Raw genomic sequence first — 43,534 nt, 5'->3', positions numbered from 1 at the left:
CACATCCGGCACGCCAAACAACACACACCATCAACAGGCTGTTCAAAAAGGGGAGTTGCCGCCTCAGTGACCAGCTTCCCGCCGGTCCCCCTCTCGGCGACTTAGAAAACAATACACCCACCACACCCCCACCGCAAACCCACCCCAACACCCACCACCACACCCCCAAAACCCGCGTAGTTCCGCGGAAAAATGGCGGGTTGCCCGGGGAATCCCGGGTGCCGGCGTCGTACTTTTCTTTCTGTGCCGTGCGTCACCCAGAACGACGGGTCGGGCGGAACAGGCTTTAACGCAAGAAGGGCCGGCAACCATATGGTTGCCGGCCCTTCTCAAGCAGCTGGAATCAGCAGCGCTGAATTACCAGGAAGACTTGGTGATGCCCGGGAGTTCACCGCGGTGAGCCATGTCGCGGAAGCGAACACGGGAGATACCGAACTTCTGGAAGGTACCGCGGGGACGGCCGTCGATGATGTCGCGGTTACGCAGACGGATCGGGGAGGCGTTGCGGGGCAGCTTCTGCAGGCCGAGGCGTGCAGCTTCGCGTGCTTCGTCAGTCGCATTGGGGTCAACCAGGGTCTTCTTCAGCTCGAGGCGCTTTGCAGCGTAACGCTCAACGATGACCTTGCGCTGCTCGTTGCGAGCAATCTTGGACTTCTTAGCCATGTGTTTAGCGCTCCTCTCGGAATTCGACGTGCTTGCGGATCTTCGGGTCGTACTTCTTCAGAACCATACGGTCCGGGTCGTTACGACGGTTCTTACGGGTGACGTAGGTGTAACCCGTGCCCGCGGTCGACTTGAGCTTGATGATCGGACGTACGTCCTTGTCCTTAGCCACTAGAGCTTCACCCCTCGTGCCAGGATGTCAGCGACGACTACGTCGATGCCGCGTACGTCGATGGTCTTAATGCCCTTTGCAGAGACCTGCAGGGTGACATTGCGGCGCAGGGACGGAACCCAGTAGCGCTTCTTCTGAATGTTCGGGTCGAACCGGCGCTTGTTGCGGCGGTGCGAGTGCGAAATGCTGTGTCCAAAGCCCGGCTCGGCTCCGGTCACCTGGCAGTGTGCTGCCATGACGACTCTCCTCTGAAAAATGATTGAAACGGCTGGCAGAGTTCTGCGTCACCGTGCGGCAGGCGGCGTCCGCATCCAGCCCCCACGCGTTCCGGCAATCCGCAAGCTTGGAAATAGCGGCCAAAAGCCATGATTTCCGTGCTGCGGCGAAATACGATGAGCCACGGGCATCGGGCAGTGGAAGCCACCGCGACGTGCCGGGATGCTGGGCGAATACAGGAATGCACGCAACTTGAGCCCCTAACTACCGGCCATTGGGACTGTCATTACTGCCAACAGTCGCCGCCAACCGGAGCAATTGCACACGCTCCGCGCCACCTAGCGCCTACCAAGTCTACGAGACGTGCGAATTAAAGGCTAATCCGGCGGCAGAGGGTGTATAAGCCGCGGGCACTTTTCGGAGTTGACCGAGAGCCGTTTCGGCAATGCTGCTAGCCAGGCTCCGTTAGAGCCGGATGAGTTGGCCGTACTTCGGCTGAAGGTTGTCGCCCGAGGATTTGCCGGTAATCCGCCGGACGACCCAAGGGGCGGCGAACTCCCGGAGCCAGCGTGCGTTGGCCCGTATTGCCTCTCCTCGGCTGAGTTCGGGCACCGGCGTCATGGGCGGGACCTCGATCGAGTGGTCATGTTCCAGGACGGTGAGGACCCGCTTGGCCATATTCGCGTGGCCGGCAGCGGACATGTGCATCCGGTCCTTGGCCCACATTCCCCAATCGTGGTACTCGCTGAAGCGCCAGTAGTCGACCAGCAGCGCGCCGTGGTCGCCTGCGATGCCTCGGACGAGTTCGTTGTAGATGGCGGTGCGGCCGCGGGTGGTCGAGAAGATCTTGGACCCTCGTGAATCGAATCCGGTGAACATGACCAACCTGGCGCCGGTGGCGGTGAGCTTGCGGATCCCTGCGTCGTACTCCACGAGCAGATCATCAATATCGACCTTGGGCCGCAGGATGTCGTTGGCTCCGGCGTAGATGCTCACCAGTGTGGGTTTGAGTTCGACGGCGGCGTCCACCTGTTCGGCCATGATCTGGCGGAGCTTCCTGCCGCGTATGGCAAGGTTCGCATAGCCGAAGCCGGGATCCACGGCGCCGAGCTGCTCGGCCATTCGGTCTGCCCAGCCGCGGACGCCGTTGGGACGGGTGGGGTCGTCGTCACCGACTCCTTCCGTGAAAGAGTCTCCTATTGCTACATACCGGGCCGTAAAATCCATAAAACCCAGTCTGCCAGCAGTTTGCGAGCAACCAAGACTCGCGGGATTGGGCCACCTGCTTGGGCGGATACTGCTTGAGCGAACCGCTACTCGGGCGGCTGCTCCCGGAGGATCCAGTGGTTGCCGTCCAGGCGCGCCACAATCTTCTCCCCGATGCGGGCGAGGTCCGCGACGTCGCGCTCCGTCAGAGCATCGAGGAACAGGGACCGGACGGATTCCACATGCCCCGGCGCAAGCTCCACGATGGTGGCCATACCTTTTTTAGTCAGATGCGCAGTGGTCACGCGGGCGTCCCCCGGGTGCGGGCGGCGCTCCACCCAACCCCGGTTCTGGAGCTTGGTGACTACGTGGGACAGACGGGAGAGTGACGCGCTGGTGCGGGCCGCGAGTTCACTCATCGGCAGGAAGCGACCCTCGGCCTCAGAGAGCATGGCCAGAACGTGGTAATCGAAGAGCGAGAGCTTTCCGGCCGCGTGCAGCTGGGTATCCAGGGCCGCCGGCAGCATCGTGTTGATGCTCACCTGGGCGAGCCAGGCACGGCGTTCTTCGGCGTTGAGCCAGCGCGGTTCCGTCATGGGTCCATACTAGAAGAAAAAAAGATTGACAGTTCAAGCGGCGCACCGCCTTGGAAGGCCGGGACTCGGCAGTCTCCCGGCAGGGCAGTCTACCGGGCAGGCTTCCGGAGCAGGTGCGTCTCGGCTCGTGGGCCGGTGGCACTGGATGAAGAAGCCTCAGCCGCGAAGGGCGGTAGGCTGGCGGGCATGTACGTAGTTTCCCTGACCTATAAAGTTGCCCAAGACATCGTGGACTACCACCTGGACGCCCATGTGGCCTGGCTCCAGGACGCCTTCGACGACGGCGTGTTCCTGGCTGCTGGCCGGAAGGTCCCGCGCACCGGCGGCCTGCTGCTTTCCAAGGCCGACAGGGAGACGCTGGACGCCTCCCTGGCCAAGGACCCGTTCTATATTAACGGTGTGGCCGAGTTCGAAGTCATGGAATTTGCCGCGAACCGGGTGGCACCTGGGTTCGAAAACCTGCTGGATCAGCCCGCGCAGCAGAACTAGCCCACTTTTGAGACCCCCGATGCACCCTCCGGGTGTCCTGCCGGGGAGTCTTGCCCCAAAACCGGGCCGGTTCAGCGGTCGGCTTGTTCCATCAACTTTTTCAGCCCGCCCTTGCGCGGCACTTCCACGGGGTTTGGCCAGCGAGGGGTGAGCTTGTCCCCGAGCGTGACGCCGCGGAGTTTCCGGCCGAACAACGGCAGCACCCAGTCATTCACCCAGCGCCGCTGCCGCCGCTCCCAGTCGCGCAGCGTTGTCCTGGCCGGGGGCTCCCACTCCTTGAGGCTGATCTTGTGCGGCACCCCGAGGTGGTCCAGGACCTGCGCCGCCAGATATTTGTGGCCTGCCTTGGACATGTGCAGCCGGTCCGCATCCCACATCCTGCGGTCGTGGAAGGCATCGAAGGCCCAGTAGTCCACCAGCACGGCGCCATACTTGGCCGCAACGCCCCGCACCCGTTGGTTGTACGCGCTGTTCCGCTTTTTCAGCGGCTCCAGCAGCGGGGAGACCTTGACGTCGAAGCCGGTGAACAGCACCAGCGTGGCGCCTGTCGCAGCGAGACGAGCCACAAGTACTTCGTACTGGGCCATGAGCTCATTCATGTCCGTCCCGAAATCCAAGATGTCATTGCCGCCCGCGTACAGCGTGACCAGGGTCGGCTCCATGGCGAGCGCCGGTTCCAGCTGTTCGGCGATGATGTGCCGCAGCCGCTTGCTCCGGATGGCCAGGTTGGCGTACTCCCAGCCAGGCTCTGCCTTGGCGAGCTTCTCCGCCACCCGGTCGGCCCAGCCGCGCACGCCGTTCGGCAGATGCTTGCTCCGGTCCCCCACCCCCTCAGTGAAGGAATCCCCCAAAGCAACAAACACCCGCCGCCCACCGGGACTCGAAAGCAAAGGAGAACCAGTCACCCAGCGAACCTACTCATTCGAGGAGACCGTCAGGGAAATTCGGCCTTAACGTTCATTCAAAAGCCGGCGAGGATGTTACCGCTCGGCCTTGCCCTGCCGCCAGTACCCCATGAACGCGACCTGCTTCCGGTCGATCCCGACGTCCCGGACCAGATAGCGCCGCATGTCCTTGATGACTCCGGCTTCGCCCGCAATCCAGGCGTAGAAAGGCATGGCACCTGCGGGCATGGCCGGGTTCTTGGTGGCGCCGATGGCCTCCGTGTCCATTCGTGCCGGCGTTTCCCACAGGATGTCCTTGTCCACATCGACGTCTTCCGGTTCCGGGCCGGCGGCGGCGTCCGGCGACTTGATGCCCACCCAGCCCGGTACCGGCACGGCCGAGCGCACCGCTTCCTGGAGCAGCTCGCCGTGAGGCCGGGAGCGGCCGATGGAGGCACCGCGGGCCAGCCAGGTGATTTCGACGTCGGCGGCTGTCCTGAGGTCGAGGAAGTCGCCGGCCTCCGGGACCTCAAGGAGGGCGTGGCCGGTCATGTACTCCGGCAGGTTTTCCAGGATGGCGCTGATCGCGGGAACGGCAGTCTCGTCGCCCGCGAGGAGGACGCGCTGGGCGAGGCCGGGCCGCCACTCAATGCCCGAGTAGATTTCCGCCGTGACGCAGTGGGCGGCACGGTTGTTGGGGCCTATGATCGCCAGGGCATCGCCCGGCCGTGCAGTGCGGGCCCAATTCGCGGCGGGGCCGCCGTTGCCGGCAGCGTCGAAGTGCATCACGAAATCGACGTCGATCTCGGGGTACACGGCATCCAGCCGGGCCTGCCGCACCGTGTACGTGCGCATGGAGCCGCGGGTTGCCGGCTCCATGGCCAGCCACTCCTTGTACCAGCCGGTATTCTCCATCCGGAAGGACGGCAGCGGAAGCTGCGTGCCGTCCTCGTCGAGGGAAGGGATCATCAGCTTGATGCGCAGGTCCATGGTGCGCCCGTGCACGCCGAAGTCCCGCAGCGAGTAGCCGCCGAACGTAATCCGGCGGAAGTTGGGCCCGAGTTCCTGGACAGCGCTGACCGTGACGTCGAACGCGAGCGTCATCGGCTCGGTGGTGAACTGGGGCCTTGCCGCAGCTTCTCCTGCCGCGGCCTTCGTCGCGGTTCGTGCCGGGATGTGTGCTGAACTCATGAGACCAACTCCAGGGTTGTGGTTGCGGCTTTTGGGGCAGCATGGTGGCGCCCGATCGGGATGATCAGCGGGGTGCCGGACACGGGATCGGGCAGCACCCGTGATTCCAGCCCGAAGACATCCCGGACCAGTTCTTCCGTGATCACCTGCGGCGCTGCCCCCTCGGCAACGATCCGCCCACCTTTCAAGGCGATGACGTGGTCGGCGTAGCGGGCTGCCAGGTTGAGGTCGTGCAGCACGATCGCCACGGTGGTGCCCCGCAGGCGGTTGAGGTCGGTGACCAGATCCAGGACCTCCACTTGGTGTGCGAGGTCCAGGTACGTTGTGGGCTCGTCGAGCAGTAGAACGTCCGTTTCCTGTGCCAGCGCCATGGCGATCCAGACGCGCTGGCGCTGGCCGCCGGACAGCTCGTCGACATTCCGCCCGGCGAGGTCCAGCGTTTCGGTCGCTTCCAGCGCGCGCTGCACCGCGGCGTCGTCCTTCTCCGACCAGCTACGGAAGAAGCCCTGGTGCGGGTAGCGGCCCCGGCCCACCAGGTCGCGGACGGTGATGCCGTCCGGGGCGGTGGGGTGCTGCGGCAGCAGCCCGAGCGTGCGGGCAAGTTCGCGTGCCGGGCGGGAGTGGATGTCCTTGCCGTCAAGGGTGACGGTGCCGCTGGCCGGCTTGAGGAGCCGGGACAGCCCGCGCAGCAGCGTGGACTTGCCGCAGGCGTTGGCGCCCACGATCATGGTCACCCTGCCTTCGGGGATCTCGGCCGTGAGTCCGTCGACAACCCGCCGCTGGTCGTACTGCAGCGTCAGATCCTTCGCTTTGAGAACGGCCATGTCAGGCATCCTTTCGGTTGGCCGTGACCAGCAGCCACAGCAGGAAGGGGGCACCGAGGGCGCCGGTGACCACGCCAACCGGCAGCACCGTGCCGTCCAGCAGGAGAGGGGCGATATTGGCCGCGAAGTAGTCCGCGGCCAAGACGATCAGGACACCGACAAGGGCCGACGCCGGGAGGCTGGCCTTGCGGGTGAAGCGGCGGGCAATGGGGCCGGACAGGAAGGCGACGAACGCCACCGGCCCGGCGGCCGCCGTCGCCACTGCTGCCAGCGCGACGGCGGTGAGCACCACCCCCAGCCGGGTGCGGTCCACGCGGATGCCGAGTCCGGCGGCGGTGTCGTCGCCGAGGTCCAGGATGCGCAGCGTGCCGGCCAGCAGGACGGTGGCCGGCACCAGCGCCAGGAGCGCCAGGGCCAGCACTCCGGCGCGGCCCCAGCTGGCGGAGTTCAGCGAGCCGTTCAGCCAGACCAGGGCGTCGGCCGCGGTGCGGATGTCCGTGCGGGTCAGCAGGAAGTTGACCACGGCGCCGAGTGCCGAGGCGATGCCGACGCCCGCGAGGATGAGCCGGTTCCCGGCAGTGCTGCCGCGGCTGCTGCCTCCGGCTCCTGCACCGGCTCCGAGTGAGGCGCTGCGCGAGATGCCGTAGATCAGCGCCGCCACGGCAAGGGCGCCTACAAGGGCAGCGCCGGACACCGCGGCGCCCGTCGCTCCGAACACCACGATGGCCGTGACGGCAGCCGCGCTTGCGCCGTAGCTGATGCCGATGACGTCGGGGCTGGCCAGCGGGTTGCGCAGCATCGTCTGGAAGAGGCCGCCGGACAGCCCGAATGCGACGCCGATCATGGTGCCGATCACGGCCCGCGGCAGTTTGCTCTCCATCACGATGAAGCTGGCACCGGGGATTTTCTCGCCGCCGGTGACGTGGGCTGCGAGGATCCGGAAGAAGTCGGGGACGGTCACGGTGTAGCTGCCCAGGAGGATGCTCGCGGCGAAGAGAACCACGACGGCGGCGGCCAGGAGCGCTGTCCGGTTCAGGAGCTTCCGGGTCAGGAATGATGCGCGAACGGGCAGATGATGCCCTGTTTTTGGGGTTTTGAGGGCATTATCTGCCCGTTCGCGCGCGGTTGCCTGCTGGGTGATCACAGTCCGGCCCCCTTGCCGCGGCGGACGAGCCACACGAACGCAGGGGCGCCCACGAGGGCGGTCATGATGCCTGCCGGAACCTCGCCTGGGAGCAGCACCACACGGCCGATCACATCAGCGATCAGCAGCAGCGCCGGAGCGAGAACCAGCGAAAACGGCAGGATCCAGCGGTAGTCCGGACCGGTCAGGAAGCGGACGGCATGCGGAATGACCAGGCCCACGAACGCGATCGGGCCGGCGAGCGCGGTGGCCGAGCCACATAGCAGCACGATGCCCAGCGCCGTCACCCCGCGGGCCAGGCCCACGCGCTGGCCCAGGCCACGGGCGATATCGTCGCCGAGGGCAAGGCTGTTGAGGATGCGTCCGGTGAAGATCACGATCAGCGCGCCAGCCGCGAGAAACGGCAGGCCTGGCAGGACCACCGACCAGTCGCGTCCGGCGATCCCGCCCACCTGCCAGAACCGGAAGCGGTCCAGGGTGTCCTGGCTGGAAACCAGAATGACGTTCATCAGCGAGTACAGTCCGGCGTTCAGGGCAGCGCCCGCGAGCGCGAGCTTGACCGGCGTCGCACCGTCCCGGCCCATGGAGGCAATCAGATAAACGACGACGGCGGCCGCTGCGGCCCCGATGAACGCGAACCAGATGTACCCGGTCAGGGACGAGACGCCGAAGACGTAGATTCCCGTGACCACGGCCAGCGCCGCACCGGCGTTGACCCCGATGATTCCGGGATCCGCCAGCGGATTGCGGGTCACGCCCTGCATGGCAGTGCCGGCCAGGCCGAGGGCGCCGCCCGCGAGCAGCCCCAGGATTGTGCGCGGGATGCGGGCGTGGACCACGGCGTGGTCGCCGTCGGCCGGGTCGAACTGGGTCAGAGCCAGCCAGACGGTGTCCAGCGGGAGGCCGCGGGCGCCGACGGCCAGGGAAACTGCAGCGGCAAGAATAAGTACGACGACGGCGGCCAGCAGCCAGGCGGCCTGCTTCCCGAGTGCGCTGCCCCGCTGCGGAGCGCGAACCGCCACGTGCGGCCCTGTTCCGGCCGCCATGGGGGCCTCAGCTGTCCGATCGCGTGGGGTGACCCGGCCGGAGGGCGAGCCGGAAGCCGTGCCGCGGGCCGCCGTCGTCGTACTTGGTGTCATGACTGGTTACTTGACTGCGTCGGCAGCTTTACCCAGCTGCGGAAGGAACGTGTCCAGCGACCACGGCAGGCTCAGCGGGGACGAGGCTGAGATGGAGAGGGTGAGCGTGTTGTCGGAATCTGCGACCAGGGCGCCCTTCTTGATCGCGGGGATCTGGCCCAGCAGCGGATCCTTCTTGATGGCATCGCTGGTCTTGGCATCGGGAACCCAGGTCACGAAGATGTCGGATTCGAGTTCGTTGGCCTTTTCAGCGGACCACGCCACGAAGAATTCCTTGGAACCCTTCGACTTCTCCTCCACCACCGGGGCCAGCTTCATCCCGATGGAGGACAGGAAGCGCGGGCGGTTGTCGTTGGCAGTGTAGACATTGACGCCATCGCCCTTGGCGGGCTCGAGGTTGCCGTAAATAAAGCTCTTGCCCTCGATCTGCGGGTACTTGGCGGCCTTCTCCTTGATGGTGGCCTCGGTGTCGGCGATCAGCTTCGCGGCCTCGGCGTCCTTGCCGAGAGCCTTGCCGATGATGCTGGTGGAGTCCTGCCAGGAGGTGCCGTACGCAACGTCCGGGTGGGCGACCACGGGGGCGATCTCGCTGAGCTTCTTGTAATCCTCGGCGGTCAGGCCGGAGTAGGCGCCCAGGATGACGTCCGGGTTGAGCTTGGCGATCTCGGTGAAGTTGATGCCGTCGGCCTCGGAATACTGCACGGGCGCCTTGTCGGAGCCGAAGCCGGCACCGAGCTTCTCGAGAGCGGCGTCCTTCCAGGGAGTGGAGCCTTTGTCGTTGCCGCCCCACTCATTCTTGGGAACGCCCACGGGAACCACGTCCAAGGCAATGGCGACGTCGTCATTGACCCAGGACACGGTGGCGACGCGCTGGGGCTTGGCCTTGATGGTGGTCTCACCGAAGGCATGCTTGATGGTGACGGGGAACTGTGAGCTGGCCGATTCAGAAGCGGACGGATCTGAGGCAGAGGCGGCCGGGCCGGTGGAGCAGCCGGTCAGGGCAAGGGCTGCGGCAGCCATGACGGCGGTTGCCTTGCCGGCCGTCTTGAGCAGGGTGCGGCGGGTGATGGAGGCGCCGGGCACACGGCCGGAGTCGGAAGAAAGGGGGGAAACCACGAAACTCCTTAGATGAATGAAGCGAACCCGAGTAAGGCTAGCCTATCCTCGCCCGAATTAGGAAAGCTTCGCGTCACGTAATTGCCCGAGTGACATAAAAAACGCCAGTAAATCCAGGCGAACCGTGGCGAACAGCGGCTCACTCGACGGACAGTAAACACGCTTCACCCCCTGCGGCCGCCTGCCATCAGTGATGCAGGGCGCATTCCGGCGGCTGACCGCCACGCCCTCACTCCTGCCGACGTCACCGTCCTGCACATCCGACGGCGGGTGCGCTCTTCCGCTGCCCGTCGCCGACAGCGACATCGTGACTATGCTTCATCCTGTGACTCATCAGGCCATGGCGCGGAAGCTCGCCGTCGACAACCGATCCGTAACCGCAGACCACGCTGCGTCCCTGCTGGAGAAACAGACCGCCGGAGAGCCGGTGAGTGCATGAGCGGCCCGAGCCATAAGGCGATCCTCAGCGCGGCCGGGCGCCTCTTCGGCGAGCGCGGTTACCGGGCGGTGACCGTCCGGGACATCGCCGGCGAAGCAGGCGTTTCGGCTGCCCTGGTGATGAAGCTGTTCGTCTCCAAGGACAAACTGTTTGCCGCCGTGCAGCCGGACGAGTCCCTGCTCGCCGAGCTGAACGTCCCGACGTCGGAACTCGGCAGTGCGCTCGTGTTCCGTGTGCTGATGCGCCGGGAACGCGGCACGCAGGAGCCCTGGGCCATGATCCCGTTCAGCGTCCACGACTCCCCTGACCCCGAGACGGCGCGGATCGAGATGCGCGAACGCTACCTCGGCTCCGTCGCAGGGCTCATCGGGGACAGCACACCGGACCGTCGTTTCGCTTCCACCGTGACCGCCCTGATGACGGGTTTCGGGGAGACAGTGCGCACCCTCGGCCTGTTCGAAGGCTGGGACTTCGACGAGCTTGTGGCGCATTACGGGAAAATCGTCCAGGCCCAGATCGACGCGTGCGCGGCCACCCCGGCCTAGGTCTCCATGCAGAAAATCACGCCCCAACAGATCCGCTCATCCTTCATCAACGCCAGCCGCTCTGAGGCGGCGAAGCTGAACCTGCCACGGGACTTCGATGCCCTGGACTGGGACCGGCTCGACTTCCTCGGCTGGCGGGACGAAAAGATGCCGCTCCGCGGTTACCTCGTGGTTCCCCGCCCCGAGGGCCTCACTGGCATCATGCTCCGCGCACCCGAAGGCGGAGCGAAGAAGAGCCGGTCGGTGCTGTGCGAGTTGCGCCGCGACGTCTTCTCCAAAGAGGACGTGCTGCTCTGGGTGGCCCGCCGGGCCGGTCAGTCCGGGCGCAACGGCAACACCGTTGGCATGCTGATCTGCGCGGACTTCCTCTGCTGCGGCAATGTGAGGGTAGAACCGCCGGCCAACGAGATCAATCCCGGCCGCCGTCGTGCTCCGCCAGATCGACGGGCTGATCGCGCACAGGGCAGTTCCTGGACCGTATCCAGGGCCGGTAGGCCAGGCATCCGTTGATCGGTCGGTCCGCTGGTTGAACTTGGGGCCACGCCCGGCTCCCAAGCTCAACCAGCGGCTCGGCTCAGCGGTAGGAGATGCTCAACAACAGCGCCTTGAGTGCCTGACCCTCGGCGCCCGCCAGCCAGGACTTGGCCGCGGCGTCGCTGGCGAAGGGCTTCTCGATGAACTGCACGTCAGCGACCAGCACGTCTTTTCCGACGCGAATGATGCCGTCCAGCGCCATGTCGGCGCCGGATGACGGCGCCCCCGCCGTGAGGTGCATACGGTACGTCGGGTTATCCTCCATCCGGTCCACGTAGAAGGAGTAGTGGGCGGTAGGAGCCGGCTGCTGTTGCAGGCCGGGAACCGGCTGGGTTTCGAAAACGTCCCTGGTGACCGGGTGGGTCACGCCGTCGGCAATGTGCCCCGAGTACACAGTGGCCTGCTTGTTGCCGTTGGCATCGTAGACGGTCGCCGTTCCCGACACCGGGGGCGTACTCGACCCGGTGAAGAGTTCCACTTTCCATTTGGCCGGGTACTTGAAGGACACCTTGCCACCCGGGAAGGTGAAGGTTGCCAGGTCAGCAGAACCGGGCGCGGCAGTGCCGGACCCGGCAGGACCCGGCGCACCAGCACCCGGCGCAGCATCCGCTGACGGTTTCGCACTGGAAGGTGCAGGCGTGGCTGTTGCAGCTGCAGGCTTGGCAGTCGCTGGCGCAGCGGCGGCCGTTGTTGCCGGCGCTGTCGCCTTGCTGGACGCCGACTCCGCGACCGCCCCGCAGCCAGCAAGGCTGAGGGTGGCTGCGGTCGCAAGGGCCACGATGAATGGTGCATGTGCAGGACGCATGATGGTGCCTTTCGTGAGGACGCCGTCAAGCTCAAAAGAGGGTGGCTCAGGCCCGCCGCGTGGAAGTGGTGATGACCCTGCTGGAGCGTGTGGCGAAGTGTTGGTGCTCAACACGATCGCATGCAGGAGCAGGCTCCCGGTAGCGATCGACGAATAAATCCATCGATTTGTTATTATTCCGCGCGCGGGGTTACGAAGGGGTCGCGGGAGGATCCGGTATTGGCAGCAGGAACTGCGGGAGGATCCGGGTACGCGCAGCAGGAACTGCGGGAGGGTCCGGTATTGGCGGCGCTTCAGCGCAGCACGATGTCCACGGGGTTGGCCTCGGACCGCCATTGCCCCTCGGACCCAGCCTTCGGGGAGATCACGGGAGCAGTCAGCACGCCGGAGCGGTTGGTGCGCTTGTCCCGGAGGATCTCCGTGACCGAGCCGAGGTGGCGGGACAGGTCGATCACGTTCTCCGGAGCGGCCAGGAGCAGCTGGAAGCCAAACTCGTGCAGCGCCTTGATGCCGGCCCCGGCGAATTCCTCGGAGGCCAGGACGAAAGCCTCGTCCATCATCACGGTGCCGTATGTAGTGAAGCCCTGTTCGGCGATGCCCAGCTGGTAACTCAGCGCCGCTGCCATAATGAACGCGGTGAACCGCTGCCGCTCGCCACCGGACATGGAGCCCGTATCGGCGTGCATGAACACCTCGGTCCGCTTTCCGCCCTTCTTTCCGGACGGGTCCTGGACTTCGCGGTGCTCCTTGCACTGGATGAACAAGTGCCCGCGCACGTCCAGCACCTCTGCGCGCCAGCGCCGGTCCTCCGGCGTCTGCGAACCCAGACGCTTCACGAGCGTTTCCAGGGACTTGTAGCGGTTGGTGAGCTCGGCGTCGTCGTCGGGCTCAGTACCCGACGCAGCGCCCGAAGCCGCGCGGGCCGGCCGTGAGTGCCGGGTCTTGAGCGCGTTCTGGATGGCGTCCTTGAATTGCTTGGCGGTGGCCGGCAGGGTCTGCTTGATGTCGAGCTCGAGGAAGCTGCCCTCGTGGAAATTGACCTTGGACAGGATGCCGTTCAGGGGCAGGATGCGGCTCGTGATAGAGCGCCGTTCCTCATCCAGCAGGTGCAGCAGCGTGCTGAACGACTCGTGCGTCCGCTGGTTGAAGAACTGTCGGAACTCGGCTTCCTGGGCGGGCAGGCCGTCGCTGACGATGGCGTGGTAGCGGGCTTCGAATTCACCAGCCGCGCCGATCGAGGTTCCGTGGTCAGCCGAAATCGCCGTGCCCCACTCGCGCACAAAGCCCTCGAAGATCCGGGTCAGCCGTTCGGAGGTTGCCTGGCCGCGGGATTCGGCGGCGTGCAGCTCGCCCAGCAGCTGGGTCCTGACCCGGGCGCAGAGGTTGTCCAGTTCATGCATTTCGGTCACGTCGCCGAAATCCGCGAAGTAGGGTTCCAGCGCTGCGACCGTGGACTCCGACGGCGGCGCCTGGCGCAGGCGGGTCCGCGCGGTTTCCAGCAGCGAATCGGCACTGGTGAGGCGCTGGTCCAGTGCCTTGTATTCGCTCTGCAGCACGGCGGCAGCTTCGGTGCTGGACTGGTGCTTCTGCCTGGCGGCCTCGATGTTGGCACGCAGGGGTTCGAGGTCCGCCTGCGCCGCGAGGGCGTCCTTGAGCCGCTGTTCAATCCGGGCCAGTTCATCCGCGGCAACGGCCGCAGAAACCTGCTCCCAGGTACGGTTGTCGTCGGCCACCCGCCGCAGCGCCTCAAGCTGCCGCGTCATGCCCTGGTGGGATTCCTCCCGGCTCTGAGCGAGTTCGGCGGCCTTGGCGAGCTCCTGCTGCAGGTCGGCCACCTGGGCCGCCACGAGTTCGAGCTTGGAGGCGTTGTCGAAGCCCAGCACATAGTCCTGGCGGCTGGTGAAGCGGTCGTCCTTTTCCACAGTGTGCCGGTTCCGCTTGACCACGCCGCCCAGGCTCAGGCCCTTATCGAGCCCGGCCAGTTCGTCCGGGTTTTCCACACACGGGTAGGAGAAATCGAGGGCGATGCGTTCTCGGATCCATTCGCTTGCTTGTGCGGCAGAGCTGCCCTTTGCCCCGGTGGTGAGGATGTCCAGCTTGGTCAGCAGGTCGCCGTCGGACACGTCCTCCACAGCCAGGGCGCCGCCGGCGAGCGGCTTGGACACATCGACCGCGCGCAGGGCGCCCCGGACCGAGTGGTCGTTCAGGTAACGCGTGACCGCTGCAAAGTGCTCGCCGGGGACAAGCAGCGTGGTGGCGAGGTTCCGCAGCGCCCGCTCGGCAGCCGGCCGCCACCGCTCCTCCCCCTCGGCGAGGTCGATGAGCTCGCCGCCGAAAGGCATCAGTTCCTCCGGCACGCCGGTGGCGGCCGCGATGGCCGCCCGGTTCTCGATGCTCGACGGCGGCAGCAGGGACTTTCGCGTCTTCAGCGAGACGAGCTCCTGCTCAGCAGCGGCGAGCTCGCGTTTCCTGGTCGCGTGCCCGTCGAACGCCTCGAAACGCAGCTCCTTCAGTGCCTCCGCATCATCCTTGAGCTCGGCGGACCGGGCGGCTGCCTGCCCGTGGGCCTGTTCCCAGCCCTCCGCCGTCCAGTCCAGCTGCAGGCCTGCGTCGGCCAGCGCCTGGCGGGCGGCTTCCTCCACCTGCTTCCGGAGCTTGAGGCTGACGCGGGCGTTCTCGAGGGACTGCTCGATGGACGAGATGGCGTTGCCGCCCTGGTTGTTGTACTCAGCCTCGAGCTGGCGCAGCTCCTTGGCGAGGCCGTCGCGGACCGCCCGTTCCGCTCCCAGTTCCTTGGCTTTGGCCTGCGCGAGCCCCTTGAAGCGGGCCAGGGTCTTCTCATGCACCGTGACCGCAAGCTGCTGCCGGTAGGCCTCGAACTCCTCGCCGGCGAGTTCCCGGAGCCGGTTCGCATGCAGCAGCGACTGGGCGTACTCCCGGTTCAGGTCCGGCACCGGAGCGAGCTGGTCGCGCTGCTGGCGCACGTCCTCGAGGCGCTGACGGATGGACATCAGGTTGCTGAATTCCTCGACGACGTCATCCGCCGCCGCCAGCGTGGCCGGCGCATCCAGCACCTGGTCGCGGAAGAACGTGTTGACGCTGCCGCCCAGGCCCTTGCCTGCCTGGATCACGCGGAGCAGCGGCAGGGCCTGGTCCGAGTTGATGCCAAGGAGGCGGCGGAAGCGTTCGGCGAAGGCCTTGTGGACGTCGAAGACCTGGGCATCCGGGAAGATGCCCTCCAGCGCAGCCTTGGTGAAACGCTTCTCGGCGATGTCCTCGATCGCGGGCAGGTCCAGCGGCTTGTGGTCGATCAGGTAATAGCGGCCGACACTCGATTCCGTACCGTTCTTCGGCAGATCAAAGAGGGCGGACACCGTTACCTTGGTCCCGGCCGCGTTGTCGAACGTCAGCGCGACGGCGGACCATGTGGCACCGGGGCGCTGAAAAGCACTGGCCGAGCCCTCGCCCACCGCCTTGTCGCCCACCTTGCCGCGCATGTACGTGAACGTCGTCCTCTTGTCCTCCACAGCCCCGCCCGACCGCTGGGCGGCGGCCTCATTGCTGCGCGGCCGGGCATCGAACACGCGGAGCATGGCATCGAACAGCGTGGACTTGCCCACCCCGGAGTTGCCCGTCAGCAGCGTGCCGTTGCGGTCCACGTGCATCGTGTGGGCTCCGTGGAACGTGCCCCAGTTGACCACCTGGACCAGGGCCAGGCGCATCTGGCCCGGGTTGGTGAGCTCGCCCATCGGCAGCATGGTTGCGATGCTCACTTGTCTGCTCCGTCCATGGCCGTGGCTGGGTTGGACGACGACGGCGATGCCACTCCCTGGGCGGCATCGCCGTCGCCTTCGCTCTCTTCGTCGGGAGCAGGCGACCCGTTGTCGTCGAGCTCTATCAGTGCTTCCGTGCCTGTGGGGTCTGCTGTGGCTGTGACCAGGGCTTCGATCTGGGCTGGGATGTCCCCTATGTTTTCGAAGGGGAGGGCCAGCGGGAGGGCGTTCGAGATGGTGTAGACGTCGTCCAGACCGGTGGTGAGGAGGAGTTGGCGGGCCAGGAGCTTGGTGATGGCGCGGTTGACGACGTCCGAATCGCGGAGGGCATCCTGCTGGCCTGCCGGCTGGTAGTGCGCCACGAGCTCGGCGATTTCCTCGCGGGTGATGGTGGGATCGGTCTGTGCCGTGACGTGGCGGTCCAGCAGCAGCCGGAGGCGCAGGAGCACGATCGTTTCCACCCGGCTCAGCGCGCGCTGCTGCCGCAGGATGCTGGAGCGGGCGCTGCCGCCGATGGCCTCCGGATCGACCGGGCGCAGCACCGCGATCTTGCGGTCGTGGTCCAGCTGCAGGGTGAGGAACATTTCTGAGAGCCTGCTGCGGAGAATGAGCTGGTGGTCCAGGAGGGTTGTCCAGAGCTTTTCGTCGCGGCCGCCGTCGACGTAGGGGCCCTTCAGCAGTTTCACGAGGGCCTGGCGCACCTTCATGGAGAGCACGCCCGTATCGCCCGGGAACAGCGCCGCGCCGTCGACGAAAGTGTCACTCGGGGTTACCCCGCGGGTGATGGGGCTTGTCGAACCCTCGGTCACGGTCCCCACCTGCCCCCTAACCTCGCAAGCTCGGTCAGGGAACCCGGCAGGCGTGGCCCCACGCTCGACCAGCGGGGCGGGGTCTTCCAGCGGGGCGTCCGCCGTCGTCATTTCTTCAGTCATCAGGGTCCTTCGTGAGGGTGACCACCGGAAGGTAGGCCTTGCGGGTGGTGCCGTCGATCTGCTCAAACTCGACGGCGTCCCAGGCTTCGCGGTCGAAGCCCGCGCCGTCGTGGAGGGCGTGCGAGAGGAGCGCGCGGATGGAGTTGATGTGCTGTTCCTCGGGAGGCAGCTGTTCCCAGGCTTCCCTCAGGGTCGAGGCGTCGGCAAATGCAGCCCGGATGGCCTCGGGGCGCGCCTTGCCGGTGCGCGGCGAGCGCAAGCGGTCAGAGTCGCTGAACGCGATGGGGTCGGCGAGCTTGGGCGGGGCCGCGAACTCGTCAGGGTCGAACAGCTTCACCATGGCAAGGGACTCGAAGCCGGCGTTAAACAGCACGGGGCCGCGGACCAGGCCGGGCCGTTCGCGCTCATAGGGCAGCGAGCGGATGGCCTGTTCGGCCTCGCGCAGCACCTTGCGCAACCTGACCGACTGGCGGAAGTCGTCGCTCTGCACGTAGGTGTTCAGGCTCTCGCTGAGCTTGCCGTAGATCCGCTGGATCTGGCTGTGCTGCTGGCGGAGTTCGGCCACGAGGTTCTTCAGGGTTTCGCGGTCCTCCGGCGAGAGGTCGTCCGCGAACTGCCGGCTGAGGACTTCGCCAATCGCCGAGCGGAAGCGCAGCTGCTGCTGCGGGTCCTCGAGAAAAGCGGTGAACGAGCGGAAGGTGCGTCCTTCCGGGCTTTGCCGGAGCCGCTTGTCGGCTTCCAGCACCTGGGCCATCGTGGCGCCCTTGGTCAGCGATTCCTCGATGATTTGGTTGCGCAGTTCGCCCACAAGCTCCTCGATGCGGTCGCGCATCTTCTTGTAGTCGGCGGGCAGGCTGGCCGCAAGGTCCAGGATGTTGCCGGCGGCTTCGACGGCTTCATCGTCATCGAGCAGCCCGTCGAAGTCCCCGGAGCTGATGTCCTGGATCAGCTGCTGCCGCTCCTCGATCTCCTCCTCCAGGGATTCCAGGCGGGCGCTTTGGTCTGGGTTGGTCTCATTCGCGAGCTTCTCCACATCGCCCAGCAGCGTGCCCAGCCGTGAACCGTTCAGGGTGGAGCGTTCGCTGGAAAGACTGTCCAGGAACGCCAGCACACGGGCGGCAGGTTCCGTGACTTCATAAACGATCTGCCCTGATTGGTTCCGTCGCGTCAGGAACTGCTTGCGCGTCCATTCGTCACCGAAGGTCTTGCCGTTTGCGCCGCCACCCAGCCCGGGCTCCTGGCGACGGAGCTGCTCAAGGAAGGAGTCGACGTCGGCGTGGAACTCTTCCAGCGGAAGCTGCGGCCGGGTGCGGGTAAAGGACGCCTGCAGCACCGCAATCACCCAGGGAGCGGAGCGCGTGAGCGCCCAGGCGGGCCCTTTGGTGAGGAGCTCGAGGTCCCGGAGCCGTGCGCTGATGGCGTCAGCGGAGGACGTGGTGGACCGGGGCACACACTCTCCTTCAGCTGCGTTGGGGATGGTTTCGGCAGGGGAAACCCGAAAACTGCCAAGTACAAGGTTAACGCAGTCCCCCTTTCAGCCTGCGTTGCCTGCATTCGGCTGCAAAGAATACCTGCATAAACCGCCTTCGAAGTAACGTTATGGCTGTTACTGCCGAGGTTTCTGAGACATAGCCGTGACCTACGGAGCAGTATGGTTTCGATCCCGTATCAACGCGCGCAACCGCCCCGCAGGCTGTGGATTGCACCAGCACCGCATCCTAGGCTCGTGCTACTGATTTCAACCGCAGCAAAGGCGCAGGGGGACACATGCAGTTCGACCTAAGTGCAGTGGAGACAGCCACCTTGGTATTCATCGGAACACTGGTTTTTGCCTTGGTGCTGGTTCTGTTCGTGATGGCCGCGGCATTTGCCGCACTCGTCCTGGTGGGGGTGGGGCGGCTGGCCTGGCTGATCGTCGCCGGCACGCTGCTCGCGATGGTCCATGGCCTCAATGATCTGTGGGACCGGCTGGTACACCACGCCTCCACTGTTGAATTGCCCGGAGATTTTCAGGGCCAGCCCTCCCCTAGCACCGGTACCTACCCGCGGGTAGCATTGAGGGACAGCTGAAGGGTTCTCCACCCGCGGCGGACCCAGGGCTTTAGCCGATCACCGGTTAGAGGAGATGCCCCGTGAGCTCTGCCACCGACAGTCCCGCCACTGAAAACCCTGGCGTCCGGGAACAGTCCGCCGGCACCGGCACCATCCCGACCATCGACAGCCCTGCCTCCGAGACGCCCGTAGCCGCCGAGAGGATCGGCGCGGGTGCTTCCGCCGAGGACGCCAGGGCAGTCGCGGAGGCCGCCCGCGAAACGGAGTGGGAGCAGCCGAGCTTCGCCAAGGGCCTGTATCTCGGCAGCTTCGACCTCGGCCTCATCCACCCCTGGCCCGCGGCCAAAGCCGATGACGTGGAGCGCGGCGAGGCCTTCATGGAGCAGCTCACAGCGCTATGCCGGACAATGTCCGGCCGGGTGATTGAGCGCGATGCCAAGATCCCGGACGAGTACCTTAAGGCGCTGGCTGACCTCGGCGTGTTCGGCATGAAAATTCCGCTGGAGTACGGCGGGCTGGGGCTGTCGCTGGTGTACTACGGCCGGGCGCTGGGGCTGCTGGGCTCGGTGCACCCCAGCCTGGGCGCGCTGCTCTCGGCCCACCAGTCCATCGGCGTGCCTGAGCCGGTGAAGGTTTTCGGTACCGCCGAACAGAAACGGGAATACCTGCCGCGATGCGCTGCCGGCGCCATTACCGCCTTCCTGCTCACCGAGCCCGACGTCGGCAGCGACCCCGCCCGGATGGGCAGCACCGCCGTCCCAACGGACGACGGCGAGGCGTACATTTTGGACGGCGTGAAACTTTGGACCACCAACGGTGTGATCGCTGAGCTTGTGGTGGTGATGGCCGTGGTGCCGCGGCACACCGGTTCCGACGGCACCGTCCACAAGGGCGGAATCACGGCCTTCGTGGTGGAGATGGACTCCCCGGGCATCACCGTGGAGAACAGGAATGCCTTCATGGGCCTGCGTGGCATCGAGAACGGCGTCACCCGCTTCCACCAAGTCAGGGTTCCTGCGGCCAACCGGCTGGGCCGCGAGGGCCAGGGCCTCAAGATCGCTCTCACCACGCTTAACACGGGAAGGCTTTCGCTTCCGGCCCTGTGCGTCGCCACGGGGCGCTGGAGTTTGAAGATCGCCCGCGAATGGTCCAATGCACGCACCCAGTGGGGCCGGCCGGTGGGCAAGCACGAGGCCGTCGGCAAGAAGATCGCGTTCATTGCCGCCACAGCTTTCGCCCTGGATGCCGTGTTTGAGTTGTCCGCGGAACTGGCTGACGCCGGGCAGAAGGACGTCCGCATCGAGGCCGCCCTCGCCAAGCTGTGGTCCACGGAAATCAGCTACCGGATTGCAGATGAGCTGGTGCAGATCCGCGGCGGCAGGGGTTTCGAAACCGCCGATTCGCTGGAGGCCCGCGGCGAGCGCGCCGTACCCGCGGAGCAGCAGCTGCGCGACCTGCGCATTAACCGGATCTTTGAAGGGTCATCGGAGATCATGAAGCTCCTGATCGCCCGTGAAGCCGTGGATGCCCACCTGGCTGCTGCCGGGGATCTGGCGTCCGCGGATGCGAGCCTGTCAGACAAGGCGAGGGCCGCCGTCGGGGCGTCCGGCTTCTACGCGAAGTGGCTGCCCAAACTCGTGGCGGGCGCCGGCATGGATCCGCGGTCCTACAGCGAGTTCGGCAGGCTCGCCAAGCAGTTGCGCTTTGTGGAACGGTCCTCGAGGCGGCTGGCGCGCCAGACGTTCTACGGCATGGGCCGCTGGCAGGCCAGGCTGGAGCACAAGCAAGCATTCCTTGGACGGATCGTGGACATTGGCGCCGAGCTCTTCGCCATGGCTGCGTGCTGCTCCCGGGCGGAGATGCTGCTGCGCACCGCGCCAGAGCGCGGCGCCACCGCGTTCGAACTCGCGGAGGCCTTTTGCGAGCAGGCGCGCGTGCGGGTGGACGAATACTTCGACCAGCTGTGGCGGAACACTGACGACGGCGACCGTGACCTTTCACGCAAGGTCCTGGCGGGTGATTACCAGTGGCTTGAGGCCGGGGTGCTGGACCAGTCAGAAGGTACAGGGCCATGGATCGCCGACGCTTCACCCGGGGCTTCGATCAAGGAAGACCTGCACCGGAAATACCGCTGAATGGGCGACAAACAGGCTTACCTTCGCCTGCGCGGCACGAAAACGAAATAGTAAGCATCCTTGCTATCGGCGATTGAACGGAGTTAGCTAGAAGTGAGGCCAGAGCCTCGGCTTCGGCATTGCGTTGCCCGGCTTAGACCTTGAGCCGGTCCGTTCAATGAAAGCGAGACGTTCGATGAGCAGCCCAATCGGTTCCGGGGACAGACGACCCCGGCATACCCAATCCGGGCACAGCGCCGACGACACCCCGGTCTACGATGCCACCCAGTCACGCGAGCCTGAACCGCGGAATAAGGACCTAAGGCACGGCGACCAACGGGATACCGACACTCGCGCCCTGCATACCCGGGACACTGCTGAGGCCCGGGACACTGATACGCACGACACAGAGACTCGTGCCATGAACACTCAGGAACCCTCCGCCGAGCGGGACTACACGCCGGACACCGACACGACCGCCGCTCCCCACACCGACCCGAGCCTGGCATCGAGGGAGACCGCCTCTGCCCGTGAAAAGGAGGCCTTCGGCGGGATCAAGGTTGGTTCGGCTTTCTTCGGCTGGCTGGCCGCTACCGGCATGGCAGTGCTGCTGACGGCCCTCGTGGCTGCTGCCGGAACAGCCGTCGGCCTGGCCACCGACACTGACGTCAACGAGGCAGTCGGCCGGGCAACGAGCAACCAGACCGTGGGGATCATGGGCATAGTCCTCTTGCTCGTGATCCTGTTCATCTCCTACTACAGCGGCGGTTATGTGGCCGGACGGATGGCTCGGTTCAACGGGGCCAAGCAGGGGTTCATGGTGTGGATCTGGGCCCTGATCGCAGCCATCGTGGTGGCTGTGCTGGGCATGATCGCCGGAGAACAGTTCAATATCCTGGCCCAGCTGAACAGCTTCCCGAGGATTCCGGTCAATGAAGGCCAGCTCAACACCACCAGCATCATCGCCGCCGTTGTCGTGGCGGCGGTAGCGCTGGTCGGCGCCGTGGTGGGCGGCATGGCCGGCATGCACTTCCACCGCAAGGTGGACCGTGCCGGATTCACACCCACTGCGGACTATGAGGAGCACTAGGAGCGCTGCCGTTAAGAAGAACCCATGCTGCAGAGGTCAGGCCTGGTGAAGAACGAGGGCGTCAAGGTAGTACCAGCGGCGGTCCACCCTGAGGAAGCGGCTGGTCTCGTGGTGGACGCCGCGTTCGCCGTCCTGCCTGAAATGTGCCTTGAACTCCACGGTTCCCTGGGTGTCCAGAGGGCCGCCGCGGTTCGTGGATACGATGTCCAGCCGGCGCCACTCGAGCCCGGGATCAAGCTCCAGCTCAGCAGGCCGGGTGTCCGGATGCCAGGTTTTCAGCAGGTAGCCGGCGTCCAGCAGGACGAACGCGCTGTAGCGGGAACGCATCAGCTGTTCAGCCGTCGCCGCCTCCGCCGTTCCGGCATGGAAACGGCCGCAGCACTCCGCGTACTGCTCCCCCGACAGGCACGGGCAGTTTCCGGCGAAGGGCTCTGGCTTGCTCACGGATTCCCCTGAAAATTGTGGAGGTTTACTTGCTGTTTCCGACTATATGCCTGCCGCGGAGCGGGCATCCGATAACAGGTTCGAAACAACACTAGGCGGGCCTTGTGATGAGTGCATGTCGGCAGTAAATAGTCCGTATGGTTGTTAGGGGCTGTTGTCCGCTGAGACTGTCGCGGTATGCGCAGAGGCGGACTGTTAGGAGGGTGACGTGGGAGATCCAGCAACGATTGCACTGAACCTGACGTTTTTTGGCACGGTGTTCGTAGCCTTTGTCATGTTCCTCGGGCTTTTCATCGTCTTCGTCGCGATGCTGCTGCTCGCCGGAGTCGGCCGACTTCTGGCGTTGGTCCTGATGGCGCTGTTCGGCAGGTTCCCCCGGAACGACACCATCGAGGTGGTGCGGCTGCCGGTCGATACCCAGCTCCAGGCGTCCCAGACCTCTTCTTCACGAAACACTTCCGCATCCACGGAGGCACCGAAAGCGCCCCTACCGGTTCGTGCGCCGCGTCCTCCCCGCGACTGGAAGAAGCTGCTGAGCCGCGCCGGCGTCCAAGAGGCGCTCCGCACCGCCGTCGAGCATCACCCGCTGGTGACAGCGGCGCGCCCCGTGCCGCCGGTTCTCGCGAAGGACTGGGCGGACGCTGTTGCCGCAGCGGATGCCCGCGCGGTGGCGCGGGCGCGGGCGGCTGCCGCTCCGGTAATCGATGCCCCGGTCCGGGACCTGCCCGGCAAGGGCCCTGCCACTGAGGTGGAGAAGGTTGCGCCGCTCGTAGAGACCGCGCTGGACCACAGCCCGCGTCCGCCGTTAACCCGAATCCCGGCCCCGCCGTCCCGCGCCCCCGGATCCAAGGGAGCCCAGGTTGCAATGGGATCGCAGGCCCCGGCGTCGCTGGCAAAGTCGGCCACCGAACCCCCGCTGCAGGTCCAGAAGCCCGCGGCCGCCGGGCACATGGCCATCCTTGACACCGGATCCTTGGTTTCGCTGGCGCAGCATACCGAATCCCACATCCGGTCCTGACGCAGCGGCAGGCCCGCCACCTGAAGGGTGCCCGGGCAGGGTTTACGGCAGGCAGATGACCTGCCAATATCCCTTACCTTGAGCAACCATGTCCGCTAGCGTGAAACCCATGGAATTCAGATACCTCGGTAACAGCGGCTTCAAGATCTCGGAAATCACGTTCGGCAACTGGCTGACCCACGGCTCCCAGGTGGAAAACGATGTCGCGACCCAGTGCGTGCGGGCAGCGCTCGACGCCGGCATCAGCACCTTTGACACCGCGGACGTCTACGCCAACACCGCCGCGGAGACGGTCCTCGGCGAAGCGCTCAAGGGCGAACGGCGCCAGTCGCTGGAAATATTCACCAAGGTCTACGGTCCCACCGGGCCGAAAGGCAAGAACGACCTGGGCCTGTCCCGCAAGCACATCATGGAGTCCATCGACAGCTCCCTGACCAGGCTGCAGACAGACTACGTGGACCTGTACCAGGCACACCGCTACGATTTCGAGACACCACTGGAAGAGACCATGCAGGCCTTCGCGGATATCGTGCGGCAGGGCAAGGCGCTCTACATCGGCGTCAGCGAATGGACCGCCGAACAGCTCCGGAACGGGCACGCGCTCGCCCAGGACCTGGGCTTCCAGCTGATCTCCAACCAGCCCCAGTACTCCATGCTGTGGCGGGTCATCGAGGAAGAGGTGGTCCCGGCGTCGGAAGAACTCGGCGTCTCCCAGATCGTGTGGTCACCCATGGCCCAGGGCGTCCTCAGCGGCAAATACCTGCCCGGCGAGCCGCTGCCCGAAGGCAGCCGTGCCACCGATGACAAGGGCGGTGCCAAGATGATCCAGCGTTGGATGCGCGATGACGTGCTCGCCGGTGTGCAGGAGCTCAAACCGGTGGCCGAGGAGGCCGGGCTGACGATGCCGCAGCTGGCGGTCGCCTGGGTGCTGCAAAACCCCAACGTGGCTTCCGCCATCATCGGGGCCTCCCGTCCGGAGCAGATTGCCGACACCGCGGCGGCGTCGGGCGTCAAACTTGAGCCGGAGACGATGAAGAAGATCGATGCCGCCATCGGCGAGTTGGCTGAGCGTGATCCTGCCCAGACGAAGTCCCCTGCCACACGCGAAGCCTAGGAGCGGCGGGCAGGACCCGATGGGACTCGAGGAGTGCCTGAAGCTGCCGCAGATCTAGGTCCCCAGGCAATTCCCGCGGCTCAAAAACGGCATTGACGGTACTGCGGGCGCGGCGTAAACCTGAGAAATGGGGGCCCGTCCGTCCGCAGCACCGAGCAGAATCGCAATGCCATGTCCAAGCTGATCTACAGACGCCGCCAGTCCGCCCGGCACAGACCGCATTCAGGGGAGCCCACCTACGAGGCGCTCACCCCTGAGGAGCTGCAGCTCGCGGCACGGAACCACGCGATGCCTCTGGAGGCGCTCCGGGAGGACATCACGCCGCCCGGGCTGCATTACATCCTGACGCACTTTGATATCCCGCACGTCGACCCCGGGGCTTGGCACCTGCGGATCGGCGGGGCCGTGGAGCGGGCACTCGAGCTGAGCCTCGCAGCGCTGAAGAAAGACCCGGCGATCAGCCTCCCGGTGACCTTGGAGTGTGCCGGCAACGGGCGCTCCCTGCTCAAACCGAGGCCGCTGAGCCAGCCGTGGACGCTCGAAGCCGTCGGAACAGCATTGTGGACGGGTGTTCCACTGGCCTATGTCCTCGCGCAGGCCGGAGTGGAGCCCGAAGCCGTCGAAGTCGTATTCACCGGGCTGGATGAGGGGATCCAGGCCGGCATCCGGCACCAGTACGCGCGGAGCCTGCCGATCGCGGAAGCGATGCGCGGCGACGTCGTGCTCGCCTACAAGATGAACGGCAGCGAGCTGCCGCCCCAGCACGGCTACCCGCTGCGGCTCGTGGTTCCCGGCTGGTACGGCATGACAAGCGTCAAATGGCTGCAGTCCATCCAGGTGGTGACCCGGCCGTTCCACGGCTTCCAGCAGGAGGTCGCGTACCGCTACCAGCACAACGCGGACGACGCCGGCACACCGGTTTCGCGGATTAGGGTTCGCTCGCTGATGATCCCCCCGGGCATTCCCGACTTCTACACGCGGCGGCGGGTCCTCCCCCGCGGCCCGGTGACGCTGCGCGGCCGCGCCTGGTCGGGCGAAGGCGCCGTGACGGGCGTGAACGTCGGAATCGACGGCAAATGGATACCCGCGCAGCTGGACACACCTGCCGGCGCCTTTGCCTGGCGCGGCTGGAGTGTTCCGTGGGTGGCCGATGCCGGCGAGCACGAACTGATCTGCCGGGCCACTGACGCCACCGGCGCCATCCAGCCACTCGAGCAGCACTGGAATTACCAGGGCATGGGCAACAACGTGGTCCAGCGGGTGAAGGTCACGGTGGAGTAGCCACTAGTGGATGTGGCTTCCACCGTTGATGTCGATGGTGGTTCCCGTGAGGTAGGCCGACTCCTCCGAGGAGAGGAAGGTGATGACGGCGGCGATCTCCTCGGTGGTGGCGTTGCGTCCGAGGGGAATGCCAGCGTTGATGGCGGCCTCCTGCTCCTCCGTGCTGCCCACCCGGATGTTCGTGTCCACGGCACCGGGGGTGATGGCGTTGACGGTCACGCCGGTGGCACCGATTTCACGCGCCAGGGCCTTGGTGAAACCAAGGATGGCTGCCTTCGCGGCGGAGTACGGAACCTTGCCGAAGACACCGCCGCCGCGCTGGGCGGAGACGGAGGACATGTTCACGATCCGGCCCCAGCCGCTGGCGATCATGTCCGGCAGGAAGGCCTTGGTCACGAGGTAGGTGCCGGTGGAGTTCACGGCCATGACCTTGTTCCACAGTTCCAGCGTGGTTTCCAGGAAGGGCACCGGCGAGGTGATGCCGGCGATGTTGGCCAGGGCGCCCACGGCCGGAAGGGTGCCGGCGCTGACTTCGGCTGCCACCGCCTTGTAGGCGGCCGTGACGGAATCTTCGCTGGCCACGTCGATCTCATAGCCGAAGGCCGGCACGTTGAATTCATTGCCGATTTCCGCTGCGACCTTGGCAGACTTCTCGCCGTCAAGATCCAGAATCACCACGGCCCAGCCCTCACTGGCGTAGCGGCGTGCGGTGGTGATGCCGATGCCCCGGTCCGAAGTGGCCCCGGTGAGGACGGCAGTGCGCTGAATGGTGGTGGTCATGATGCTCCTTGATGGTTTTTTGAGGTGGTCAGATGAAGTCGGTAAGGAAGCTGGCCGCTTTGGCTGCGGCAGCCGGGCGTTCGTCATTGGTGACGTCCCGGGTCTCAAGTTCGAGGGAGAAGTGGCCGGTATAGCCGTGCGCTGCCAGTGAGCGCAGTCCGGCGGCGAAGTCCGCCTGCCCGTTGCCGATGCTGAGGTTGATGTTTCCGGGAACGGCATCCCGCAGGTGGACATGGGCGATCAGGCCCTGGTGGCGTTCGATGTACTCCAGCGGGTCCTCGCCGGCCGCCACGATATGGCTGAAGTCCATCACGATGCCGACGCCGGTCCCTTCCAGCCGCCTGGACAGCAGTTCCGCGCGCTCCAGGTTCCAGCAGAATCGGAGGAAGTGCAGGGACTCGGTCCAGAGTTGGACGCCGAACTCACCTGCGCGCTGCCCGGCCCGGATCAGCTGCGCCGCGATCGTGTCCAGATCCTCGTCAACACTCCGGACCGGATCATGGCTGAGTGCGCCACAGGGAAGGACCAGGGCTTTCGCCCCGGTGTTGGCCGCCAGGGTGAGCAGTGCGTCAAGGTGCCGATCGCGTGCTGCCTGCCGGCCGTCGTCGAGCACCGCATTCAGATCTCCGATGTCGCCGTTGACGGACCGGGTGCGGAGACCGCAGGCGGTGACTTCCGCTGTCACGGCGTTGACGGCCTCCGCATCGAGCTCATACGGGACGTGGTCGCAGACGCCGGGGAGGGCGCCGAGATCGATTTCATCAAAGCCAAGCCTGGTGATGGTGCGGAGCGCGGCGGGCAAGTCCTCGTGGCGGAAGCTGATGGATGAGCACCCGAGCCGGGAGTGGAACATCGTCGTTGATCCTCTGGTCGTGCATTGCAGGCGGTAGTGATGAGGACCACAGTAGTTGGCGCCACTGTTAACAGTCAACCTCTGAAGTTGACCGTTGACAGCAGCTCATGATGCAGGTCACACTGGCATATCACCTGTTAACAGTCGACATCGCTGAGGCAAGGCTTTCAGCGCTCTTCGAAAGGAAACTCTTCATGAGCAAAGAAGCTCTGAAAATGCGGGGCCACGTCCATGGCACAAAGGACGCAAAGCGCGTCGCCATCGGCTCCGGTGTTGGCGCGGTCATTGAGACCTATGACTTCATCGGCTTCGGCACCGCCGCTGCCCTGTACTTCGGTACGGCCTTCTTTCCTACCGGGGATCCCGTGACCGGAACGCTGGCGGCCTTCGCCACCCTCGGCGTCGGCTTCGCCGCCCGTCCGATCGGCGGCGTCATCGGCGGACACCTCGGGGACAAGGTGGGCCGCAAGCCCGTGCTGGTCGCCTCACTGATCCTCATGGGCGTGGCCACGTTCCTCATCGGACTCCTGCCCACCTACGAGCAGGTGGGCCTGCTGGCTCCTGCCCTGCTGGTGTTTGTCCGGATCGTTCAGGGCCTGGCGTTCGGCGCTGAATGGGGCGGCGCCATCCTGATGAGCTACGAACATGCGCCCTGGAAATCCAAGGGCAAGTACACCGGCATGGTGCAGGCCGGCTTCCCTGTTGGTCTCCTCTTGGCGAACCTCGTCTTCCTCGTGAGCGTGAACCTGGGCGGCGAACTCGCGTGGCGCGTTCCGTTCCTGGCCAGCATCGTCCTCGTCGCTGTCGGCCTGATCATCCGCTCCAAGGTCCCGGAATCGCCGGTATTCGACGAGGTCAAGGAAAGCGGCTCCATCGTTAAGTCCCCCATCATCGAGGTCATCAAGACGGACTGGCGCAGCATCGTGCGCGGCATCGGCCTCCGCATCGCGGAAACTGCCGGCTACGCCGTATCGATCACCTACATGATTTCCTACCTTCACACCCAGCAGCTGGCTGACAAGGCCCAGACCCTCGTTGCCCTCTGCATCGCGTCGGCGATCGGCATTTTCGCCACCATGGCCTGGGCCCGGCTGACAGACAGGATCGGCCGCCGGCCCCTTTACGTCTGGTCCTGCGCCTTCGCCGCGCTGTTCGGCATCCCGATGTTCCTCCTGGTGAACACCGGAATGTTCATTTTCGTCATCGCCACCATCGTTATCTCGTACGCGGTCTGCCAGAACTCCCTGGCCGGGGCGCAGGGCCCATGGTTCCCGGAGCTGTTCCAGGCCAAGACCCGCTCGTCCGGAGCCTCACTCGCCTACCAGGTCTCCGCGATGGTCTCCGGCTTCACGCCCTTCATCACCACGCTCCTGTTCGTTTCCCTGGGCTGGATGGGCCCTGCGCTCCTCTTCAGCTTCTACGCAGCCATCGGGCTCTGGGCGGCTATCGTCACCCGGGAAACCTGGGGCAGGCGTGAACGGCAGCTTGCAGATGAGGCCACCAAAAGCACTCCGCAGACAGTGAACGTCTGATGACCTCCACGGAAGAAGTACACATGAGCACCACACAGGAAAACGTGGCTCCCACGACAGAACGCGTTGGCAGTGTCTCTGCCGCGGCGTACCGGATCCGGCACCACGCCGTGAACATGGGCGAGGTGCAGGGCCAGGGATATGTGGGCCAGGCCCTCGGCGCCGCTGACATGCTCGCGGCCGTCTACGCAGACCAGCTCCGCTTCCGGGCCGAGGATCCGGAATGGGAGAAGCGGGACCGCTTCCTGCTCTCCACCGGCCACTACGCAATCGGGCACTACGCGGCGCTGGCGGAGGCCGGCGTCGTTCCGGTCGAGGAACTCGAAACGTACGGCTCGGACGACTCCCGGCTTCCCATGTCCGGCATGTCCACCTACACCCCCGGGATGGAAATCTCCGGCGGCTCCCTGGGCCACGGGCTGACCATCGCCGTCGGCATGGCACTGGGCCTGCGGTACCAGGGGTCCGACGCCCGGGTCTACAACTTCCTTTCCGACGGCGAACTGGACGAAGGCTCCACCTGGGAAGCCGCCATGGGGGCCCACCACCACCAGCTCGGCAACCTGACGGCGATGGTCGATATCAACGCCCTGCAGGCCGACGGCAAGACAGACACCGTGCTCCGCACCGAACCCGTCACGGAAAAGTGGGAAGCCTTCGGCTGGTATACCCAGCGGGTGGACGGGAACGACGTCGCCGCGCTGCTGGCGGCGTTCGACAACGCAGCGAACCAGGCCGCTGCCGTCGGGCGCCCCTCCGTGATCCTGTGCGACACGAAGGTGGGCCGCGGCGTGCCCCTGCTGGAAGACCGCGAGAAGGCGCACTTCATGCGCATCGAAGAACACGAGTGGCAGCTGTGCCGCGAGCAACTGACCGCAGGATTCGAAGGAAGGGCCGCCCGATGAGCATTGCCACCACCCCAGCCACCGCTGCAGCGACGACCGCTGCACCAAAGACCGCCGCACCAAAACTGAAAACGTCCGCCATGATTGCGTCGTTCGCGGACCCGGGCCAGAAAACAGCATCGGCGCCGTTCGGGCACGCCCTGGTGAAGGCGGCCCGGGAGAACGATAAAATCGTGGGCCTGACCGCGGACCTGGGCAAGTACACGGACATGCACGTTTTCGCCCAGGCCTTCCCGGAGCGGTTCTTCCAGATGGGCATGGCCGAACAACTGCTCTTCGGCGCCGCGGCGGGACTGGCGGAGACCGGTCTGGTGCCGTTCGCCTCAACGTATTCGGTGTTTGCGGCCCGGCGCGCTTATGACTTCCTTTGCCTGGACAGCGCGGAGCCCAACCTGAACGTGAATATCGTGGGCGGGCTGCCCGGGCTCACCACCGGATACGGGCCAAGCCACCAGGCCACTGAGGACATGGCGATCTTCCGCGGCATGCCCAACCTGACCATCGTGGACCCCTGCGACTCGATCGACATCGAACAGGCGGTCCCCCAGCTCGCAGCCAGCGACGGTCCCACCTACCTGAGGCTGCTGCGCGGCAACGTTCCCGCGGTGCTGGACGAGTACGGCTACACGTTCGAGCTCGGCAAGGCGAAGGTCCTGCGCGGGGGCAACGACGTCGTGTTCGTCTCCAGCGGGCTGATGACCATGCGCGCCCTGCAGGCCGCCAAGGCGCTGGCGGCGCAGAACGTGGATGTCGCCGTCGTCCACACGCCCACCATCAAGCCGTTCGACGCCGCGACCGTCCTCGCGGAAATCAACACGGACCGGCTCGCCGTGACCCTGGAAAACCACAGCGTGGTGGGCGGGCTGTTCGAAACTGTGGCGTCCGCAGTAGTCACGGCCGGGATCGCCAAGCAGGTGGTGCCGGTAGCGCTGCCTGACGAGTTCCTGGACGCCGGGGCACTGCCCACACTGCACGAGCGCTACGGGCTCACAGTCCAGCGGATCGTGGCGAAGGTCCTGGCCCAGCTCGGCTAGCTCCACATCAGACCAGGAAGATATATGGCAGAAAGCGCGGGGCCGGTAGATACCGGTCCCGCGCTTTCTGACGTAACATCAACAGTTAACACATCGGCTGTAAACAGTCGACCACTGACATTGGGGAGAAGTACCGATGGCCGCAGCAACCGCTTCACTGCTGGGACTGCAAAAGAAAAGCCTCCGCGAACAGGCTGTGGCGGCGTTGCGCACCGCTATTACCAGCGGCGCGCTCGAGCCAGGCCGCCACCTGGTGGAAACCGAACTCTCGGACATGCTGCAGATCAGCCGCGGAACCCTCCGCGAGGCACTGCGCCAGCTGGAACAGGAAGGACTGTTGTCCGCCGGGCCCCGCGGCCGCCTCTCCGTACGCCATCTGGACGCGAAGGAAATCCGCGACATCTACTCTGTGCGGGCCGCACTGGAATCATTGGCCGCACGGACGCTGTGCGAACTGCCGGACCGGCAGCACGTTATTTCCACCCTGCGCGCCGCCATCGACACCATGACGGCGGCAACGAAAGGCACGCTGGAGGAGCAGATCGAATCCGATATGGAGTTCCACCGCACGATGTGCCGCCTCACCGGCAATGAGACGCTGCTCCATTCGTGGGAGTCACTTGAGGGTTCCATCCGGATGTCAATCATGTTCGCCGGGCTGGAAAAAGGCGTCAAGAACATGAGCGTGGACCGGCACCATGACATCGTGGCCGCCATCGAAACCGGCGACGCCTCACTGGCCCGCAAAACGATCCGGGAACACATGGACACCGCCGCCGACAACTTGGTGGCCTAGGCAGCCTTTTCCTTGGCGTCCAGGGCCACATTGAACCGCCCCGTCCCGGGTGGACTTACCGGCCGGACTGTCTGCTCACCGCTGGCCTCGTCCGCTTGGACTGTTTAGTGCTTCGCCGGCTGGGTACATGAAGCTATGCACTGTACGGACAAAGCTGGCCTCCATCCGGAAGGCGGTGAACCATGAATCGCACTATGTCCGCCGATTGGGCCTCCGGGCGGATCATGGAGGACGCAGCCCTGGATGTCCTCATCCCTACCTGCAACAGGCCCGCCGAACTGGCCGTCACGCTCGCCGGCCTCGCCGCCCAGGCATCACCGGTCTTCCGGCTGGTGGTCAGCGACCAGTCGGACGGACCGGCCCCCTGGGACAATGCGACGGTGGCCGCCATCCTGCGCGTACTCAGGGCACAGGGCGGGGCGGTTGATCTGCTACGCCACCTACCGCGGCGCGGCATCGCCGAACACCGGCAGTTCCTCTTTGAACAGGCACGCGCCGAGAAGGTGCTTTACCTGGACGACGACGTGTGGCTGGAGCCCGGAGCGCTGGGCAGGATGAACGATGCGCTGGACGAGCTCGGCTGCGGCTTCGTGGGGATGGCTCCTCAGGGGCTCTCCTACCTCGACGACCGCAGGCCGGAGCAGACCACGGCCTTCGAGCCCTGGGAAGGACCGGTGACGCCTGAACGTATCCGGCCGGACAAACCGGCCTTTCATCGCTGGCCCCTGCACAGCGCTGCCAATCTCAGCCATCTGAGCGCCGAGCTGGGACTGGAAGCGGGGACGTGGATTCCCTACAAGATCGCCTGGCTGGGCGGCTGCACCCTCTACCGCCGCCAGGTCCTTGACGACGCGGGCGCATTCCGCTTCTGGACACAGCTGCCGACGGAGCACTGCGGTGAAGACGTGGTGGCCCAGTGGCGGGTGATGGAGATGGCCGGGGGCGCCGGGATCCTGCCCACCGGAGCCGTCCACCTCGAATCCCCCACCACAGTGACCGACCGCCGGGTGGAGGCCCGCGACATAGTGCTGGCAGAACCAGACGAAAGAGACACCAGAGCAGTTGACAAGTGAAAGGTACTGACATGGCCGATGCACCTAACCCGATCCAGATCCAGAAATTCCTTGGCGGAGTGGACTACCCGGCAACCCGGGAAACACTCCTCTCCCACGCCAAGGACTCCGGTGCGGACAGCAACGTCCTGGACGCGCTTGGAAACATTCCAGACAAGGAATATGACAGCCCGACGGCGGTGAGTTCGGCGGTCTCGGACGCTAAAGGCTAGCGGGGCTGCTGCCGGGCGGCACCTCGGTCGGGGCGCTGTTGCACCGCTCTGCTAAAGGCGGCGCACCCCGCTATACTCGGCAGCAGTCATGAGCAGCCTTCCTTCAGCCCCTGCGACGGTCCGCGTTGATGCCTGGCTGTGGGCGATCCGCGCTTATAAGACGCGCTCCGCGGCCACTGCAGCATGCCGTGCGGGGCATGTCCGCCTCAACGGAAACCCGGCCAAGGCCTCACAATCGGTGGTGCCTGGCGACACCGTCCGCGTCCGCCAGCCGGGGTACGAGCGCATCCTCGAAGTGCGCCGGCTGATTGCCAAGCGTGTCGGTGCCGAGGCGGCGTCGCACTGCTTCACCGACCACACGCCACCCCGGCCCGTGGCACCGGCGCTCGGGCTGCCGCAGCGTGACCGCGGAGCGGGGCGGCCCACCAAGAAGGACCGGCGCGAGATGGAACGGTTGCGGGGCCCAAGCTAGTCCGGGTCACTCCTTGATCTGTTCCCGCCCCTCCCGCACTTCGAACTCCCCTACTTCCAGCTCCCCGGCACCGAAGGCGGTGGGCAAGAGCGTGAGATGCACGGCTCCTGCCGCCGTCGTCTTGCTCCCCGCCAGAGTGAACGCGGACGGCACGGCTCCGTTGTCGAAGAGCCGCTTGCCCTGGCCGAGCACCAGGGGAAAGACGATGACCCGGTATTCATCCACCAGGCCGGCGTCATGCAGGGCGCGGGCCAACTGATGGCTGCCGTGCACCTGGAGTTCCCGGCCAGGGCCGGACTTCAGGTCATCGATCGCCTCGAGGAAATTGCCGGAAAGGACGCTGGTGTTGGTCCATGTCGGGTTGCTGATGGTGTTGGAAACCACGTACTTGGGCAGCGAGTTGAGGGCGGCGGCCACGGCGTCCCCTGGATCGGTGACCTGCTCCCAGTAGGGCTGAAACATTTCGTACGTCGTGCGGCCAAGCAGGATCGCATCGGCCTCGGCGAACCAGGCGTCGACGAGGCGGCCAAAGTCGTCGTCCACGTACGGGACCAGCCAGCCGCCGAATTCAAAACCGCCGCTGGTGTCCTCTTCCCTGCCTCCGGGGCCCTGCATGACGTTGTCAAGGGTCACGAACGTGTGGACGGTGAGTTTCATGATTGGCCTTTCGGTTGGTTGAGGGGCTGGTTTTGACCGGGATCGGCCGGGCCCAAGTCGAGGCGGAACGGCGGATACTCGTCCCGCATGAGCGCCACGTACGCCGTCACGCGGTAGACCCAGCGGTTCAGGCCGAGCAGCAGGTCGAACAGGCTCCGAAGGTATCTGCCGGTGAAGAGCAGGATGGCGCCGGCGATGAGGACCAGGAGCGCGATCAGCGAGAGCCCGCCACCGGCCGCGTAACGGGCAGCGCCGCCCGCAAATTCATCCTCGGCGGCAACCCAGACGCGGGAGCTGCCGGCGAGCACGCCGACGATCAGCAGGTGCGGGATGGCCAGCAGCCAGGACTTCACCAGGACCAGGCCGCGCGAGAGGTGCTCGGGGTAGTCGACGTCGAAGTCGGCCGGATAGTCCGTTCGGGCCAGGGTGAAGGGCGGGTAGCGGTCCGTGCCGAGGGCGGAGAAGGCATAGAAGGACACCCGCCAACTCCAGCGCAGCACGCCGACGTTGAAGTTGAAAAGTGACTGCGGGTAGCGGGCGGTGAACAGGATGGCGAACCACGCCACGATGCTGGTGACGATCAGGGCAAACCACAGGAAGAACAGGACGATAATGTGCGGGATTGCCAGCAACCACTTGACCAGCCACATCCAGCGCGACACCGCGGGATCCAGTTGCCCGCTGAGGTGGGCCGGGTACGGCGAGTTTGAAAAGAGCCCGACGGCGGCGGGCGACGGCGTTCCGCCCGCAACTGGCCCCGCGCCGCCAAGTGTCGCGGCGGTGCCGGTGAGAGCGGCGGCAGGTCCCGCCGTCGGACGTTCCGGCAGTGGTCTCTGCCGGCCGAGACCCATGGCGCCTGCCACGATCAAGGGAACCCCGATGGCAAGCAGGACGAGGCCGCCGATCAGCAGCGCCAGGAAGAGGGGCCAGAGCAGGTCCGAGCGGATGCCGCCCTGAAGATCCGCCGCCACGGGGGCGCTGGCGTCGGCGTTCATGACCACGATCGCCCAGCTGCCGGGCCGCAGGTCCCACCTGAGTTCCTGGGTGCCGGCGCCTGCGGCGGAAGCTGCCCAAAAATTCTGGGCGCTGGGGCGGGCCGGAGTCCGGATACCGGGAACGTCGCGGTATTCAACCCTGAACGGCCGGAGCTCAAGCTCCCGGATCTCGGAGTGCCTGACGCCGTCCAGGTAGCGGGCGACGTCCTGCTGCGGGGCGATGCCGATGAAGATGTCTTTGCCCGCTGTCGCAGAGGCGCCGCGAAGGAGGATGCTGCCGGCACTGTCCGAGGGGATGACGTCGGGCAGTCTTCCGCCCGCCATGATGTCCAGTCCCACAGATGTGATGGCGTTGGAGCTGGCCTCGAAGCGCTCCAACGACGAGGTGAAGTAGCCTTCGTCGCGCTGCTGGAAGTTGAGCCATCCGACTCCAGCTGCGCCGGCGAGCAGCCCCAGACCCAGCAGCGCCGCGAGCGTGCCCAGGACGAGCATCACCACGCGCCCGGTTTTCATGCGTGCTCCTTGGATTTGGTGCTGCGGAGCCGGGCCGGGCGGGAGTGGGGGTCTTGCGCGTGGACGCCGTGGGAGTGGGTGAGCGAAATCGGCGGCGGATCCACGATGCGGAGGCGGCATGGCTTCGCCGATTTGCCTTCGCCGGTCAGCTCCGTGAGCTGGGCGGGATCGTGGAGGGCCGTGATGGCCTCTGAGACAGCACGTGCCCGGGTCAGGTCGATGACGATTTCGCGGCCGGGCAACAGAGCACCGGTCCTGCGGGCTATGACGTTTAGCGCCCGGATATTGGCGACCGTCAGCATTCCACGCACTTCGATGAGGGCGGTTTCCATGTTGGCTTCGATGTGGACATGGACTTTCAGCCGGTGGTGCATGGCCATGCGGTCCATGTCCTCACAGCTCCCTGCCCGGCAACGCCGCTGGCTGGAGAATCCGGAGCGGGTTCGTGAGTATGGTCATGTGGCCGTGATCTCCTGCCGTTCCAAGCTGGCGGGAAACGCCCGGTCCGTCATGCCCTTCCCCAATCTTGCCGGGACCGCGACGTTTAGCTGACGGCGGCCCCTCCCCCGGACTTCATTGTCGGGGACCGCGTCACGTCCAGAATGCACCCTTGGACTGTCGCTGGGAAGAGGCCGACCCTTCGGATATTTCGGCAGCCCACCGTGGATTGTTGCCTTCGCCCGATTCGCCCCTAGCCTGTTCGTATGTTTCCTGATGCTGTGGATCCTCTCGCGCCCGACATCGTGCTGGCGGCTGCCAGGCAGCCCGGAGACCTGGCGCCGTCAAACATCCACATCCGGGATGGTGTCGTTTCGCGGATCACTGCCGGGGATGAACAGCCGCATGCCCGGGTGCTCGATCTGGAGGGCAGATACATCATTCCCGGGCTGTGGGACGAACACGTCCACATGACGCAATGGGCCCTCGCCGCCAACCGGATCGATGTGTCTTCCGCTGGGTCGGCACGGGAGGCCGTTGAGGCGGTGCGTTCCCGTCTGGGTGGCGCCGACACGGGCCGTACAGTCGTGGGCACCGGGTTCCGGGACGCGGTGTGGTCCGACGCCCCCAGCCTGGAGATGTTTGACGCCGCAACCGGCCAGATGCCCGCCGCCCTGATCAGCCATGACCTTCATTGCATCTGGCTGAACTCCGCTGCGGCCTCGAAGTACGGCGTGGAGGTGGACGCCGGCGGCCTGCTCCGTGAGGACGCTGCGTTTGCCGTGACACGCGAACTGGGCCGGTTGCCGGATGACGTTGTGGATTCCTGGGTTCAGGATGCTGCCCGGGAGGCCGCCGCCCGCGGCATTGTGGGCGTGGTGGATTTCGAGATGACCTGGAACCGCGACGCCTGGCTGCGCCGCATGGCCAAGGGCTTCGACTCGTTCCAGGTGGATGCAGGGGTTTATCCGGAGCATCTTGACCGGGCGGCTGCCGCGGGCATGCAGACCGGGCAGAAGCTCGACGGCGGCGGCCTTTTGCGGGTCGGCCCGCTGAAGGTTTTGATTGACGGTTCCCTGAACACGCGCACGGCCTACTGTGTGGATCCGTACCCGCACGGCGGTCGAGGCATCCTGACGGTCAGCGAAGGGGAACTGCTCTCGCTGCTGGTGCGGGCGCGGGAGGCGGGGTTCGTTCCCGCTGTCCACGCCATTGGCGACGCCGCCAACCAGGTGGCGCTGGACGCTTTCGCCGCCGCCGGCATCCGCGGGCGCATCGAGCATGCTCAATTTGTCCGGAAGGAGGACTTCGGGCGGTTTGGCGAGCTGGGGCTGATCGCCAGCGTGCAGCCGGCCCACGCCTTGGACGACCGTGACACCGCCGATTCCAACTGGCCCGGCCGCACTGACCGTGCCTTCCCGCTGCGCTCCCTGCTGGATGCCGGGGCAGCACTGGCCCTCGGATCCGATGCCCCTGTAGCGGCGCTGGATCCGTGGCTGGCGATGTCGGCTGCGACGACGCGCTCCCGTATGGACGGTCGCGGCCCCTGGCATCCGGAACAGGCCCTCACACGGGAGGAGGCACTCGCCGCCTCGACACGGGGGCGTGGCCGGATCCGGGTCGGCGACCCGGCGGACATCGTGGTGCTCGACGGCGATCCTCTGGCAGTGCCCGATAACGTGTTTGTCGAGATGCCGGTTGCTGCGACGCTCCTGGCCGGACGGTTGACGCACAACTCGCTTGTGTCATGAGCAGGTCCGGATTTTCAAGGGGCCGGATTTTCAAGGAGCCGGGGCCAAGATCCGGGTCACCAAGGCTAGGTTCCCTTGACCCGTGCCTGGACGAGATTGGCAAAGGGAAGCCTGCCGTAGAGTCCGCGGAATTCCGCGTGGTACTTGGCCTCCGCCAGGTTCACCGCGGTTGCAGGCAGTTCTTTCCAAGCGATGATCAGGGACTGCGCTCCGGCAAGCTGCCAGATGAGCCGGCCGTCCCAGTGGCCTGGTGGCTTGCCCTTCCCGAAGTCGACAAACTCCTGGATCTGCCTTCGAAGACCGCGGTTGCCTTTGCTCCCGGGGCCTGCTTTACCTATGTAGAGAACGTCTGCGTCCTCCACCCACTCAGCATTGAGCGCTTCGGCCCGCAGCGAAGGGTCCTTCTTCTTAAACACTCCTGCCGTGCTCTTGGCCAGAAAGGCCGGCTCAAACCCTTCAGGGCGGAGCACCGCGAAAATCCCGGGCCGCTGCGGAATGCGGTTGATTTCGAGCTGTTCGATCGACCGGAACCCGGTAAACCCGTCGTCCTTCAGCCCTTGTTTGGTGATTGGCAATGAGTTCCTTGGAGTATCTGGAAGGTCTGTCCCGGGGGGGGCCAAGAGGCACTGCTCATTCTTCCTCACACGGACATGCCAGCTTTCTCCCCGCGGTCCGAGCGCGTCCGAGTATGTTCGAGCACCAGCGATCTACAAGCAAGCTCCCATCGACAGCCAAGCTCCTGTCTATGAGACAACTCTCGTCTAGGAGTTCGTCAAGTTGGCCGACGAGGTCAAAATCCGTGTTGTGGCCTGCCGTCGTCACTGCTGCGGCTAAACTCCCCGCGCACCCAAACCGCCAAACGCGTACAGTGGAACAAGACGCCTGATTCTGGACGCCGTGCTGCTGAGGGAGAGATCGTGACGATTGACTGGGACGAAAAAAAGGCCCTGCTACAAGAACCGAACATCGCGGCGGTAACGCAGCTGTGCGACGAACTCATGGAAAAGAAGCCGGGATCCATCGTTCCCTACATCGATCCGATCCATGACGAGGACGAGTGCCGAATCGTCAGCCTGCATGTCAGCCCCGGCAAGGGCACCGAATCGGGGTTTGTGTCCCATTTCAACGATGATGAAGCCGCCCGCCGTGCCACCCAGATTTACGGGCTGGCCGAGCTGGACCCCAGGTATGTCATGCCATGGAACGCCTACCCCTGGGTGCGGGATCCGGACATGCCGTCCGCGCTCAACGTCCAGGAAAAGACAGACGGACTGCGGCCCTTCCGCCAGTTCCTGAAGATCAACAAACGGGTCTCGGCCATCATCGCCCACGGCACCGACGCTTCCACATTCCTGACCCTCTTCGAGAAGACGTACCACTCCTCACTGAAGAACAACGGCATCAAAATCTACAAGGCCAGCGCGCTCGGCGGGCGGGCCTTCGCTGTTTCCGAGGCCAAGCAGGAAGAGCTCCTGACCAAGAGCGTGGACATCTACAAGGACGCCATGCAGCGAGCGGGCATCCAGCACCTCTAGTTCCGTACCGACTGAGGCGAATTCCGCACCAACAAAGGCCCGTCACCGTCAGCGCAAAGGCCCGTCTCCGTCAGCGGCCCGACGGCGGGACGTCACTTCCGGTGCCGGCTTATCCTTCCAGCAGCCTCCGCCGGTGTTTAAGCTCCTTGACCCACGCCCTGGTGACCATGTCCGGAAACGGCGAGGCGCCGTCGTCGTTCGTTGACGCAAAGGCCGTCCCCGCCTCCACGTCCGCGAGCAGCGGGCCTGCCGCTTTCAGCGCCAGCTCCACTGCCTGGACGGCCGCGCGCTCGGTCAGCCCGAGCCCCGTGGCCCAGCCCAGGAAATGCTTCCGCGAGATCCCGCTGCGCTTGCCGCCGAGCGTCAGGGCCAGGGTTTTGTCGCCGTAGACCACTGTGGAGGGGATGTCGTAGACGGGGGCAATGGACCACTCCCCCGTCGGTAGCTGGACCATGGACACGTTCTTGGCGTGCAGGTCGCCGTTGCCGCTTAACCACGCGAACGCCGCCTGGATGACCAGGTTCCGCAGCGCAGGCAGTGGCGCCGCACAGTACTCCACCAAGGCGTGGCACACCGTCCCGAACCCCACGTTGTACTTATCCGCCGGGTACAGCTTCAGCACCTGGGCACCGTCTTCAACGGCCAAACGCTGTACGCCGTCCGGGCCGACAGCAGTGTTCGGCACCCGGTCGAAGCGCTCCACCAGAAGCCCCGGCCGGCCGGCGACATCCCGCATGAGCTGCACCCGGCTCAGCGGGATCCGGAGCTTGGCGGCGTAGCGGAACATGATGAACTCGTTCTCCACGACGTGCGGGAATTCGGGCGCGTTGAGCTTGAGGATGAACCGCCTCCCGGCGCTGGCCACCGGCATCGAGATCATCCCGGCGGACAGCTTGTCCTGCACGCCCGCGAGCGCCACGGGATCGATCAGGCCGGAATCGCCCAGCAGCTCGTCGAAGTCCACCGGCTTCCGGGGGTCAACTTCCACGGCGTGATCCTCCGGATCCAGTGGCTCGCCGTGGCCCACGATCTGCACGTCGCCCACAGGATTCCCGCCCGCGGCGATGAGCAGTGACAGGTCGTCGTCCGCGCTGGTCTTGATGGATCGGCGAAGCGCATTCAGCCGTCGGCCCTCCGGCAGCAGCCCTGTGAAGTAGGGCGGTGCGGCGCCTGCCGCGGACAGTACGGGTTCCGCAGTGAGCGGCAGGGAACTGGCGACAGCGGGAGCGCCGGAGTGCAGGTACGCCGGCAGGTACGTGAACTTGGTGCCGCCGTCGTGCCGTTCCAGCCGCGCCGCGAGAACGCTCCTCTTGTAAATGTCGGCGACGCGATGCCTCATGGCCGGGCTTCCTCCGGCGTGTCAGCAGTGCCGCCGTGCAGCAGGGCGCGGGCCGCATCCCTGGCGCGGGTGGCAACATGCAGTTCAAGTCCCAGTGTCTCCAGGACCGCCAACAGGGAATCGAGTTGGACGCTCGGCTTGCCTTGCTCCACGAAACGTACAAAGCGTTCGGAGACTCCGGCCATGTCGGCGAGGTCCTGCTGGCTCAGCCGGAGCGCGGTCCGGCGGGCACGGACTTCTGCCGCAAGCATCCGTGGAAAATTGGTAGCCAAATGGGAGCCCCCTTATAGGCACGTTCGTACCGAATGCTGATACCTTTCAGCCTAAACCCACTTCATAGACATGAAAAGGGTCAAATCGGCACGAACGTGCCGAATGGATATGAAGCGCAGTGAACTCCTGGCCAGTGCCAGCAATCAAAAGAGCGGCGCAGTGTTCTTCTCTACCAGCGCCGGGTTCCCCAGTGATTCCCGCTTTTTCTTGAGGAACCCGGCTCGCTGATATCGCTGGGCCAGAATAAACCCAGCGGGCGTGCCTTGTTCGTAGGATTCAACGAAAACAGCCTCCTGCCGCCCGTCCTGGGTGGTCATGAAACCGTCCCAGGCAAGGGCTATGCGGTCAGGAAGGGGCTCGTCCCGGACCGATTGCCTGGCTGCGGCGACGCTTTCCTGAAGCTGGCCCGCGACGTAACGCTGCAGGTGCCGTTGATCGCCTTTCTCTCGAATAACAAATGGCACGAGGTCGACACCCGATGAGACGACGGAATCGATGGCGTGATCCAACGCCATGAATGCAAGGTTGACAAGTTCCTCTGAATATTCATCCATGGCAGGAGGGTATCGGGCAGTGGCGGCAGAAGGTAGGGCCTGGCAGCCGACTCACGGAAAGGTCATCCCCGACCTCGTTCGCCCGAATTGACACATTCTGTGACCCGTGCCATATTTTAAGCGTGAACCTGTCAGACAGCCGGACAGCCGGACAGCAAGGAACAGCTCCTTCGCCGCTTGCGCGCCTCAGCGCCGCCGAAGCTGTGTTCAACGCCATCCGCGGCGACATCGAGGGCGGCAAGGTGGCCGTCGGCACCAAGCTCAACTCCGAAGCCGGTCTTGCCCAGCAGTACGGCGTAAGCCGCTCGGTGATCCGTGAGGCTCTCCGCTCCTGCAACGCTCTCGGCCTGACCGTGACCCGGACGGGACGGGGGACCTTCGTCGTCTCCGACCACGTGGCCAACGACCTCGTCCTGGGCCAGTTCTCGGCCCGGGACCTCACCGAAGCCCGGCCCCACATCGAAGTCCCGGCTGCCGGCCTCGCCGCCGAACGCCGGACCGCCGAGGATCTGGACATCTTGCGCTCCATGGTGGCGTCCATGACAGTCGAGACGGATCCCGAGGCATGGGTAGTGCTCGATTCCGGCTTCCACGCCGCCATTGCCAGGGCAAGCGGTAACAAGGTCTTCGAAAGCGTGGTGGCCGACATCCGCGACGCCCTGACCCACCAGTCTGAAACGCTGAACCTCGTGACGGACCGCCAGCACGCTTCCGACGTCGAACACCAGCGCATCCTCGACGCCATCGAAGCCGGCTCCGCCGCGGATGCCAGCGCAGCCATGAGTGAGCATCTCCGCGCTGTCGGCGAAGCCCTCGACTCCATCCTTAACCAGTAACCAGTTCCACCCAACAGCCCAAGGACTCCATGCCCTCCCCTGCCATTCCGGCAAGCCTCCGGTTCTCCGCGCCTGCCGCCGCACTTAAGCCCCTGCCCCGGCACGAACCGCTCGCCTTCCAGACCCGCGACGGCCTCGTGGAAAGTGTCCACTACGGCTCCCTGATCGCCACCACGCCGGACGGCAGCACCATCCTTTCCGTCGGCGAGCCCCACGTGGCCTTCTACCCGCGGTCCTCGCTCAAGCCCCTGCAGGCCGTAGCCATGGTGCGCGCCGGCCTTAACCTCCCTGCCGACCTGCTGGCCCTCACCGCCGCAAGCCACTCCGGAGCGGCCGTGCACCGCGACGGCGCCGACCGGATCCTGCAGCTCCACGGGCTTACAGCCGCCGCGCTGGAAAACAGCAGCGACCTTCCTTATGGAGTCAGTGAGCGCGAGGAATGGCTGCGCGACGGCGGCCTGCCCACCCAGATCACCCAGAACTGCTCAGGAAAGCACGCAGCCATGGCAGCCACGTGCCTGATCAACGGCTGGTCCGTTCAGGGCTACCTCGACCCCCGGCACCCGCTGCAGAAGCTCGTCGCGGAGACCGTGACGGAGCTGACCGGCGAGGAACCATCCGGCATCAGCACCGACGGCTGCGGCACCCCGCTTTTCGCACTGACCCTCGCCGGCATGGCCCGGGCGTTCGGCCGGCTCGCCTCGGCGGAACTGCCGGATGGCGCGTCCGCTCCCGGAAGCCCGGAAGCCGTCGTCGCGCATGCCATGCGGAAGCACCCGGAAATGGTGGCGGGCGAAGGCCGCGACGTCACCGAGCTCATGCGGCTGATGCCGGGCCTGCTAGCCAAGGACGGCTTTGAGGGCATCCAGGTGGTCGGCCTGCCGGACGGCCGCGCCATCGCCCTCAAGATTTCCGACGGCGGCGACCGCGCCCGTATGCCCGTCACCGTGCGCGCGCTGGAAGCGCTCGACGTCGACACCGCACCGCTCGCGGGCATCGCCACCGCTCCAGTGCTGGGAGGGGGCCGCCCGGTTGGTGTCCTGACAGCCACAGAATTTCCCGCTGCCGGCTTCATCCCGGTCCAAGCCACCAACGCCCTGTGAGGACCCCCGTGACCATCATCGAAAACAAACCCGACGTCCGTTCCGAGCATGATCTGCTCGGCGACCGGGATGTCCCGGCGAGCGCGTACTGGGGTGTCCACA

Annotated in this window: 45 protein-coding genes and 1 pseudogene; 21 read left to right on the top strand and 25 right to left on the bottom strand. The window is 65.6% G+C overall.

Annotated features, from left to right (window positions below):
• Positions 1-357: 357 nt before the first annotated feature.
• The 5 genes from rpsN to J7E80_RS15545 form a co-directional block, all read right to left on the bottom strand.
• Positions 358-663 (bottom strand): 30S ribosomal protein S14, encoded by a 306-nt coding sequence (gene rpsN, locus J7E80_RS15565; RefSeq protein ID WP_003798555.1) that lies wholly within the window; start codon positions 661-663, stop codon positions 358-360.
• Positions 664-667: 4 nt separating this feature from the next.
• Positions 668-835 (bottom strand): 50S ribosomal protein L33, encoded by a 168-nt coding sequence (gene rpmG / locus J7E80_RS15560; RefSeq protein WP_078026306.1) that lies wholly within the window; start codon positions 833-835, stop codon positions 668-670.
• On the bottom strand, positions 835-1,071 hold the full coding sequence (gene rpmB / locus J7E80_RS15555; RefSeq protein ID WP_003798559.1) for a 50S ribosomal protein L28: 237 nt from the start codon (positions 1,069-1,071) through the stop codon (positions 835-837). Before rpmB ends, rpmG begins: the two co-directional genes overlap by 1 nt.
• Positions 1,072-1,516: 445 nt before the next feature.
• Positions 1,517-2,278 carry an SGNH/GDSL hydrolase family protein gene (locus J7E80_RS15550; protein ID WP_215053108.1) on the bottom strand — a complete coding sequence of 254 codons (762 nt, stop codon included), beginning with the start codon at positions 2,276-2,278 and terminating at the stop codon, positions 1,517-1,519.
• Positions 2,279-2,364: 86 nt separating this feature from the next.
• Positions 2,365-2,853 (bottom strand): MarR family winged helix-turn-helix transcriptional regulator, encoded by a 489-nt coding sequence (locus tag J7E80_RS15545; RefSeq protein WP_215053106.1) that lies wholly within the window; start codon positions 2,851-2,853, stop codon positions 2,365-2,367.
• A 186-nt stretch (positions 2,854-3,039) separates the two neighbouring features.
• Between J7E80_RS15545 and J7E80_RS15540 the strand changes: the two genes are divergently transcribed.
• Positions 3,040-3,342, top strand: a complete 303-nt coding sequence (locus tag J7E80_RS15540) for a YciI family protein (RefSeq protein WP_215053104.1) — start codon at positions 3,040-3,042, stop codon at positions 3,340-3,342.
• 71 nt (positions 3,343-3,413) lie between these two features.
• On the opposite strand, the gene J7E80_RS15535 is transcribed toward J7E80_RS15540, so the two are convergent.
• The 6 genes from J7E80_RS15535 to J7E80_RS15510 form a co-directional block, all read right to left on the bottom strand.
• Entirely contained in the window at positions 3,414-4,247 is an 834-nt protein-coding gene (locus J7E80_RS15535) for an SGNH/GDSL hydrolase family protein (RefSeq protein ID WP_311380852.1), read from the bottom strand.
• Between the two features lie 75 nt (positions 4,248-4,322).
• Entirely contained in the window at positions 4,323-5,330 is a 1,008-nt protein-coding gene (locus tag J7E80_RS15530) for a siderophore-interacting protein (protein WP_215053118.1), read from the bottom strand.
• Positions 5,331-5,413: 83 nt separating this feature from the next.
• Positions 5,414-6,241 (bottom strand): ABC transporter ATP-binding protein, encoded by an 828-nt coding sequence (locus tag J7E80_RS15525; RefSeq protein ID WP_215053102.1) that lies wholly within the window; start codon positions 6,239-6,241, stop codon positions 5,414-5,416.
• Between the two features lies 1 nt (position 6,242).
• On the bottom strand, positions 6,243-7,385 hold the full coding sequence (locus tag J7E80_RS15520; protein ID WP_396020786.1) for a FecCD family ABC transporter permease: 1,143 nt from the start codon (positions 7,383-7,385) through the stop codon (positions 6,243-6,245).
• On the bottom strand, positions 7,382-8,524 hold the full coding sequence (locus J7E80_RS15515; RefSeq protein ID WP_215053100.1) for an iron ABC transporter permease: 1,143 nt from the start codon (positions 8,522-8,524) through the stop codon (positions 7,382-7,384). Before J7E80_RS15515 ends, J7E80_RS15520 begins: the two co-directional genes overlap by 4 nt.
• A 6-nt stretch (positions 8,525-8,530) precedes the next feature.
• Positions 8,531-9,640 (bottom strand): iron-siderophore ABC transporter substrate-binding protein, encoded by a 1,110-nt coding sequence (locus J7E80_RS15510; protein ID WP_396020785.1) that lies wholly within the window; start codon positions 9,638-9,640, stop codon positions 8,531-8,533.
• A gap of 193 nt (positions 9,641-9,833) precedes the next feature.
• On the opposite strand from J7E80_RS15510, the gene J7E80_RS15505 reads away from it, so the two are divergent.
• From J7E80_RS15505 to J7E80_RS15495, 3 genes and pseudogenes are all read left to right on the top strand, one after another.
• Positions 9,834-10,079: a hypothetical protein gene (locus J7E80_RS15505; RefSeq protein ID WP_215053122.1), complete on the top strand. Its 246-nt coding sequence runs from the start codon at positions 9,834-9,836 to the stop codon at positions 10,077-10,079.
• Positions 10,076-10,624 (top strand): TetR/AcrR family transcriptional regulator, encoded by a 549-nt coding sequence (locus J7E80_RS15500; RefSeq protein ID WP_215053098.1) that lies wholly within the window; start codon positions 10,076-10,078, stop codon positions 10,622-10,624. Before J7E80_RS15505 ends, J7E80_RS15500 begins: the two co-directional genes overlap by 4 nt.
• Positions 10,625-10,630: 6 nt before the next feature.
• Positions 10,631-11,118, top strand: a pseudogene (locus tag J7E80_RS15495) (FBP domain-containing protein).
• Between the two features lie 80 nt (positions 11,119-11,198).
• On the opposite strand, the gene J7E80_RS15490 reads toward J7E80_RS15495, so the two are convergent.
• The 4 genes from J7E80_RS15490 to J7E80_RS15475 form a co-directional block, all read right to left on the bottom strand.
• Positions 11,199-11,963: a hypothetical protein gene (locus J7E80_RS15490; protein ID WP_215053096.1), complete on the bottom strand. Its 765-nt coding sequence runs from the start codon at positions 11,961-11,963 to the stop codon at positions 11,199-11,201.
• A gap of 293 nt (positions 11,964-12,256) precedes the next feature.
• Entirely contained in the window at positions 12,257-15,736 is a 3,480-nt protein-coding gene (locus J7E80_RS15485; protein ID WP_215053091.1) for an ATP-binding protein, read from the bottom strand.
• The gene (locus J7E80_RS15480) at positions 15,733-16,668 is read right to left on the bottom strand and encodes a DUF4194 domain-containing protein (RefSeq protein WP_251036949.1); all 936 of its coding nucleotides are present in this window, start codon (positions 16,666-16,668) and stop codon (positions 15,733-15,735) included. Before J7E80_RS15480 ends, J7E80_RS15485 begins: the two co-directional genes overlap by 4 nt.
• Positions 16,661-18,118: a DUF3375 family protein gene (locus J7E80_RS15475; protein ID WP_215053090.1), complete on the bottom strand. Its 1,458-nt coding sequence runs from the start codon at positions 18,116-18,118 to the stop codon at positions 16,661-16,663. Before J7E80_RS15475 ends, J7E80_RS15480 begins: the two co-directional genes overlap by 8 nt.
• Before the next feature lie 317 nt (positions 18,119-18,435).
• Here J7E80_RS15475 and J7E80_RS15470 point away from each other — a divergent pair, with 317 nt between their 5' ends.
• The 3 genes from J7E80_RS15470 (at position 18,436) to J7E80_RS15460 (ending at position 21,924) form a co-directional block, all read left to right on the top strand.
• Complete coding sequence (locus tag J7E80_RS15470) at positions 18,436-18,738, top strand: hypothetical protein (protein WP_215053089.1); 303 nt, start codon at positions 18,436-18,438, stop codon at positions 18,736-18,738.
• A 143-nt stretch (positions 18,739-18,881) separates the two neighbouring features.
• Positions 18,882-20,855: an acyl-CoA dehydrogenase family protein gene (locus tag J7E80_RS15465; protein ID WP_215053111.1), complete on the top strand. Its 1,974-nt coding sequence runs from the start codon at positions 18,882-18,884 to the stop codon at positions 20,853-20,855.
• Between the two features lie 400 nt (positions 20,856-21,255).
• The gene (locus J7E80_RS15460; RefSeq protein ID WP_251036948.1) at positions 21,256-21,924 is read left to right on the top strand and encodes a hypothetical protein; all 669 of its coding nucleotides are present in this window, start codon (positions 21,256-21,258) and stop codon (positions 21,922-21,924) included.
• A gap of 36 nt (positions 21,925-21,960) precedes the next feature.
• On the opposite strand, the gene J7E80_RS15455 is transcribed toward J7E80_RS15460, so the two are convergent.
• A complete protein-coding gene (locus J7E80_RS15455) occupies positions 21,961-22,368 on the bottom strand; it encodes a YchJ family protein (RefSeq protein WP_215053085.1) in 408 nt (135 codons plus the stop codon).
• Positions 22,369-22,576: 208 nt separating this feature from the next.
• Between J7E80_RS15455 and J7E80_RS15450 the strand changes: the two genes are divergently transcribed.
• The 3 genes from J7E80_RS15450 to J7E80_RS15440 all read left to right on the top strand — a co-directional run bounded on the left by J7E80_RS15450 (position 22,577) and on the right by J7E80_RS15440 (position 25,781).
• Positions 22,577-23,386 carry a hypothetical protein gene (locus tag J7E80_RS15450; RefSeq protein WP_215053083.1) on the top strand — a complete coding sequence of 270 codons (810 nt, stop codon included), beginning with the start codon at positions 22,577-22,579 and terminating at the stop codon, positions 23,384-23,386.
• A gap of 109 nt (positions 23,387-23,495) precedes the next feature.
• Positions 23,496-24,500: an aldo/keto reductase family protein gene (locus J7E80_RS15445; protein ID WP_215053081.1), complete on the top strand. Its 1,005-nt coding sequence runs from the start codon at positions 23,496-23,498 to the stop codon at positions 24,498-24,500.
• Positions 24,501-24,671: 171 nt separating this feature from the next.
• Positions 24,672-25,781, top strand: coding sequence for a sulfite oxidase (locus tag J7E80_RS15440; RefSeq protein WP_215053079.1), 1,110 nt, complete (start codon positions 24,672-24,674; stop codon positions 25,779-25,781).
• Positions 25,782-25,784: 3 nt separating this feature from the next.
• Here the strand turns inward: J7E80_RS15440 and J7E80_RS15435 are convergent, their stop codons facing one another.
• Both J7E80_RS15435 and J7E80_RS15430 read right to left on the bottom strand, forming a co-directional pair.
• Positions 25,785-26,561: an SDR family NAD(P)-dependent oxidoreductase gene (locus J7E80_RS15435; RefSeq protein ID WP_215053077.1), complete on the bottom strand. Its 777-nt coding sequence runs from the start codon at positions 26,559-26,561 to the stop codon at positions 25,785-25,787.
• Positions 26,562-26,589: 28 nt separating this feature from the next.
• Positions 26,590-27,414 (bottom strand): sugar phosphate isomerase/epimerase, encoded by an 825-nt coding sequence (locus J7E80_RS15430; RefSeq protein WP_215053075.1) that lies wholly within the window; start codon positions 27,412-27,414, stop codon positions 26,590-26,592.
• A 194-nt stretch (positions 27,415-27,608) separates the two neighbouring features.
• Between J7E80_RS15430 and J7E80_RS15425 the strand changes: the two genes are divergently transcribed.
• From J7E80_RS15425 to J7E80_RS15395, 7 genes are all read left to right on the top strand, one after another.
• Positions 27,609-28,946 (top strand): MFS transporter, encoded by a 1,338-nt coding sequence (locus J7E80_RS15425; RefSeq protein WP_215053074.1) that lies wholly within the window; start codon positions 27,609-27,611, stop codon positions 28,944-28,946.
• A gap of 23 nt (positions 28,947-28,969) precedes the next feature.
• Positions 28,970-29,851: a transketolase gene (locus J7E80_RS15420; RefSeq protein ID WP_251036947.1), complete on the top strand. Its 882-nt coding sequence runs from the start codon at positions 28,970-28,972 to the stop codon at positions 29,849-29,851.
• Positions 29,848-30,885: a transketolase family protein gene (locus J7E80_RS15415; protein ID WP_215053070.1), complete on the top strand. Its 1,038-nt coding sequence runs from the start codon at positions 29,848-29,850 to the stop codon at positions 30,883-30,885. Before J7E80_RS15420 ends, J7E80_RS15415 begins: the two co-directional genes overlap by 4 nt.
• A 136-nt stretch (positions 30,886-31,021) precedes the next feature.
• The gene (locus J7E80_RS15410; protein WP_215053068.1) at positions 31,022-31,681 is read left to right on the top strand and encodes a GntR family transcriptional regulator; all 660 of its coding nucleotides are present in this window, start codon (positions 31,022-31,024) and stop codon (positions 31,679-31,681) included.
• A 182-nt stretch (positions 31,682-31,863) separates the two neighbouring features.
• Entirely contained in the window at positions 31,864-32,754 is an 891-nt protein-coding gene (locus J7E80_RS15405; protein ID WP_215053066.1) for a glycosyltransferase family A protein, read from the top strand.
• A gap of 11 nt (positions 32,755-32,765) precedes the next feature.
• A complete protein-coding gene (locus tag J7E80_RS15400; RefSeq protein WP_215053064.1) occupies positions 32,766-32,966 on the top strand; it encodes a DUF2795 domain-containing protein in 201 nt (66 codons plus the stop codon).
• A gap of 88 nt (positions 32,967-33,054) precedes the next feature.
• A complete protein-coding gene (locus J7E80_RS15395) occupies positions 33,055-33,438 on the top strand; it encodes an RNA-binding S4 domain-containing protein (RefSeq protein WP_215053062.1) in 384 nt (127 codons plus the stop codon).
• 6 nt (positions 33,439-33,444) lie between these two features.
• On the opposite strand, the gene J7E80_RS15390 is transcribed toward J7E80_RS15395, so the two are convergent.
• From J7E80_RS15390 to J7E80_RS15380, 3 genes are read right to left on the bottom strand one after another with little or no spacing between them, the layout of a single operon-like run.
• Positions 33,445-34,095 (bottom strand): dihydrofolate reductase family protein, encoded by a 651-nt coding sequence (locus J7E80_RS15390; RefSeq protein WP_215053060.1) that lies wholly within the window; start codon positions 34,093-34,095, stop codon positions 33,445-33,447.
• Positions 34,092-35,603, bottom strand: coding sequence for a DUF4389 domain-containing protein (locus tag J7E80_RS15385; RefSeq protein WP_215053058.1), 1,512 nt, complete (start codon positions 35,601-35,603; stop codon positions 34,092-34,094). Before J7E80_RS15385 ends, J7E80_RS15390 begins: the two co-directional genes overlap by 4 nt.
• Positions 35,600-35,992 carry a hypothetical protein gene (locus J7E80_RS15380; RefSeq protein ID WP_215053056.1) on the bottom strand — a complete coding sequence of 131 codons (393 nt, stop codon included), beginning with the start codon at positions 35,990-35,992 and terminating at the stop codon, positions 35,600-35,602. The genes J7E80_RS15385 and J7E80_RS15380 overlap by 4 nt, the downstream gene beginning before the upstream one ends.
• A 315-nt stretch (positions 35,993-36,307) precedes the next feature.
• Here J7E80_RS15380 and J7E80_RS15375 point away from each other — a divergent pair, with 315 nt between their 5' ends.
• Positions 36,308-37,792, top strand: coding sequence for an amidohydrolase (locus J7E80_RS15375; RefSeq protein WP_215053054.1), 1,485 nt, complete (start codon positions 36,308-36,310; stop codon positions 37,790-37,792).
• Positions 37,793-37,857: 65 nt separating this feature from the next.
• Here the strand turns inward: J7E80_RS15375 and J7E80_RS15370 are convergent, their stop codons facing one another.
• The gene (locus J7E80_RS15370) at positions 37,858-38,367 is read right to left on the bottom strand and encodes a hypothetical protein (RefSeq protein WP_215053052.1); all 510 of its coding nucleotides are present in this window, start codon (positions 38,365-38,367) and stop codon (positions 37,858-37,860) included.
• Positions 38,368-38,709: 342 nt separating this feature from the next.
• Between J7E80_RS15370 and J7E80_RS15365 the strand changes: the two genes are divergently transcribed.
• A complete protein-coding gene (locus J7E80_RS15365; RefSeq protein WP_215053050.1) occupies positions 38,710-39,327 on the top strand; it encodes a uracil-DNA glycosylase in 618 nt (205 codons plus the stop codon).
• 109 nt (positions 39,328-39,436) lie between these two features.
• On the opposite strand, the gene J7E80_RS15360 is transcribed toward J7E80_RS15365, so the two are convergent.
• The 3 genes from J7E80_RS15360 to J7E80_RS15350 all read right to left on the bottom strand — a co-directional run bounded on the left by J7E80_RS15360 (position 39,437) and on the right by J7E80_RS15350 (position 41,493).
• The gene (locus tag J7E80_RS15360; protein WP_215053048.1) at positions 39,437-40,666 is read right to left on the bottom strand and encodes a type II toxin-antitoxin system HipA family toxin; all 1,230 of its coding nucleotides are present in this window, start codon (positions 40,664-40,666) and stop codon (positions 39,437-39,439) included.
• Entirely contained in the window at positions 40,663-40,938 is a 276-nt protein-coding gene (locus tag J7E80_RS15355; RefSeq protein ID WP_251036946.1) for a helix-turn-helix transcriptional regulator, read from the bottom strand. Before J7E80_RS15355 ends, J7E80_RS15360 begins: the two co-directional genes overlap by 4 nt.
• Before the next feature lie 144 nt (positions 40,939-41,082).
• Positions 41,083-41,493, bottom strand: a complete 411-nt coding sequence (locus J7E80_RS15350; RefSeq protein WP_215053046.1) for a hypothetical protein — start codon at positions 41,491-41,493, stop codon at positions 41,083-41,085.
• Positions 41,494-41,615: 122 nt separating this feature from the next.
• Between J7E80_RS15350 and J7E80_RS15345 the strand changes: the two genes are divergently transcribed.
• Together J7E80_RS15345 and J7E80_RS15340 are read left to right on the top strand one after the other, a co-directional pair.
• Positions 41,616-42,329, top strand: coding sequence for an FCD domain-containing protein (locus J7E80_RS15345; RefSeq protein ID WP_215053044.1), 714 nt, complete (start codon positions 41,616-41,618; stop codon positions 42,327-42,329).
• Positions 42,330-42,358: 29 nt separating this feature from the next.
• On the top strand, positions 42,359-43,432 hold the full coding sequence (locus tag J7E80_RS15340; RefSeq protein ID WP_215053042.1) for an asparaginase: 1,074 nt from the start codon (positions 42,359-42,361) through the stop codon (positions 43,430-43,432).
• The last annotated feature ends 102 nt before the right edge of the window (positions 43,433-43,534 follow it).

The organism is Arthrobacter sp. ISL-28 (genome assembly GCF_018613875.1).
Classification (GTDB): domain Bacteria; phylum Actinomycetota; class Actinomycetes; order Actinomycetales; family Micrococcaceae; genus Arthrobacter.
The sequence above is the reverse complement of the archived record's forward strand: the minus strand, read 5'-3'. Positions and strand labels throughout refer to the sequence as shown.

What these genes read in the sequence shown, in the direction of transcription:
- rpsN (WP_003798555.1), bottom strand. Translation starts at nt 663, where the DNA reads ATGGCTAAGAAGTCCAAGATTGCTCGCAACGAGCAGCGCAAGGTCATC.
- rpmB (WP_003798559.1), bottom strand. Translation starts at nt 1,071, where the DNA reads ATGGCAGCACACTGCCAGGTGACCGGAGCCGAGCCGGGCTTTGGACAC.
- J7E80_RS15550 (WP_215053108.1), bottom strand. Translation starts at nt 2,278, where the DNA reads ATGGATTTTACGGCCCGGTATGTAGCAATAGGAGACTCTTTCACGGAA.
- J7E80_RS15545 (WP_215053106.1), bottom strand. Translation starts at nt 2,853, where the DNA reads ATGACGGAACCGCGCTGGCTCAACGCCGAAGAACGCCGTGCCTGGCTC.
- J7E80_RS15540 (WP_215053104.1), top strand. Translation starts at nt 3,040, where the DNA reads ATGTACGTAGTTTCCCTGACCTATAAAGTTGCCCAAGACATCGTGGAC.
- J7E80_RS15530 (WP_215053118.1), bottom strand. Translation starts at nt 5,330, where the DNA reads ATGACGCTCGCGTTCGACGTCACGGTCAGCGCTGTCCAGGAACTCGGG.
- J7E80_RS15525 (WP_215053102.1), bottom strand. Translation starts at nt 6,241, where the DNA reads ATGGCCGTTCTCAAAGCGAAGGATCTGACGCTGCAGTACGACCAGCGG.
- J7E80_RS15515 (WP_215053100.1), bottom strand. Translation starts at nt 8,524, where the DNA reads ATGACACCAAGTACGACGACGGCGGCCCGCGGCACGGCTTCCGGCTCG.
- J7E80_RS15505 (WP_215053122.1), top strand. Translation starts at nt 9,834, where the DNA reads ATGCAGGGCGCATTCCGGCGGCTGACCGCCACGCCCTCACTCCTGCCG.
- J7E80_RS15500 (WP_215053098.1), top strand. Translation starts at nt 10,076, where the DNA reads ATGAGCGGCCCGAGCCATAAGGCGATCCTCAGCGCGGCCGGGCGCCTC.
- J7E80_RS15490 (WP_215053096.1), bottom strand. Translation starts at nt 11,963, where the DNA reads ATGCGTCCTGCACATGCACCATTCATCGTGGCCCTTGCGACCGCAGCC.
- J7E80_RS15480 (WP_251036949.1), bottom strand. Translation starts at nt 16,668, where the DNA reads ATGACTGAAGAAATGACGACGGCGGACGCCCCGCTGGAAGACCCCGCC.
- J7E80_RS15470 (WP_215053089.1), top strand. Translation starts at nt 18,436, where the DNA reads ATGCAGTTCGACCTAAGTGCAGTGGAGACAGCCACCTTGGTATTCATC.
- J7E80_RS15460 (WP_251036948.1), top strand. Translation starts at nt 21,256, where the DNA reads ATGAACACTCAGGAACCCTCCGCCGAGCGGGACTACACGCCGGACACC.
- J7E80_RS15445 (WP_215053081.1), top strand. Translation starts at nt 23,496, where the DNA reads ATGGAATTCAGATACCTCGGTAACAGCGGCTTCAAGATCTCGGAAATC.
- J7E80_RS15440 (WP_215053079.1), top strand. Translation starts at nt 24,672, where the DNA reads ATGTCCAAGCTGATCTACAGACGCCGCCAGTCCGCCCGGCACAGACCG.
- J7E80_RS15435 (WP_215053077.1), bottom strand. Translation starts at nt 26,561, where the DNA reads ATGACCACCACCATTCAGCGCACTGCCGTCCTCACCGGGGCCACTTCG.
- J7E80_RS15430 (WP_215053075.1), bottom strand. Translation starts at nt 27,414, where the DNA reads ATGTTCCACTCCCGGCTCGGGTGCTCATCCATCAGCTTCCGCCACGAG.
- J7E80_RS15425 (WP_215053074.1), top strand. Translation starts at nt 27,609, where the DNA reads ATGAGCAAAGAAGCTCTGAAAATGCGGGGCCACGTCCATGGCACAAAG.
- J7E80_RS15420 (WP_251036947.1), top strand. Translation starts at nt 28,970, where the DNA reads ATGAGCACCACACAGGAAAACGTGGCTCCCACGACAGAACGCGTTGGC.
- J7E80_RS15415 (WP_215053070.1), top strand. Translation starts at nt 29,848, where the DNA reads ATGAGCATTGCCACCACCCCAGCCACCGCTGCAGCGACGACCGCTGCA.
- J7E80_RS15410 (WP_215053068.1), top strand. Translation starts at nt 31,022, where the DNA reads ATGGCCGCAGCAACCGCTTCACTGCTGGGACTGCAAAAGAAAAGCCTC.
- J7E80_RS15405 (WP_215053066.1), top strand. Translation starts at nt 31,864, where the DNA reads ATGAATCGCACTATGTCCGCCGATTGGGCCTCCGGGCGGATCATGGAG.
- J7E80_RS15400 (WP_215053064.1), top strand. Translation starts at nt 32,766, where the DNA reads ATGGCCGATGCACCTAACCCGATCCAGATCCAGAAATTCCTTGGCGGA.
- J7E80_RS15395 (WP_215053062.1), top strand. Translation starts at nt 33,055, where the DNA reads ATGAGCAGCCTTCCTTCAGCCCCTGCGACGGTCCGCGTTGATGCCTGG.
- J7E80_RS15390 (WP_215053060.1), bottom strand. Translation starts at nt 34,095, where the DNA reads ATGAAACTCACCGTCCACACGTTCGTGACCCTTGACAACGTCATGCAG.
- J7E80_RS15385 (WP_215053058.1), bottom strand. Translation starts at nt 35,603, where the DNA reads ATGAAAACCGGGCGCGTGGTGATGCTCGTCCTGGGCACGCTCGCGGCG.
- J7E80_RS15380 (WP_215053056.1), bottom strand. Translation starts at nt 35,992, where the DNA reads ATGGACCGCATGGCCATGCACCACCGGCTGAAAGTCCATGTCCACATC.
- J7E80_RS15375 (WP_215053054.1), top strand. Translation starts at nt 36,308, where the DNA reads ATGTTTCCTGATGCTGTGGATCCTCTCGCGCCCGACATCGTGCTGGCG.
- J7E80_RS15360 (WP_215053048.1), bottom strand. Translation starts at nt 40,666, where the DNA reads ATGAGGCATCGCGTCGCCGACATTTACAAGAGGAGCGTTCTCGCGGCG.
- J7E80_RS15350 (WP_215053046.1), bottom strand. Translation starts at nt 41,493, where the DNA reads ATGGATGAATATTCAGAGGAACTTGTCAACCTTGCATTCATGGCGTTG.
- J7E80_RS15340 (WP_215053042.1), top strand. Translation starts at nt 42,359, where the DNA reads ATGCCCTCCCCTGCCATTCCGGCAAGCCTCCGGTTCTCCGCGCCTGCC.